This is a genomic window from Pannonibacter sp. CBAS1226, from assembly GCF_055685825.1.
The window spans coordinates 1-57,472 of the sequence record NZ_JBVOUO010000009.1 but is presented as its reverse complement, the minus strand read 5'-3'; the positions used below and the strand labels follow the sequence as shown (position 1 = coordinate 57,472).

At 64.1% G+C, this 57,472-nt stretch carries 45 protein-coding genes and 1 tRNA gene (1 of these 46 cut by a window edge); 20 read left to right on the top strand and 26 right to left on the bottom strand.

Annotation, left to right across the window (positions count from 1 at the left end):
• Window positions 1-357: the 3' portion of a CoA transferase subunit A gene (locus AC0CMF_RS20825; RefSeq protein WP_050472070.1), read on the top strand. 339 nt of this gene lie to the left of the window's left edge; the window shows 357 of its 696 coding nt (coding positions 340-696); its start codon lies off the left edge, out of view; it ends in the stop codon at window positions 355-357.
• Window positions 358-371: 14 nt separating this feature from the next.
• Complete coding sequence (locus AC0CMF_RS20820) at window positions 372-1,004, top strand: CoA transferase subunit B (protein WP_050472069.1); 633 nt, start codon at window positions 372-374, stop codon at window positions 1,002-1,004.
• 80 nt (window positions 1,005-1,084) lie between these two features.
• Here the strand turns inward: AC0CMF_RS20820 and ggt are convergent, their stop codons facing one another.
• A complete protein-coding gene (gene ggt / locus AC0CMF_RS20815) occupies window positions 1,085-2,842 on the bottom strand; it encodes a gamma-glutamyltransferase (protein WP_374629742.1) in 1,758 nt (585 codons plus the stop codon).
• A 361-nt stretch (window positions 2,843-3,203) separates the two neighbouring features.
• Here ggt and AC0CMF_RS20810 point away from each other — a divergent pair, with 361 nt between their 5' ends.
• On the top strand, window positions 3,204-5,399 hold the full coding sequence (locus AC0CMF_RS20810; RefSeq protein ID WP_374629743.1) for a putative bifunctional diguanylate cyclase/phosphodiesterase: 2,196 nt from the start codon (window positions 3,204-3,206) through the stop codon (window positions 5,397-5,399).
• A 29-nt stretch (window positions 5,400-5,428) separates the two neighbouring features.
• Here AC0CMF_RS20810 and AC0CMF_RS20805 read toward each other — a convergent pair whose 3' ends face one another.
• From AC0CMF_RS20805 to AC0CMF_RS20790, 4 genes are all read right to left on the bottom strand, one after another.
• On the bottom strand, window positions 5,429-7,105 hold the full coding sequence (locus AC0CMF_RS20805) for an ABC transporter permease (protein WP_374629744.1): 1,677 nt from the start codon (window positions 7,103-7,105) through the stop codon (window positions 5,429-5,431).
• Between the two features lie 136 nt (window positions 7,106-7,241).
• Window positions 7,242-8,294: a Fe(3+) ABC transporter substrate-binding protein gene (locus AC0CMF_RS20800; RefSeq protein ID WP_374629745.1), complete on the bottom strand. Its 1,053-nt coding sequence runs from the start codon at window positions 8,292-8,294 to the stop codon at window positions 7,242-7,244.
• Between the two features lie 469 nt (window positions 8,295-8,763).
• Entirely contained in the window at window positions 8,764-9,288 is a 525-nt protein-coding gene (locus AC0CMF_RS20795; protein WP_019963237.1) for a phasin, read from the bottom strand.
• 311 nt (window positions 9,289-9,599) lie between these two features.
• Window positions 9,600-9,983, bottom strand: coding sequence for a phasin (locus AC0CMF_RS20790; RefSeq protein ID WP_019963236.1), 384 nt, complete (start codon window positions 9,981-9,983; stop codon window positions 9,600-9,602).
• Between the two features lie 496 nt (window positions 9,984-10,479).
• On the opposite strand from AC0CMF_RS20790, the gene AC0CMF_RS20785 reads away from it, so the two are divergent.
• Both AC0CMF_RS20785 and AC0CMF_RS20780 read left to right on the top strand, forming a co-directional pair.
• Window positions 10,480-14,574, top strand: coding sequence for a histidine kinase dimerization/phospho-acceptor domain-containing protein (locus AC0CMF_RS20785; RefSeq protein ID WP_374629746.1), 4,095 nt, complete (start codon window positions 10,480-10,482; stop codon window positions 14,572-14,574).
• A 421-nt stretch (window positions 14,575-14,995) separates the two neighbouring features.
• Window positions 14,996-15,072: transfer RNA gene (locus tag AC0CMF_RS20780), tRNA-His, on the top strand.
• 354 nt (window positions 15,073-15,426) lie between these two features.
• Here AC0CMF_RS20780 and ribB read toward each other — a convergent pair.
• From ribB to AC0CMF_RS20765, 3 genes are all read right to left on the bottom strand, one after another.
• Complete coding sequence (gene ribB / locus AC0CMF_RS20775) at window positions 15,427-16,746, bottom strand: 3,4-dihydroxy-2-butanone-4-phosphate synthase (protein ID WP_094462376.1); 1,320 nt, start codon at window positions 16,744-16,746, stop codon at window positions 15,427-15,429.
• 71 nt (window positions 16,747-16,817) lie between these two features.
• On the bottom strand, window positions 16,818-17,900 hold the full coding sequence (gene aroC, locus AC0CMF_RS20770; RefSeq protein WP_050472063.1) for a chorismate synthase: 1,083 nt from the start codon (window positions 17,898-17,900) through the stop codon (window positions 16,818-16,820).
• 74 nt (window positions 17,901-17,974) lie between these two features.
• Window positions 17,975-19,186, bottom strand: a complete 1,212-nt coding sequence (locus AC0CMF_RS20765; protein ID WP_374629747.1) for a DUF3095 domain-containing protein — start codon at window positions 19,184-19,186, stop codon at window positions 17,975-17,977.
• Window positions 19,187-19,404: 218 nt separating this feature from the next.
• On the opposite strand from AC0CMF_RS20765, the gene AC0CMF_RS20760 reads away from it, so the two are divergent.
• The gene (locus tag AC0CMF_RS20760; RefSeq protein ID WP_055455035.1) at window positions 19,405-19,662 is read left to right on the top strand and encodes a DUF1344 domain-containing protein; all 258 of its coding nucleotides are present in this window, start codon (window positions 19,405-19,407) and stop codon (window positions 19,660-19,662) included.
• A 10-nt stretch (window positions 19,663-19,672) separates the two neighbouring features.
• Here AC0CMF_RS20760 and AC0CMF_RS20755 read toward each other — a convergent pair whose 3' ends face one another.
• Window positions 19,673-20,311, bottom strand: a complete 639-nt coding sequence (locus AC0CMF_RS20755) for a histidine phosphatase family protein (RefSeq protein WP_374629748.1) — start codon at window positions 20,309-20,311, stop codon at window positions 19,673-19,675.
• A 200-nt stretch (window positions 20,312-20,511) separates the two neighbouring features.
• A complete protein-coding gene (gene fabI, locus AC0CMF_RS20750) occupies window positions 20,512-21,330 on the bottom strand; it encodes an enoyl-ACP reductase FabI (protein ID WP_050472059.1) in 819 nt (272 codons plus the stop codon).
• Window positions 21,331-21,522: 192 nt separating this feature from the next.
• On the opposite strand from fabI, the gene AC0CMF_RS20745 reads away from it, so the two are divergent.
• Complete coding sequence (locus AC0CMF_RS20745) at window positions 21,523-22,935, top strand: FAD-binding oxidoreductase (RefSeq protein ID WP_374629749.1); 1,413 nt, start codon at window positions 21,523-21,525, stop codon at window positions 22,933-22,935.
• Window positions 22,936-23,446: 511 nt separating this feature from the next.
• Here the strand turns inward: AC0CMF_RS20745 and AC0CMF_RS20740 are convergent.
• The 3 genes from AC0CMF_RS20740 to AC0CMF_RS20730 all read right to left on the bottom strand — a co-directional run bounded on the left by AC0CMF_RS20740 (window position 23,447) and on the right by AC0CMF_RS20730 (window position 27,011).
• Window positions 23,447-24,601 carry an acyl-CoA dehydrogenase family protein gene (locus tag AC0CMF_RS20740; protein ID WP_374629750.1) on the bottom strand — a complete coding sequence of 385 codons (1,155 nt, stop codon included), beginning with the start codon at window positions 24,599-24,601 and terminating at the stop codon, window positions 23,447-23,449.
• A 128-nt stretch (window positions 24,602-24,729) separates the two neighbouring features.
• Window positions 24,730-26,340 carry an exodeoxyribonuclease VII large subunit gene (gene xseA, locus AC0CMF_RS20735; protein ID WP_374629751.1) on the bottom strand — a complete coding sequence of 537 codons (1,611 nt, stop codon included), beginning with the start codon at window positions 26,338-26,340 and terminating at the stop codon, window positions 24,730-24,732.
• Window positions 26,341-26,390: 50 nt separating this feature from the next.
• Entirely contained in the window at window positions 26,391-27,011 is a 621-nt protein-coding gene (locus AC0CMF_RS20730; RefSeq protein WP_374629752.1) for a TetR/AcrR family transcriptional regulator, read from the bottom strand.
• 222 nt (window positions 27,012-27,233) lie between these two features.
• Between AC0CMF_RS20730 and AC0CMF_RS20725 the strand changes: the two genes are divergently transcribed.
• From AC0CMF_RS20725 to AC0CMF_RS20705, 5 genes are all read left to right on the top strand, one after another.
• Window positions 27,234-28,370, top strand: coding sequence for an efflux RND transporter periplasmic adaptor subunit (locus AC0CMF_RS20725; protein ID WP_050472055.1), 1,137 nt, complete (start codon window positions 27,234-27,236; stop codon window positions 28,368-28,370).
• Window positions 28,371-28,372: 2 nt separating this feature from the next.
• On the top strand, window positions 28,373-31,495 hold the full coding sequence (locus AC0CMF_RS20720) for an efflux RND transporter permease subunit (protein ID WP_374629753.1): 3,123 nt from the start codon (window positions 28,373-28,375) through the stop codon (window positions 31,493-31,495).
• Between the two features lie 104 nt (window positions 31,496-31,599).
• Window positions 31,600-32,361: a 16S rRNA (uracil(1498)-N(3))-methyltransferase gene (locus AC0CMF_RS20715; RefSeq protein ID WP_374629754.1), complete on the top strand. Its 762-nt coding sequence runs from the start codon at window positions 31,600-31,602 to the stop codon at window positions 32,359-32,361.
• An 83-nt stretch (window positions 32,362-32,444) separates the two neighbouring features.
• The gene (locus AC0CMF_RS20710; RefSeq protein ID WP_374629755.1) at window positions 32,445-33,818 is read left to right on the top strand and encodes a glutamate--cysteine ligase; all 1,374 of its coding nucleotides are present in this window, start codon (window positions 32,445-32,447) and stop codon (window positions 33,816-33,818) included.
• A 147-nt stretch (window positions 33,819-33,965) separates the two neighbouring features.
• Entirely contained in the window at window positions 33,966-34,793 is an 828-nt protein-coding gene (locus tag AC0CMF_RS20705; protein WP_374629756.1) for a DUF937 domain-containing protein, read from the top strand.
• A 133-nt stretch (window positions 34,794-34,926) separates the two neighbouring features.
• Here AC0CMF_RS20705 and AC0CMF_RS20700 read toward each other — a convergent pair whose 3' ends face one another.
• Window positions 34,927-35,259: a DUF1127 domain-containing protein gene (locus AC0CMF_RS20700; RefSeq protein WP_094462366.1), complete on the bottom strand. Its 333-nt coding sequence runs from the start codon at window positions 35,257-35,259 to the stop codon at window positions 34,927-34,929.
• A gap of 233 nt (window positions 35,260-35,492) precedes the next feature.
• Here AC0CMF_RS20700 and AC0CMF_RS20695 point away from each other — a divergent pair, with 233 nt between their 5' ends.
• Entirely contained in the window at window positions 35,493-36,368 is an 876-nt protein-coding gene (locus AC0CMF_RS20695) for a LysR substrate-binding domain-containing protein (protein WP_050472049.1), read from the top strand.
• A gap of 9 nt (window positions 36,369-36,377) precedes the next feature.
• On the opposite strand, the gene AC0CMF_RS20690 is transcribed toward AC0CMF_RS20695, so the two are convergent.
• The gene (locus AC0CMF_RS20690; RefSeq protein WP_050472048.1) at window positions 36,378-37,295 is read right to left on the bottom strand and encodes a DMT family transporter; all 918 of its coding nucleotides are present in this window, start codon (window positions 37,293-37,295) and stop codon (window positions 36,378-36,380) included.
• Window positions 37,296-37,413: 118 nt separating this feature from the next.
• A complete protein-coding gene (locus tag AC0CMF_RS20685) occupies window positions 37,414-38,019 on the bottom strand; it encodes a hypothetical protein (protein ID WP_374629757.1) in 606 nt (201 codons plus the stop codon).
• Window positions 38,020-38,130: 111 nt separating this feature from the next.
• Here AC0CMF_RS20685 and AC0CMF_RS20680 point away from each other — a divergent pair, with 111 nt between their 5' ends.
• A complete protein-coding gene (locus AC0CMF_RS20680; RefSeq protein WP_374629758.1) occupies window positions 38,131-38,832 on the top strand; it encodes a type 1 glutamine amidotransferase in 702 nt (233 codons plus the stop codon).
• Window positions 38,833-38,851: 19 nt separating this feature from the next.
• Here the strand turns inward: AC0CMF_RS20680 and AC0CMF_RS20675 are convergent, their stop codons facing one another.
• Together AC0CMF_RS20675 and AC0CMF_RS20670 are read right to left on the bottom strand one after the other, a co-directional pair.
• A complete protein-coding gene (locus tag AC0CMF_RS20675; protein WP_374629759.1) occupies window positions 38,852-40,015 on the bottom strand; it encodes an alpha-hydroxy acid oxidase in 1,164 nt (387 codons plus the stop codon).
• Window positions 40,016-40,058: 43 nt separating this feature from the next.
• Entirely contained in the window at window positions 40,059-40,886 is an 828-nt protein-coding gene (locus AC0CMF_RS20670; RefSeq protein ID WP_374629760.1) for a FadR/GntR family transcriptional regulator, read from the bottom strand.
• 166 nt (window positions 40,887-41,052) lie between these two features.
• Here AC0CMF_RS20670 and AC0CMF_RS20665 point away from each other — a divergent pair, with 166 nt between their 5' ends.
• Complete coding sequence (locus tag AC0CMF_RS20665) at window positions 41,053-42,375, top strand: DUF3422 family protein (RefSeq protein WP_050472043.1); 1,323 nt, start codon at window positions 41,053-41,055, stop codon at window positions 42,373-42,375.
• Window positions 42,376-42,621: 246 nt separating this feature from the next.
• Here the strand turns inward: AC0CMF_RS20665 and AC0CMF_RS20660 are convergent, their stop codons facing one another.
• Window positions 42,622-43,017 carry a c-type cytochrome gene (locus AC0CMF_RS20660; protein ID WP_050472042.1) on the bottom strand — a complete coding sequence of 132 codons (396 nt, stop codon included), beginning with the start codon at window positions 43,015-43,017 and terminating at the stop codon, window positions 42,622-42,624.
• A gap of 109 nt (window positions 43,018-43,126) precedes the next feature.
• Window positions 43,127-44,068: a LysR family transcriptional regulator gene (locus tag AC0CMF_RS20655; RefSeq protein WP_119396599.1), complete on the bottom strand. Its 942-nt coding sequence runs from the start codon at window positions 44,066-44,068 to the stop codon at window positions 43,127-43,129.
• A gap of 182 nt (window positions 44,069-44,250) precedes the next feature.
• On the opposite strand from AC0CMF_RS20655, the gene AC0CMF_RS20650 reads away from it, so the two are divergent.
• The 3 genes from AC0CMF_RS20650 to glcF are packed head-to-tail and all read left to right on the top strand — an operon-like array spanning window position 44,251 to window position 48,382.
• Window positions 44,251-45,747, top strand: a complete 1,497-nt coding sequence (locus AC0CMF_RS20650; RefSeq protein WP_374629761.1) for an FAD-linked oxidase C-terminal domain-containing protein — start codon at window positions 44,251-44,253, stop codon at window positions 45,745-45,747.
• Window positions 45,748-45,760: 13 nt separating this feature from the next.
• A complete protein-coding gene (glcE, locus tag AC0CMF_RS20645; RefSeq protein ID WP_374629762.1) occupies window positions 45,761-47,029 on the top strand; it encodes a glycolate oxidase subunit GlcE in 1,269 nt (422 codons plus the stop codon).
• A gap of 21 nt (window positions 47,030-47,050) precedes the next feature.
• Window positions 47,051-48,382: a glycolate oxidase subunit GlcF gene (gene glcF, locus AC0CMF_RS20640; protein WP_374629763.1), complete on the top strand. Its 1,332-nt coding sequence runs from the start codon at window positions 47,051-47,053 to the stop codon at window positions 48,380-48,382.
• A gap of 109 nt (window positions 48,383-48,491) precedes the next feature.
• Here the strand turns inward: glcF and clcA are convergent, their stop codons facing one another.
• The 3 genes from clcA to AC0CMF_RS20625 form a co-directional block, all read right to left on the bottom strand.
• Window positions 48,492-49,880 (bottom strand): H(+)/Cl(-) exchange transporter ClcA, encoded by a 1,389-nt coding sequence (gene clcA / locus AC0CMF_RS20635; RefSeq protein ID WP_374629764.1) that lies wholly within the window; start codon window positions 49,878-49,880, stop codon window positions 48,492-48,494.
• 37 nt (window positions 49,881-49,917) lie between these two features.
• Entirely contained in the window at window positions 49,918-50,658 is a 741-nt protein-coding gene (locus AC0CMF_RS20630; RefSeq protein WP_374629765.1) for a L,D-transpeptidase, read from the bottom strand.
• Between the two features lie 188 nt (window positions 50,659-50,846).
• Complete coding sequence (locus tag AC0CMF_RS20625) at window positions 50,847-51,569, bottom strand: DUF2927 domain-containing protein (RefSeq protein ID WP_058900507.1); 723 nt, start codon at window positions 51,567-51,569, stop codon at window positions 50,847-50,849.
• A gap of 235 nt (window positions 51,570-51,804) precedes the next feature.
• Between AC0CMF_RS20625 and AC0CMF_RS20620 the strand changes: the two genes are divergently transcribed.
• Window positions 51,805-52,539, top strand: a complete 735-nt coding sequence (locus AC0CMF_RS20620) for a protein phosphatase CheZ (protein WP_374629766.1) — start codon at window positions 51,805-51,807, stop codon at window positions 52,537-52,539.
• 119 nt (window positions 52,540-52,658) lie between these two features.
• Window positions 52,659-53,297 (top strand): DNA-3-methyladenine glycosylase I, encoded by a 639-nt coding sequence (locus tag AC0CMF_RS20615; RefSeq protein ID WP_374629767.1) that lies wholly within the window; start codon window positions 52,659-52,661, stop codon window positions 53,295-53,297.
• Window positions 53,298-53,444: 147 nt separating this feature from the next.
• Here AC0CMF_RS20615 and hisG read toward each other — a convergent pair whose 3' ends face one another.
• From hisG to hisS, 3 genes are read right to left on the bottom strand one after another with little or no spacing between them, the layout of a single operon-like run.
• A complete protein-coding gene (gene hisG / locus AC0CMF_RS20610; RefSeq protein ID WP_374629768.1) occupies window positions 53,445-54,413 on the bottom strand; it encodes an ATP phosphoribosyltransferase in 969 nt (322 codons plus the stop codon).
• Window positions 54,410-55,579, bottom strand: a complete 1,170-nt coding sequence (locus AC0CMF_RS20605; RefSeq protein ID WP_197717576.1) for an ATP phosphoribosyltransferase regulatory subunit — start codon at window positions 55,577-55,579, stop codon at window positions 54,410-54,412. The genes hisG and AC0CMF_RS20605 overlap by 4 nt, the downstream gene beginning before the upstream one ends.
• Before the next feature lie 10 nt (window positions 55,580-55,589).
• Complete coding sequence (hisS, locus tag AC0CMF_RS20600; protein WP_374629770.1) at window positions 55,590-57,125, bottom strand: histidine--tRNA ligase; 1,536 nt, start codon at window positions 57,123-57,125, stop codon at window positions 55,590-55,592.
• Window positions 57,126-57,472 lie beyond the last annotated feature (347 nt).

Sequence of the window (57,472 nt, the reverse complement as noted above, 5' to 3'; positions counted from 1 at the left end):
GGCATCCCCGGCTTCTACACCAAGACCGGCGTCGGCACGCTGATTGCCGAGGGCAAGGAGCACAAGGACTTCAACGGCGAGACCTACATTCTGGAAACCGGCCTCATCGCCGATGTTTCCCTCGTCAAGGCCTGGAAGGCCGACAAGGAAGGCAACCTGATCTATCGCAAGACCGCGCGCAACTTCAATCCGATGATGGCGACAGCCGGCAGGAAGACGGTGGTGGAGGTCGAGGAGATCGTCGAGGTGGGCGAACTGGATCCGGACCAGATCCACACCCCCGGCATCTTCGTGGACCGCATCGTCGCCGGCACTTTTGAAAAGCGCATCGAAAAGCGCACCACGCGTGCAGCCTGAGGGGAGTTGGATACATGGCCTGGACTCGCGAAGAAATGGCCCAGAGGGCCGCGCAGGAACTGGAAGACGGCTTCTACGTCAACCTCGGCATCGGCATCCCGACACTGGTTTCGAACTACATTCCCGATGGTGTGCATGTGACCCTGCAGTCGGAAAACGGCATGCTCGGCATGGGGCCGTTCCCCACGGATGACGAGGTCGATGCCGACCTGATCAATGCCGGCAAGCAGACGATCACCGAGCTGCCGCACACGAGCTACTTCTCCTCCGCCGACAGCTTCGGCATGATCCGCGGCGGCCATATCGACCTGTCGATCCTCGGCGCCATGGAAGTGTCGGAGAAGGGGGATCTGGCCAACTGGATGATCCCCGGCAAGATGGTCAAGGGCATGGGCGGTGCCATGGATCTGGTGGCGGGCGTCAAGCGCGTCATCGTGCTGATGGACCACACCTCCAAGGCTGGCGAAAGCAAGCTGCTCAAGGCCTGCAGCCTGCCGCTGACCGGCGTTGCCTGCGTTGACCGCATCATCACCAACCTTGGCGTCTTTGACGTGAAGGAGGATGGCCTGCATCTGGTGGAGCTGGCCTCCGGCGTGACCCTTGATGAGGTCAAGGCTGCGACAGAAGCCAAGCTGATTGCGGCCTGAGCCGGACCGCAGCAGACCGGAAACAGATAAAGGGGGCAGCGGTGGCTGCCCCCTTCGTCTTTTCAGCTGACGTTCAGCGGTCACTCGCCCATGGCGGTGCCTTCGCGGCGGGGATCGGCACTGCCGGCCAGTCCATCGGGTGTGAACTCGATCACGTGCAGGCCCGAGTTCATTTCGCTGAGCTTCACCTCATACCCCATCGCTTTCAGCGGTTCGGCGAACTGTTCGGCTGCCGTGCCGGCTTCCAGGTCATAGGTGCCGAAGCGGTTGATGAGGTGGGGCTGGGCGACGATCTCTTCCACCGGCATCTGCCAATCGATATAGGCAATCAGCGCCTGTGCCACATAGCCGATGATCTGGCTGCCGCCGGGCGAACCGATGGCCAGCAGCGGCTTGCCGTCCTTCATCACGATGGTGGGCGACATGGAGGAGCGCGGCCGCTTGCCGGGCTCGACACGGTTGGCCACCGGCAGGCTGCCGTCATGGGTCTTGAAGGAGAAGTCGGTCAGCTCGTTGTTGAGCAGGAAGCCGCCTGTCATCAGCCGCGAACCGAAGCCGCTTTCAATGGTCGTCGTCATGGAGACGGTGTTGCCGTCCCTGTCGGTGATGACGAAATGGCTGGTCGCAGGCATGTCCAGAGCTTCGCCGGTACCATAGTTGAAGGCGTGGTCCCACTCCGGCTCACCCGGCTTCACGGCATCGGCCGGAAGCGCCTTGCCGTCATCCAGCAGCGCGGCGCGTTTGGCGAGATAATCCTTGGCGATCAGACCCTTGGTGGGAGCGGGCACGAAATCCGGATCGGCGAGATAGCGCTCGCGGTCGGCAAAGGCGAGACGCTGCGCATCACCGATGAGCCGCCAGCTCTCGGGATTCTGCGGTCCAAGGCCCCGGATATCGAAGTTTTCGATGGTGCCGAGGATCTGGCTGACGGCCACGGCCCCTGAAGAGGGAGGCCCCATGCCACAGACATCCAGCGCCCGGTAGCTGAAGCAGACCGGATCACGCTGCTTGATGCGGTAATTGGCCAGATCACTCAAAGACAGGACGCCGGGATTGCCTTGCGCCCCGCGCACGGTCTGCACGATCCCCTCGGCAATAGGGCCCTTGTAGAAGGCATCCGCTCCGCCGCTGGCAATGGCATCGAGGGTTTCGGCATAGGCCGGGTTCTTCAGGATGGTGCCAACCTGCAAAGGTGCGCCTGATGCGTCGAAGAAATAGTTGCGCGCCGCCTCATTGCTTTTCAGCCGGTCACCATCTGCTGCAATCAGCGCGGCAAGGCGCGGCGATACGGCAAAGCCTTCCGTTGCCAGCTTTGTGGCCGGCTGCAACAGGCTGGCCCACTCTGCACGCCCGTGCTGGCGGTGCACGTCTTCCAGCAGCCGCACGGTGCCCGGCGTGCCGACGGAGCGCCCTCCGATGACCGCTTCCATGAATTTCAGCGGCTGGCCCTCAGCGTCGAGAAAGAGCTTCGGTGTTGCCTCTGCCGGGGCTGTCTCGCGGCCGTCAAAAGTCGTGAGCTGGCCGGTTGCCGCATCGAAGTAGACGAGAAAGGCACCACCGCCGAGACCGGAGCTCTGCGGCTCCACCAGCCCCAGCACCGTCTGGACAGCCACCATGGCGTCGATGGCATTGCCGCCGGAGGCGAGCACGTCCCGGCCGGCCTGCACGGCCAGCGGATTGGCCGCTGCCACCATGAATTGCTTTGCCTCGATGCGCGCTGCCGCTGCCGTACCCGTCGCCCGTTCCGGCGCCACGGTATCGGAGGCCTGCTGTGCGGCGCCTGGACCTGTGCCAAGCAACAGCGCCAATGCCACACTTTTGAGGAGTCTTGTTCGCATGGGCCTGATCTTTCCATCCCGGGTGTGCCATCAGCCTAGAGGCCCGGGAAGATCGTTACAAGGGTGCGGTTGCCCGCTATCCGTGTATTTGCTGATCTGTATCATTTTGGGCCGGGAACCCGGTATTTCCGCCCGCCGCCGGGTAAGGCGTTAACGCGCTGCGGCAACGCCCGGGCGCAGTTTTGTCCTTGGAATGTCAGGCGGTCACTGGTTCCGGGGGGATTTACTTAGGTGAATAAGCACGTGTCATGGTTTCCTGCCGGTCCGCATTTTTCTCTAGGCCGTCAATCGCAATGATAACTTTTCGTGAGATCATGCGACTGGTGGGGATGGGTAATGCGACGGGATTGGCCGGGGAACGATGGCACTCGCACTGGGCATGGCGTGGAAGCGGCGAACGGGCCAGCGGTTTGGGCTGCGAATGCGGTTTACGCTGTTCGTGGTGCTGCTGTTTGCGTGCCTGACGGCCATTACATTGGTGACAGCCAGTGTTCTCGACTATCAGGATGAGCAGACGAAGTCCGTCGCTCATGTGCATTCTATCGGGGCCACCGTCAGCCGGCTTGCGGTGCCGCAACTGGCCAACCATCACTATCTGATCCTTTCCCAGGAACTTGAAAGCATCGCGGCCAGCGGTCTGGTGCAGCAGGCCTATGTCTGGGATCCGCGCCGGACGATCCTGGTCGATTCTGACCCGAAGACCGGGATTTTCGACCAGCAGGAGGTCAATCCGCTTCTGCTGGAGGCCTATTCCGCCAAGGAAGATCAGGTACTTGTCGAGACCGGGCGCATTTCGGTTGCCATGCCGGTCTGGTCCACCGATGGCGGTACAGTGGCTGGCGCCGTTCTGGTGTCGGTTGAGCGGACGGCCATCTCCAGCCAGTTGCATAGCATCTGGCTGCGCAATGCCATTGTGTCGGTCTGCCTGCTGGCCGTTGCCGTTCCCGTGCTGCTGCACTTCGGCAATGGTTTTCTGAAGCCGATCAAGCGCCTGACGTCCATCGCCCATCAGGTGAGTGCAGGCGAGTTCGATGTGAAATTCCCGGTCGAGCGCACCGACGAGATCGGCGTTCTGGCCCGCGCCTACCGGGACATGGTGAGTGAGATCAGCTCCAACATGGAGCAGATCAACAAGCTGGCCTTCACCGATTCCGTCACCGGCCTGCCCAACCGGGAGGCTTTCCGCCAGCATTTCGCCCGCTACATGCGCCAGGCCGATGGCAGTCCGCGGCCGCTGACGGTGATGTTCATCGACCTTGACCGGTTCAAGCGCATCAACGACAGCTATGGTCATGAATGCGGCGATATTCTCCTGCGCGAAGTGGCATCGCGCTTTGAAACGGTTCTGCAAACCTTCGGGCGCTCCGAGACCGGGTTCACGGCGGGTTACGGCATGCAGATCCGGTATCTGGCGCGGCTGGGCGGTGACGAGTTTGCGCTGATCTATCCTGCCGGAGAGGACAGGCGGGAGGAGATCCTGGCGCTGGCTGGCCAAATCCTGAAAGCCGTGGAAGAACCTTGCGATGTCAACGGCCTGCAACTGTCCATCGGCGCGAGCATCGGGATTGCAAACTTCCCCTCCAACGGGCGGGACTTCAGCGCCATTCTCAAGAATGCCGATATCGCGATGTATGCGGCGAAAAACTCCGGTGGCAGCAGCTGCTTCACCTTTGGCCAGATCGCGGCAGATGTGAAGGCACAGGAACGGCTCGCTCTGGAAGCCGAATTGCCGATGGCGCTTGCCGCCGGGCAGATTACCGTGTTCTTCCAGCCGAAAGTCTCTGCGGCGACCGGCGAGGTCACGGGAGCGGAAGCTCTTGCGCGCTGGAACCACCCGGAGCGCGGGCTGCTGACACCGGCAGCCTTCATCGCCATTGCCGAGGAAACCGGATTGATCCTGCGCCTCGGCGACAGGGTTCTGGAGCTGGCCTGCCGTCAGGGGCGCGAGTGGCTTGATCAGGGCAGGGGGCTGTCCCTGGCGGTCAATGTCTCGATGCGTCAGCTGGAATGGCCGGAGTTCCCCTCACGCGTGCTGGAGATTCTGGACCGGACGGGCTTCCCGCCTTCGCTTCTGGAGCTGGAAGTTACGGAGAGCGTTGCCATGGCCGATCCGGAGCGGGTGCGCAGCGCGACAGAGCGTCTGCGCATGGCCGGGATCCGCTTTGCCATTGATGACTTCGGCACCGGCTATTCCAGCCTTGCCCATCTTCAGCGGATGCACTTCGACACCTTCAAGATCGACCGCTCCTTCGTGGCCGGCCTTGGCGAGGACAAGAGCAATCGTGCCATCGTCCAGACCATTCTGGCCATGGCACAGAGCCTTGACTACGACGTGGTGGCAGAAGGGGTTGAGACCGAATTCCAGCTCGACTTCCTGCGCCTGTCCGGCTGCAAGACCGTGCAGGGCTATCTGCTTGGCAAGCCGATGGCGGCTGAGACCTTCATCAAGTGGCGGGCCGCGCATGAGGGGGAGGGGTGTGAAGATCTGCCCGCCCTGACGCCATCCACCAACTTGCCTATGGAAAACGCTGGCGGGGCGGCCATTCATGCGGCCTGACGGAGGCGGCTGCCCGTGGCGGCCTTTCCTCAGGACGTGGACGCCAGCCCCCGCTTGCTGATGCTCTGCCGGAAGCTGCGCGCGCTGGTGCTGGCCAGCAGGATCACCGGAACAAGCCCCGTCAAGACGATCGCCAAAGCCGGCAGGGCCGCCTCTTCAAATGCCTCGCGCGACGCCGCTTCGTAGACGCTCGTCGCCAGGGTGTTGAAGTTGAACGGCCGCAGCAGGATCGTTGCGGGCAATTCCTTCATGCAGTCAACAAAGGTGATGAGCAGCGCCGACAACAGCACCGGGCGCAGCAGCGGCATGTGCACTTCGCCCAGAATGCGCGTCGAACCGCGCCCCAGCGTGCGCGCTGCCATGTCGAGGTTGGGCGAAATCTTGCCGAAGCCGCCTTCCACCTGTCCATGCGCCACCGCAAGAAAACGGCAGAGATAGGCATAGACGAGCGCGGTTCCGGACCCGATCAGCAAAAGGCCGGTGCCAAAGCCGAACATCTGCTTCATCATCGCGTCAATGGTGTTGTCGAGGCTGGCGAGCGGAATGAGAATGCCGACGGCAAGCACGGTGCCCGGCACCGCATATCCGATCGAAGCGATGCGGCCGCTCATGTACAGCAGCTTCGACTTGTGCAGCCTTGCTGCATAGACAAGCGTGATGGCAAGGCCGGTGATGAGGCTGGAGGCGATGAGCGCCATCACCACGCTGTTGCGCACCGCCAGCAGGAATGCCGGATCCTGTGCCTGCTCGAGGCGGCGGAACGCCTGCCCGGCCAGCATGCTCGCCGGGACGATGAAGCCGAGCACCACGGGAAGGGCGCAGACACAGATGGCCAGCAGCGCCCGCAGGCCGGTGAGCTGGTACCGCGCCGGAGCATGGTGCTTGCCCCGGCTGCTGTCGAAGCGCAGGTGGCGCCGGGCGCGGCGCTCAAGCGCCAGCAGGATCACGACGATGATCAGCATAGCGCAGGCAAGCTGCGCGGCTCCGGCCAGGTTGGAGCGGTTCAGCCATGTGTCATAGATCGAGAAGGTCAGCGTCCGCACGCCGAAGAAGGTGACGGCGCCGATGTCGTTGAGGCATTCCATCAGGGCAAGGGCGATGCCGGCGGCAATGGCCGGACGCGACAGCGGCAGGGCAACACGCAGGAAAAGCCGCAGAGGCCCGGCTCCCAGCGTGCGTCCCACGTCCAGCGCGCTGGCGGATTGCAGCAGGAAGCTCGCCCGGGCCGAGAGATAGACATAGGGGTAGAGCACCGCGCTCATCACGAAGATGGCGCCGCCCAGCGAGCGGATCTCGGGGAACCAGTAGTCCCGCGCCGTGCGGAAGCCGAAGATGGCCCTGACAGTGCTCTGCACGGGGCCGGAATAGGCCATCACGTCCACATAGGCAAAGGCGATGATGTAGGTCGGCACGGCCAGCGGGATCAGCAGCGCCCAGTCAAACAGGCGCCGTCCGGGAAAGCGGCACATGGTGACAAGCCATGCGGTGATGACGCCCGTCACCCCGGTCAGGATGCCGACACCCAGCAGCAGCAGGGCGGTTGTCTGCAGGGCGCGCGGCAGGACAGTGGAGATCAGATGGCCCCAGTTGCCACCGGAAGACCCCAGCGCCATCAGGAACAGCGCCGCAACAGGCATGAGGATCAGGACAGCGGAAAGAATGGCTGAGATCAGCCAGATCCGGTCTTTTCTGGGGGCTGCGTTCATGCGCGCTCTTGTCGGGGCTCTTCTGGATGGACCGGCATCTTCACGCCGCGTCATAGCACATCACAGGACGGCAAATGCAAGCAGGGTGCCGGAAATAATCTTCCGGCACCCCTCTTGATCAGCCCAGGTCAGGCGGTCAGGACTTCGGGCCTTCGTCGAAGGCAACCTTGTCGACCAGCTCGCTGGCTTCCTTGCGGAACTTCGCCACTTCCGAGAGCGGCAGGCTGTCAGCCTTCAGTTCGCCCCAGGACTTGACCAGGTCGGACGGCTCCACGCCCGGGGTCACCGGGTATTCGAAGTTCGCTTCGGCGTAGATCTTCTGGGCCTGGCCGGTGGTCAGGAACTCGATCAGCTTGACCGCATTGTCCTTGTTCGGCGCATGCTTGGCCATCACGACGCCGGAGATGTTGACATGTGCGCCGCGGTCAGCTGCGTTCGGGAACAGGATCTTGGCGGATGCGGCCCATTCCTTCTGCTCCGGCTCCTTCTCGTTGTTCATCATGGCACCCATGTAATAGGTGTTGCCAAGTGCCAGATCGCACTCGCCATTCATGATGCTCTGAACCTGGGAGCGGTCGTTGCCGGCCGGCTTGCGGGCGAGATTGTCGCGCAGGCCAACCAGCCACTTTTCGGTCTCTTCAGCACCCTTGTTGGCGATCATCGAAGCGACGAGGCCAATGGTGTAGACGTGCTGGCCCGAACGGGTGCAGATCTTGCCCTTCCACTTCGGGTCGGCCAGTTCCTCATAGGTGATCGTGTCCTGGGCGACGCGGTCCTTCGAGGCATAGACGATACGGGCACGCGACGTCAGGCCGATCCAGTGGCCTTCCGGATCACGGAACGCAGCCGGGATGTCATTGGCAACCACTTCCGAAACAACCGGCTGGGTGATGCCAGCCTGCTTGGCGCCATCAAGACGGCCAATGTCCACGGTCAGCAGCACGTCGGCAGGGGAGTTTGCTCCCTCGGCCGCGATGCGCTCTTCCAGGCCTTCGCTGGCGAAGATGACGTTGGTCTTGATGCCGGTTTCTGCCGTAAAGGCATCGAGCAGCGGCTGAATAAGCGTGGGCTGGCGATAGGAATAGATGTTCACCTCGCCATCAGCGACAGCAGCCGTGGAAGCGGTTGCAGCAAGAAGTGCTGCCAGCAGGCTGGTGCGGGCAAGGGAATTCATCTTCGTCAGTCTCATTGTAATCCTCCGGTCTGCAGAAATGACATTCCGCATAACTTGTCTCAGGCGGCCACCTGAGGCGCGCGAAATATGAGTTTTAAATTCCGGTATGTCAACAAGTCTATTAAATCAACAGGTTAGAATGATTCTAAAAGTGGATGTTGCGGCTCTCCTTTTTCGAGCGGCAGACAGACAGTCCTGGCTGCACCCCCGTCCTGGGCTCGCCGGGTCACGTGCAGGCGGGGCGCTCCGGGAAGCCTTGTAACCTGCGGAAAATGCTGATGCCGTTGCGATATGCGCTGTCAGGGCCGGAGCAACGCAAATGAGCTCCTTATCCGGGCTTGTGCGCGGGCTGCCTGTCCCGTGAGGCCTGTGCCAAGCCGGATCACGAAGCCGTGATAAACGAAAAAGCCCCGGATGCGGTGCATCCGGGGCTCACGTCTGGCTTGGCCTGAAGACAAGCGTCAGGCGATCCTGCGAGGCTGCCTCAGGCGGCCTTCAGGTCCTTGAAGGACTTCTCGACAGCTTCCTTGACCGGCGCGGTAACGTCGGTGGTCAGCTTGGTCGCGAATTCCTGCATGTCCTTGGCCTGGGCGCTCAGCGTGTCGAACTGCTGGCGGGCGAAGGTGGACTGCAGCTCGATGGCTTCAGCAACGGTCTTCACCGACATCAGGTCCTTGATAAAGGAGAAGGTGGCGTCGGTGTTGGTCTTGGCAGCGTCGAGAGCCTTCATGTTGAACTCGACAACGCCCTGACGGGAGGTCTCGAAGGTGTCTTCGAGCAGGTCGGTCGCCTCTTCGGCGGCGGACTTCACCTTGGTGTAGGCGTCGCGGGCCTGTTCGATGCCTTTTTCGGTCATTTCACGGACCATGGCGGGAACTTCGATCTTGGGCATGGCAAAAGCCTCGAATTCAGCAAAGGGGGAAGCGGCAGTGGCCGGCTTGGTGGTCTTGGTGGCACGCGCCTTCGGCGCAGCCTTGGCCGGGGTCTCCGGCGTCAACATTTCGCTCATGTGTCATCTCCTGCTTGGGCCGGAGTCGATCACGTGACAATCGCACCCGGCATGAGGGCGGCAGGCCCGTATGGCCCCGCCCTCGTCATCCGCATGCTTAATATAGGTGAGGTTTTGCTGCGTTGCAATATTATTTTGCACTGCACAAAAATCCAGTAAGCCACAGCGTCTCCTGCATCGCTGCAAGAGCTGGTACGGGATCTTCTGTGCAAGGAACCCGGCAAGAGCCAAAGAGTTCCGCAGCGGGAGCGCCCGGGCCTTCAATCCGGAAACCGGCTGGTTCCGTGCTGAAAGGCGCGGGCGGTGTGTTGTTATTCCTTCACGGCCTTGGCGGCGTCCTGAGCGGCGCGGGTGGCTGTGTCGCTGAGGTCACGCGCCTGCTCGCCAAGCTGTTCCATCTGGCGGCGCAGATAGTCCTGCTGCAGCTTCATCATTTCTTCCACGTCCTTGGCCCGCACCATCTGCTGGGCGAAGCGGAAGGCCGCATCCACGTGCTCTTCGGCGTAGCTGAGGGTCTTGCGGTTGATGTCGGATGCGCCGGACTGCACCACGGTGGCGGAGCCCTCAACATTCGAAACCGTCTTGTGGGTCAGGGAGATGAAGTCGTCAAAGGCCTTGCGGGCCTGATCAACGCTCTTCTCGGCAAAGTCGCGCATCTGATCGGGAATCTCGAACGTGTTCTTGTCCGCAGCCATGTGGTATCACTCCCCTGTGTTTCATTCGGCGGGGCGCAAGTGCCTGATGCCGCAGTGCCGCACCTTCCGTAAGAGCCGCGGACTGATTTTCATCTGCACTGCACATTATCCCCGTGGAGGGATCAAAACACGCGGGGGCGGCGTTAGGCAAGTCTCGCGTCCCACGGGTTTGAAAAATACGGAATTTCCCGCATAACGTGTGGCGCCTGCTGTCTTGCGTGGCAAGACCGCCGGGCAGAGCGTTCAAATTGGAACACCGGTGTTATGGTCTTGTTTACCCTGAGATAACAAGGCCGTGGACGCAGCCGGATGACGCCTCCGGATTAACCACAAGGCAAGGCCGTTCCTGCGATGGGGGGCTCTGGCGTGGACGCTGGCTGGCTTTGACGGTATTTAACTAGATATTTACCGAAAGGCTCCGGTTGGCCGCGCACATTGTTGCTGGCCTGAGACCAACCGGTTCGCAGGTTCCTTTCCGGCGTAGTGGAGTTGACCCATGGACGAGCACCTGACGACCTTTCTGGAGCTCGGCAGCCTGGCGCCGGTGGCACGGCTGGCTGGCTCCGGCCGTCCGGCATGGATCTGGAACGCTGCGGCGGACAGCATTCTGTGGGCCAATGCCGCAGGCGCGGCCTTCTTTGATGCCTCTTCCGCCGAAGATTTGGGGCAGGTGCCGGGACTTGAGCGGTCCCAGGCGCGCCCGCATCTGGCGCGGATCGCGGCTGAAGGCCCGGTTGGCAAGCCGGTGCTGGAGCGGCTGCGCTTCTACAAGGGCCTGCGCGCCATTCTGCTCACCTGCCAGTGCCAGCGGCTGGAACTGCCGGATGGCAGCTACGGCGCCCTGATTGCTGCCGTCGATGGGGCAGAGGCGCCGGGCGATGCGCTGGCGGCCTATGCCAGCCTGTTGCAGGGGCCGGAGCACAGCGCCTTCATGCTGGACGCAAACGGCACTGTTCTGGCTGCTGCCGGGGTGCTTGGCGCGGGGCTGACGGCCGGAGAGGCGGCAGGGTTCGAGCCGGACACCGGCACCTTGAGGATTGCGGGCGCCTTTCACGATGCCCTGCGCCTGCCGCTTGCCGATGGCCGCAGCCTGATGCTGGTCGATGATCAGCCGCTTGAGCTTGATGCCCCGGATGAGGTTGAGACGGCAGCCGCCGCCGTTGCGGCCGCCGGGTCTGAGGCCGTTGATCTGACCGCAGAAGAGGATGACCGGAGCGGGGAAACCGCGCTGGAAGAGGCTGCAGAGGCCGCCGCTCCGCAGCCTGTTGACGAGCCGGTGTCTGTTTCCGGGGCGCCTGCCACGGAAGCAGCTGAAGCACCCGTCGAAGATGCCCCGGCATCTGAAGCGCCCGCGCGTTTCGAGCCCCGGGAGCGCTCCGTCCGTTTTGCCTGGAAAATGGATGTGGACCAGCGCTTCACCTTCGTTTCGCCGGAGTTCACCGATGCGCTGGGCCCGGATGCAGGTGCCATTACCGGCATGACCTGGAACGAGGTGGCCGAACGCTTTGGCCTTGATCCGCGCGGCAGCATTGCCCGTGCTCTGCTGCGCCGCGACACCTGGAGCGGCAAGACGCTGGACTGGCCTGTCGATGGCGGGCGCCTGCGGGTGCCGGTGGATATGGCGGCCCTACCTGCCTTTGACCGCCGCCGTGTGTTTGAAGGCTATCGCGGCTTCGGCGTGGTGCGCCTTGGCGACGCAGAGCCTCAGGCGGGAGCACCTGCGCAGGCCATGCCGCTGGCACCGGAAGCCGCTGAAAGCCCAGAGCCTGCCGCCGTAGAGCCTGCCGTTGAAACGGCTCCAGTTGCTGACCTGACGTCTGAGGTGGAAGCTGTCGAGGCTCTGCCGGAAGTCATTCTGGCGCCGGAGCCGGAACTGGCTGATGAGGTGGCCGGTGAGACGGCTCCCGATGACGTTGAGGCCGTGGCCGGAGACGAGGCGGAAGAGGCAGCTCCCGTTGCGGACGAGGCCATAGAGCCCGAGCCTGAAGCTGCGTCCGAACCTGAAGCCGTTTCCGCCGCTGAGGAGATGGCACTGGAGACTGATCAGCCCGAAGAGGATGAAGCGCCCGAAGAGAACGCGCGTCCGCTGGCCGTAGCGTCAGCATCTGCGGCACACAGCTGGATCGAGGATATCAAGGCAACGACCGCGGCTCGCAAGGCGGATGCGCCGCGTGACGCGGATCTTTTTGGCGATGCGCCGAAGGTCGGCATCACCGGTGATCAGCCGCTGAAGCCGAAGGAAATCGAGAAGGCGGTGCGTACGCTCGCCCGTGAGTTTGATGCCGCCGTCGAGCGCCGGGCTGCGGCCCGTGAAGCCGCCAATGCAGCGGCCAGTGCGGAGCCGCGTGCCTACCGCCAGAAGGTGGAAGACACTCTGCCGGAAGATGCGGCCGCCCAGGCCGCGCCGGAGCAGGAGGCCGTCCCGCAGCCGGAAGCAACGGTGCAGGACGCAGCTCCGGAGGCTTTGGCTCTGCCGGACACCGGTTTCGCAGCCGGAGAAGAGGCCGCTGACGCCGCTGAAGACGTGACCGTCGTTGAGGCGGAGGTTGACGCTGAAGCGGCTTCTGAAACCGGAGCTGCCGAAGCTCAGGACGAACCTGCCCTTGAAGAGGACGCTGACGCCCGGCAGGACGAAACTCCGGCGCTGCTGGCTGACGAGGCCGGTGACAGCGTTGCTGGCGAGGCTGCAGAGGCAGCCCCGGCGGCAGATGATTTTGCAGCGCTGGAACAGGCGATGCAGATTGCCACCGCAGAGCCGGAGGCACAGCCTGAACCGGACGCTGAGCCGGAAGGTGAAGCGGCTGCCGTTGCCGAACCTCAGCCCGAACCTGCTGCCCCGCCGCGTCCCGACAGCCGCGTCGTGCCTTTCACCGGCAAGCCCACCCGTGTGGTGCCGGTGGATGCCTCGCGCCTGACCAAGCCGGAGCGGGCCGCCTTCCGCAAGATCGCCGAAGCGCTGGGCGCAAGGCTTGAAGGCGACTTCGGCCTTGATGACGATACCGAAGAAGAGATTGCGGAGGCCGCTGCCCGGCTGCGCCCGGTCGCCCCGCCTGCCGCCCCCGTCGATCCGCGCCTTCTGGACCGGCTGCCCATCGGCATTGCCATCGTCCGCGACCGCGAGGTGCTCTACACCAACGAGACGCTTCTGGCGCTGCTCGGCTATCCCAATCTGGAAGCTCTGGACGAGGCCGGCGGCTTCGAGGCGCTGTTTGCCGGTCCCGATCATCTGCCGGGTGACCGGCTGGAAGGCACGCTGGATGAGACCATGAAGCTGCGGCTGGCCGATGGCCGCCTGAAGCCGGTCTTTGCCCGCATGCACACCGTGCCGTGGAATGGCGGGCGCGGTCTGATGGTGTCCATCATCGAATGCCGCCAGCCGCCGGCCGGCGAGGCGTCTCCGGCGCCTGCTGCTGCCGTGGCCGCCCAGCCCTCTGCCATTCCGGCGCATGTGGAGCGGGAGCTTGCCCGTGCCCGTGAGCAGATTGCCGAGATGGACACGATCCTCGAAACGGCGACGGACGGCGTCTTGCTGCTGGACCGGTTCGGCACCATCCTCAAGGCCAATGGCTCTGCCGAAGCGCTGTTCGGGGCCGCGCGCGTCGATATCACCGGTGCGCCGCTGACCGAATTTCTCGCCCCTGAAAGCCACCGCTCGGCGCTGGACTATCTCGATGGCCTGTCCCGCAACGGCGTTGCCAGCGTGCTGAACGACGGGCGCGAGGTGATTGGCCGGGTGTCCTCCGGCGGGCTCATTCCGCTGTTCATGACCATCGGCCGGCTGGGGCAAGGCAATGATACGCTGAAGTTCTGCGCGGTGCTGCGCGACATCACCCAATGGAAGGCGGCTGAGGAAGAACTGACCAAGGCCAAGCGCCAGGCGGAAACCGCCAGCTCGCAGAAATCGGATTTTCTTGCCAAGATCAGCCACGAGATCCGCACCCCGCTCAATGCCATCATCGGCTTCTCGGAAGTGATGATGGAAGAGCGTTTCGGCGCCATCGGCAACGAGCGCTACAAGGAATATCTGAAGGACATCCGCACCTCCGGCTCGCATATCATGAGCCTGATCAACGATCTTCTCGACCTGTCGAAGATCGAAGCGGGCAAGATGGACCTGACCTTCGCCGCCGTCTCCGTCAACGAGATCGTGCGCGAATGCGTGGCCCTGATGCAGCCGCAGGCGAACCGGGAGCGGGTGATCATCCGCGCCAGCCTGCCGGGCACGGTGCCCAATGTGGTGGCGGACCTGCGCTCCCTGCGCCAGATCGTGCTGAACCTTCTGTCCAACGCCATCAAGTTCAACCGCTCCGGCGGGCAGGTGATCGTGTCTTCGGCGCTGGAGCCCACGGGCGAGGTGGCGCTGCGGGTGCGCGATACGGGCACGGGCATGAATGCCAAGGATCTGGCCGCCGCGCTGGAGCCCTTCCGCCAGCTTCACACCGCCCGCCCCGGCAGCGGCACGGGCCTTGGCCTGCCGCTGACCAAGGCGCTGGTGGAGGCCAACCGCGCCGCCTTCCGCATCGACAGCGTGCCGGATCAGGGCACGCTGGTGGAAATCATCTTCCCGCCCCAGCGCGTGCTGGCGGAATGACCTGACCTTGCAACTGAGCGATGGTGTTGAATACCTCTCCTTCGTCTTCCCGGACGACAGCGAAGCGGAGATCCGGGGCCGGTGAGCCGGGGTATAAGTTGGTTGCCTTTAGAGCCATAGCCGAGGGGCCTTGGCTCACCGGTCCCGGCTCTCGCGCTGCTCGGCCGGGATGACGCAGGAGAGGTAGCGGTTGTGCAGGGAAATGGAGGTCCGCAGGTCTGCGGCTTCTCCGGCTTGCCCACAGGGCAGGCGCCTCCATGTTGATGACGCTGCTTTTTTGCTTGCCGCCGCAGGAAAGCTCGATTAGAAGACCGCTTGCAAAGACGGACCGCAGCGCTGACGGTCCGCGCCGTTGTTTTGCTGGCCAAGGGCCTCGAACTTTCGGAAGCGCTGATGCGGGAGGCTTGCCCTCTCAGCCCGTGCAGACGTAGCTCAGTTGGTTAGAGCGTCGGATTGTGGCTCCGAAGGTCGGTGGTTCGAATCCACCCGTCTGTACCACTTGTTTTCCATTGATCATGTGTATGAAGCGCCCTTGCGGCGGCGTTCCGCATTTTCAGGGCGCTGCCTCCCACTCCTGCGTCGCCCCGGACAAGCGCAGCGCGATCCGGGGTCTACTCATTTCCAGAGAATTGCCGTGTTTCCCGTCCGGGAAACACGGCATTGCTGCTTCTGCTCCGCCGAGCGCCTTTGCGCTTCGCAACAACCTGACCGCTCTGCGAGCGAGTGGTTCCCGGATCTCCGCTTCGCTGCGTCCGGGACGACAGCGTGAGCGTGTTGAGAGGCAGGGCATGTCGCACAACAAAAAACGCCGCAGGGTGAGCTGCGGCGTTCTGATGTGTCTTCCGTAAAGCCTCAGGCTTCGAGGATTTCCGTGGCTTCGATCTTGATGTCGAAGCCTTCGAGGCCGACGTAGTGGCGTTCGCGGGAGGAGAGGAGGCGGATGGAGGTGACGCCGAGATCCTTGAGGATCTGCGCGCCGATGCCAACCTCACGCCACTGTTCCTGGCGGGCCTGAGCCGAACCGTGCTCTTCCGTCTCCGCAGCTTCCAGATCCGTGCGCTGGCGGCGGGACTGGCGGGCAACGCCCACGGACCCCTCGCGCAGGAACACGATGACGCCGCGGCCACGGTCCGCAAAGCTCTTCATCACCGCGTCGAGCGGCTGGGCGGCGCCGAACACATCGTCCAGAACCGATTCCAGTTGCAGGCGCACAGGCACGCTGCGCCCGTCGAGGATGTCGCCATAGACGATGGCGACATGGTGCATCGGGTCATAGGGCGTGGAATAGGTGACCGCATAGGCGGGGCCTGCCACGGTCTGGATCGGCTGCTCGTTGACGCGCTCGATCAGCTTTTCCGTGCGCTGGCGCCAGGCGATGAGATCCGACACGGACACCATCTTGAGGTCGTGCTCGGCGGCAAATTCGGCCACCTGCGTGCCGCGCTTGACGGTGCCGTCATCATTCACCAGTTCCGAAATGACGCCCACCTGCTCGAGCCCGGCCAGGCGGCACAGGTCCACGGCGGCTTCCGTATGGCCGGAGCGGATCAGCACGCCGCCTTCCTTGGCAATCAGCGGGAAGATGTGGCCGGGGCGGACGAAATCGGACGGTCCGGCATTCGGGTTCGCCAGGCCGCGCACCGTGGCGCAGCGCTCGTCCGCCGAAATGCCGGTGGTCAGGCCGTGGCGGTAGTCGACGGAAATGGTGAAGGCGGTCGACAGCGGCGCGTCATTGTTCGAGACCATCGGGTCAAGGCGCAGGCGCTTGGCGGCGGCCAGCGTCATCGGCGCGCAGACGATGCCGGAGGTGTGGCGCACGATGAAGGCCATCTGCTCCGGCGTCACCTTGGTGGCGGCAACGATCAGATCGCCTTCGTTCTCGCGGTCGTCATCATCGGTGACGACAACCATTTCGCCGCGCTCAAAGGCACGGATCGCTTCGGCTACACGGGCCTGGGACACGGGATGCTCCTTGGTGATGGAAAGGCCGAGAAAGTCATTGGGCGTGACGCCGCCGCCGGTTGCCTCGGCAATCTTGCGTGCCATGTCACGCGATACCCAGGCGCCGGGATCGTTGCACAGAGCCGTCACCGAAGCCGGTGACAGGCCAGCCCGCCGCGCAAATGCGCTGCGGCTTTCTCCGTTTGCTGCAAGCCAATGATCTAGTCTCATGCGCTGACGCTAGCGCATCGCGCTTTCAGCCGCAAGGAAAAGAACACTCTGTTTTCAGTGTCGCTGAAAGATTATCCAACCTGTCCGCGATGGCGCAGGAAATGGTCCGCCAGCACGCAGGCCATCATCGCCTCGCCCACGGGCACGGCGCGGATGCCGACGCAGGGGTCGTGGCGGCCCTTTGTCATCACATCCACTTCGTCCCCCTGCCGGGTCACCGACTGGCGCGTGGTGAGGATGGAGGAGGTGGGCTTCACCGCAAAGCGCGCCACGATCGGCTCGCCCGAGGAAATGCCGCCCAGAATGCCGCCGGCGTGATTGGAGAGGAACAGCGGGCGGGCATTGCCGGCGCGCATTTCGTCGGCGTTTTCTTCGCCTGTCAGGCTGGCCGCATCAAAGCCGTTGCCGATCTCCACGGCCTTGACCGCGTTGATGGACATGAGCGCGCTGGCGATGTCCTGATCCAGCTTGCCGTAGAGCGGCGCGCCAAGGCCCGCGGGCACGCCTTCAGCCACCACCTCTATCACCGCGCCAACGGAAGAGCCGGCCTTGCGGATGCCGTCGAGATAATCCGCGTAAAACGCTGCCATCTTCGCGTCGGGGCAGAAGAAGGGGTTGTTGTCCACTTCCGCCCAGTCCCAGCTGTTGCGGTCGATCTTGTGCGGGCCCATCTGCACCAGCGCGGCGCGGATGGTGACATTCGGGATGATCTTGCGGGCAACGGCGCCGGCGGCAACGCGCATGGCGGTTTCGCGGGCCGAAGAGCGGCCGCCGCCACGGTAGTCACGGATGCCGTATTTGGCATCATAGGTGTAATCGGCGTGGCCGGGACGGTAGCGGTCCTTGATCTCGGAATAGTCCTTGGAGCGCTGGTCCGTGTTTTCCACATAGAGGGAAATCGGCGTGCCGGTGGTCTTCTGCACGCCGTCCTCATCCACCATCACGCCGGAGAGGATCTTCACCTCGTCCGGCTCGCGGCGCTGGGTGGTGAAGCGGTTCTGGCCGGGCTTGCGCTTGTCCATGAAGCCCTGAATGTCGGCTTCCGTCAGCGGGATCAGCGGCGGGCAGCCATCCACGACGCAGCCGATCGCCGGCCCATGGCTTTCGCCCCAGGTGGTGAAACGGAAGAGGTGGCCGAAGGAATTGTGTGACATGGAAAGCCCGTGGCTGATCGTGACGGATCGTGATGGTTCTGGGGCCAGTGTCTTAGGTGGGAAATGCCCCGCGGTCAAATGGCCTGCGCGTCCTGAAGCTGCTGCTGCCGCTCCTTGAAGGCCCTTGCGGCAACGGAGAGCCCGCCATCGGCGCCATCCACGAAATGCACGTGCTGGCGCCCGGCCATGTCGGAGACAAGGCAGGTCATCAGCGCGGTGTCTGACTGATGCAGGCCATAGATGATGCGCCCGGCGGCGAACTCCGCCTGCAGAAACGCCTTGAGGCCGCTGATCTGCTGCTCGTTCAGGTCCAGCACCAGCCGCAGCGTGTCATCGAACTTGCGGTAGTCGGTGTTGGTCAGCATGTCCTGCATGTATTCCGAGGGTTTCAGCGGCCCGATGGCCCAGCCGGTCCAGCGGGAAAAGCGCACGGCGGCCACGCCGAGAATGATCTTCAGCACCTCTTTCAGGCGGAGCTTGCCGCCGCCGAGCAGCCGGGCCTCCCGGGTCAGGGTGTCCGGGGCCGCGCGCAGGGACAGGGCTTGCGGCGTGACCGGGGCCTCCGGCATCTGCGCTGCCTGCGGATCGCTGCCCGTTGCCTGGCGCAGGCCGCTCATCAGGGTCTTGAGCGCTGCCGGATCGCTCGTCGTGGCTGGCCGCACCATCAGGCTGACCATCTGCCCATGGCGGGAGGGCAGGGGCTCCCAGCGGCAGGAAAAGCCGGTGAGATCAGGATCGGCAGGAGCTTCGACACCGGAGAGGAAGGGGCGCACCGCGTCCGGATCCTTCAGGATGGTTTCCGCAAGCTGCAGCCCGTCGCCGGAGAACATGGCCAGATAATTACCGGGACTCAGCTCGAACTTGCGCACCAGCACATCCGTGCCACGGGCGCGCAACACGCTGACGGGGATGAGTGCCGTGCGCAGATCCAGCGCAAAGACCTCTCCGGCGAGCCGCGCCACACCGGCCAGCGCCTCGGCCGCAACGCTCCGCGCTTCCGGCGGCACCAGCACGGTGGCACCATCGCCGCCGAAGACGAAGGGCACCTGATCGACGCCGAGCTTGTTGGTGAGGGCGGAAATCACCGCCACGCCCACCATGTTCACATCCTTGTAGCGCCCGGCGGCAATGGCTGCGGTGGACTGCAGGATGTCGGCGATGCAGACGATCCAGTCATCGGGAACCGGAGCATAGCCGCCTGCATCGGCGACACCGGCAAACTCCGTGAAGGCCGGGAGGAGGGCATAAAAACTCGCGGGGCTGCCGGTCTCTGCGCCGATTTTCATGATGGTGCCATGCCTTCCTCCGGTGATATCCCGATCCTGCCAAGAAAACGCCTTCAGTTTCCCTTACAGGTTTGCTTAAAGTCGTGCCGGTGCTTCGCATGCTGACATAGGCAGGTCATGGAGTGCGGGCAAGGACTGGACGGCCAAACCTTCGGATGCCCTACCCATGGCGGACCTGCCATGAGCGGCCGGCACCCGCCGAGAGACCGGAGAAGAGAATGAAGCATGTGCGTGCAGGTTTGATCGCCCTTGGCCTGTTTGGGCTGGTAAGTTCGGCAGCTCTCGCTGACGAAGCGACCGGGGAGATCGCCCAGATCAACGTGGACACCGCCACCATCACCATGACCGACGGGACGACCTACACCTTCCCGGTGGATTTCTTCGTCGATGACATCAAGCCGGGCCAGAAGGTGCGCGTCTTCTATGACGTCGAGGGCGGCCAGCGGAAGCTCTACGATCTGCAGATCGAAAGCTGAGGGCAGCTTCTCAGATCAGGCTGAGCTTTCCATCTTTCCACAGATAGACAACATCCTGAGGCACATCGAGCCTCGGGATCTCTGCAGGGGCAATGTCCTCTAGCAGGCCGCGCAGCACCCGGATCACGCCGCCATGAATGACGGAGACTGAGGGTTCCGTCTGCTCGGCAAGCCAGCCGCTGATTCGCTGCGACAGCATGGCGTAGCTTTCGCCCTGCGGCGGCACGAAGCCCCACTTGTCGGACCGGCGCTGCGCAACAAGCTCGGGATCGCTCGCCGCCAGTTCCTCAAGGGTGCGCCCTTCCCAATCTCCGAAGGTGATTTCCTTGACGCGGGGCTCCAGCTCATAGCCCCCGGCGGGCAGGCCCATGGCCTCGCGCATCAGATCCATGGTCTCGCGGGTGCGGCCGAGGGGTGAGGCGATGAAGCGCAGTCCCGCCGGATCAATGCCCTCATGCGCCAGGAACGAGGCCAATGCCTGGCCGTTGCGGCGAGCCTGACCACGGCCTGTATCATTGAGCGGAATGTCCTTCTGGCCCTGCATCCGGCCTTCCGCGTTCCAGTCGGTCTGGCCGTGACGGATGAAGATGAGCAGTTTGGAAACTTGCAGCTTCATGCGGAGCGTTCCGGTCTCGGTGAGGTCGGCCATGAGGTCTCTTTCGGGAAGATACGCAGCGGGCGGGGCACTGGATGCTGCTGTGCGAGAATGCCATGGCTTTGTAAACAAGCGATGTGGCCACAGGAAGCAGGCCCGGTAAATTTTGCGATACTGTACCTTCCGCGCACCAAAGAAAAAGGGCACCCGGTGGGGTGCCCTTTCAATCCTGCTTCAGGTGCCGGACCTGAAGATCACTCCTTGACCACCGAAATATCCGGTGCGTCCACGGCCTTCATGCCGACGACATGGTAGCCGCAGTCCACATGCTGCACTTCGCCGGTGATGCCACGGCCAAGGTCGGACAGGAGGAACATGGCTGCATCGCCCACTTCCTCGATGGTGACCGTGCGGCGCAGCGGGGCGTTGTACTCGTTCCACTTCAGAATGTAGCGGAAGTCGCCGATGCCGGAGGCGGCGAGCGTCTTGATCGGACCGGCGGAGATCGCGTTGACGCGGATGTTCTGCGGGCCGAGGTCAGCCGCCAGGTACTTGACGCTGGCTTCGAGGGCGGCCTTGGCAACGCCCATGACGTTGTAATGCGGCATCACCTTTTCAGCGCCGTAATAGGTCAGCGTCAGCACGGAGCCGCCATCGGTCATCAGCTTTTCGGCACGCTGGGTGACAGCGGTGAGCGAATAGACCGAAATGTCCATGGTGCGGGCGAAGTTGCCCGGCGTGGTGTCCACATAGCGGCCGGTCAGCTCTTCCTTGTCGGAGAAGGCGATGGCGTGGACGAGGAAGTCGAGCTTGCCCCAGGTCTTTTCCAGATGGGCGAACACGTCGTCAATGCTGGCGGCGTCGGTGACGTCGCAATGGCCGGCGACGATGGCGCCCAGCTGTTCGGCCAGCGGCTCGACGCGCTTCTTGAGAGCCTCGCCCTGATAGGTGAGGGCAATTTCAGCGCCTGCATCCGAGAGGGCCTTGGCGATACCCCAGGCAATCGACCGGTTGTTGGCAACGCCCATCACGAGGCCGCGTTTGCCTTTCATCAGTCCGTGCGTTTCCGCCATGTTTTTCTCCAGATGACTTCCTTAACCGTCTGCCCGGCGGGCTGGCTTCCTATGGCACACGCGGTTCCCCGCTTCAAGTCTGCTGCCGCGCCTGTGGCAAAGCTCCGGCTGGACCGGCGGCCTGCGATATGATAGCGGCGCGCTGTCGTCAGTTTTGCCCCCTGCCGGGGCCGGACCTTCAGGGAGCCCGTCATGGCCGATACTGCCCACGCCGCCCGCTTTGCCGAAATCATCGGCGCTGCCAATGTTCTGACTGCTGCCTCAGACAAGGCGCCCTACCTCGTGGAGTGGCGCGATCTTTATCAGGGCGTGACGCCCATGGTGCTGCGTCCCGGTTCGACGGCAGAGGTCAGCGCGGTGCTGCGCTATGCCGATGAGCAGGGGCTCAAGATCGTGCCGCAGGGCGGCAACACCGGCCTCGTCGGTGGCCAGATCCCGCAGGAATCCGGGGATGAGATCGTCCTCTCGCTCGGCCGCCTCAACAAGGTGCGCAACGTCGATCCGGACGGTTTCACCATCACGGTGGAGTCCGGCGTGGTGCTGGAAGCGCTGCAGCGCGAGGCGGAAAAGGTCGACCGGCTGTTCCCGCTTTCGCTCGGCGCACAGGGCTCCTGCCAGGTCGGCGGCAACCTTTCCACCAACGCTGGAGGCACCGCAGTTCTGGCCTATGGCAACAGCCGCGATCTGGTTCTCGGCCTCGAAGTGGTGATGGCAAACGGGGACATCTGGAACGGCCTGCGCGCCCTGCGCAAGGACAACACCGGTTATGATCTGAAACAATTATTTATCGGCGCAGAGGGCACTCTGGGGGTCATCACGGCTGCGACGCTGAAGCTTTTCCCCAAGCCGAAGAAGCTGGAAGCCGCCTTCGTTGGTCTGGCGAGCCCGGAACACGCGCTGCAGCTGTTCTCGCTGGCGAAAGGGCAGGCCGGACCGATTCTCACCGGCTTTGAAATCATGCCGCGCGTCGGCCTGGAGTTCTGCCTGCGCCATCTCAATGGCGCCCGCGATCCGCTGTCCGGCAGCCATCCCTGGTATGTGCTGATGGAGCTTTCCTCCGGCACCGAAGCCTTCCCGGTGCGCGATCTGCTGGAGTCCATTCTGGGCGAAGCCTTCGAGAAGGGCGTCGTCGAGGATGCGGCCTTCGCAGAAAGCCTGCAGCAGGTGAACGACTTCTGGCACATCCGCCACGGCATGTCGGAAGTGCAGCGCGCCGAGGGCGGCTCGATCAAGCATGACGTGTCCGTGCCGGTGGCCTCGATCCCGGCCTTCCTCAACAAGGCGATTGCTGCCGTTGAAGCCATGGTGCCCGGCTGCCGCCCGGTGCCCTTCGGCCATCTGGGCGATGGCAACATCCACTTCAACGTCAGCCAGCCCATCGGCGCGGACAAGGAAGCCTATATCGCGCGCTGGGACGAGATGAACGAACTGGTCCACGGCATCGTGCACGAGTTCAACGGGTCGATCTCCGCTGAACACGGCATCGGCCGCCTGAAGCGCGATCTGATGAAGCAGGTGAAGAGCGAGCTGGAACTCGACCTGATGCAGCGCATCAAGACTGCCTTCGACCCGAAGAACACCCTGAATCCGGGGCGTGTGCTGTAAAGCGAATGAGTGGGGCTGGCCTGTGTTTCGGGACACCGGCCGGCTACTTTCGGGGCGGTGTTTATAACGGACAGTCCGTCAGGCACGAACTCCTCTCCCCCTTGAGGGGGAGATGCCCCCAAAGGGGGCAGAGGGGGGTAACGGACTGTCCAATCATAGGAGAGGCAATGCCGTCTTGAGGCGCTGCCACCCCCCTCTGTCTGCTGACGCAGACATCTCCCCCTCAAGGGGGGAGAGGGGCGCTGCGGCAAAACGAGGGCCCAATCCTGCTCCGTGTGTCCAATGAAACATTGCCCTCTTTCGGGCTGCCAGCCTCCCCCTTTCGTCCTGCCATGGCTTGACCATGGCATCCACCCCGTTCCTCATCAGCCTGCAAGGCCTGTGACGGGATGAATGCCCGTCACCGCCGGAACAAGTGAGACGCAAGGGCATGGATGCCATGGTCAAGCCATGGCAAGACGGTGGAAAGTTGGAGGGGAGTGCCCGTCCTCCAGATCTCTCCCCGTCCCCCTCAAATCCCCCTCAACACCTCACGGGCGATGATGAGGCGCTGGATTTCGCTGGTGCCTTCGTAGATCGTGGTGATTCGGGCATCGCGGGCGTAGCGCTCCAGCGGGTAGTCCTTGATGTAACCGGCGCCGCCGTGGAGCTGCAGGGCGGTGTAGGTGGCCTTCTGTGCGGCTTCCGAGGCAAAGAGCTTGGCCATGGAGGCTTCGCGGGCGAAGGGGCGGCCCTGATCCTTCAGCCATGCGGCCTGCAGGATGAGCAGGCGTGCGGCCTCCAGCTCGGTTTCCCGGTCGGCGATCATCCACTGGATGCCCTGCATGTCCGACAGCGGTGCGCCGAACTGCTGGCGCTCCTTCACATAGGCCTTGGCCGCGCTCATTGCGGCACGCGCAATGCCCAGCGACAGGGCGGCAATGCCGATGCGCCCGCCCGCCAGTTCTCCCACAGCAACGCGGAAACCCTGATTTTCCTGCCCCATCAGGGCAGATGCGGGCACGCGGCAGTCCTGAAACAATACCTCGTTGGTGGCAGAGCCCGTCTGGCCCATCTTCTTTTCCGCCTTGCCGATGATGAGTCCCGGCGTCCCGGCCTCGACGAGGAAGCAGGAAATGCCCTTGCCTTTCGGCGCGGTGGGATCGGTGACGGCCCAGACGACGAAGACGCCCGCATATTCGGCGGAGGTGATGTAGAGCTTGGCGCCATTGAGGATGTAGCTGTCCCCGTCCTTCACGGCGCGGGTCTTCATGCCGGCCGGGTCCGAGCCAGCGCCTGCTTCCGTCAGGCAGAAGCCGCCGGCCGGATAGGTGCCATCGGTCAGCTTGGGCAGATAGGCGGCACGCTGGGCCTCGTTGCCGACAGCCTGGATGACTTCGCCCACCATGTTGGTCACCGACACGGTGACGCCAGTGGAAGCGCAGGCCTGTCCCAGAGCCTCGACGGAGAGTGCAAAGGCCAGTGTGCCAGCTTCCGTGCCGCCGTAGTCTGCCCGCACATTCAGACCCATGAAGCCGTTTTCGGCCAGAACCTTCAGGTTCTCCAGAAACGCCTCGCGTCCGCCGCCGTGGTCCAGCGTTTCGGCCAGCGGCGCCAGCCGGTCTGCCGCCAGCTTGCAGGCGGTTTCGGCGATGAGGCTCTGTTCCTCGGTCAGGTCGAAATGCATGGCTTTTCTGCTCCCGCAATGAGGCCGGATCCTGCGCGAAAGCTAGCGAAGGGGGCAGGGCCTGTCCATTGGCCGGGAGCCCTCCAAATGGCGGACAAGCCTGCGAAATTCACCCGGGATCTTTGCCCTCAGAACAGGCTGCCCTGACTGGAAGCCGGTGCATCCGTCTTTGCTGCGGCGGTCTTTGCAGGGCGGTGCTTCTTTGCAGGCGGCACGGTGCCGCTGCTGGCCGAAGAAGATGCGGGGCCGTCACCCTCCACCACTTCGGCGGAGATCTGACCGCCTGCCAGTTCGATGGACAGCAAGGTGCCTGCCGGGGCATCGGCGGGATCGCGCAGCGGCTGGCCATCGGCGGCGCGCACCAGCGCATAGCCGCGTGACAGCACATCCTTGTAGGACAGGGACTTCAGCAGCTTGGACAGACTGTCGAGCCGTGCGCGGCGTTCCTGCGTCAGCTGCTGGCCGGTGCGGCCCAGCCGGGTGGAGAGCGTGCCGAGCCGCTCCTGCCCCAGCCGGATCTGGCGGATCAGCGGAGCGGGCGTCAGGCGGCCGGAAACGGCGTTGAGCCGCTGCGACTGGCTGGCAATGGCAACGGTGAGGGCACGGGCCAGCCGCTCTTCCAGACCGGTCAGCCGGTCGCGGGCCTGCGTTGTGCGGCGGGCCAGCGTCAGCGGCGTGAGCAGAGCCTCGGCGCGCATCAGCCGGGTGCGGTGGGCGCGGGTGTTGACGGACAGCCCGCGCTCCAGATTGCCTGCAGCAAAGTCAAAGCGCTGGCGCGGCAGGGCCAGAAGGTCACGCGGGGCGGGCAGGGCGGCGGCGGCGGCACGCAGCTCCGTCCGGCGGCTGGCCACCAGCCGCAAGAGCCCGGCGGAGAGACGGCGGTTCAGATCGTTGAGCGAGGCCATCAGCTCCGCCTTCACCGGCACCGCGATTTCGGCCGCGCCCGTGGGCGTCGGGGCGCGCAGGTCTGCGGCCAGATCGATCAGCGTCCAGTCGGTCTCGTGGCCGACAGCGGAGATCAGCGGGATGGCGCTTTCAGCTGCAGCGCGCACCACGGCCTCGTCGTTGAAGCCCCACAGATCCTCAAGGCTGCCGCCGCCACGGGCAACGATGATGAGATCCGGCCGGGGAATGGCCCCGCCCTCGGGCAGGGCGTTGAAGCCACGGATGCCGTTGGCGACTTCCGCCCCGCAGGTTTCGCCCTGCACGCGCACGGGCCAGACCAGCACATGCAGCGGGAAGCGGTCGGAGATGCGGTGCAGGATGTCGCGGATCACCGCGCCGGTGGGTGAGGTGACGACGCCGATGACACGCGGCAGGGTGGGCAGCGGCCTTTTGCGCTCGGGCGCGAACAGGCCCTCGGCGGCAAGCTTGCGCTTGCGTTCTTCCAGCAGTGCCATCAGCGCCCCGGCACCGGCCGGTTCCAGCGCATCGATCACCATCTGATACTTGGACTGGCCGGGGAAGGTGGTGACCTTGCCGGTGGCGATCACCTCCAGCCCCTGTTCCGGCTGGATCTTCAGCTTGGAGACGGCGCCTTTCCAGATGACGGCGGAGAGCACCGACCGGTCATCCTTGAGGTCGAGATAGATGTGGCCGGAGCCGGGCCGCGAGATGCGCCCCAATTCACCGCGCACCCGAACATAGCCGAAAGCATCCTCAAGCGTGCGCTTGATGGAAAAGGAGATGTCGGAAACCGTGAATTCGGCGATGTTGGAATTCGGGGATGCTTCGGTCACGCCACTCGTCCTGCCTGTTGGCGCCAAGGTGGACGGACGGGCAGCCGGGGTCAAGAGCGCGGGGCGTCCTGCTCCCGATTGCCTGTGAATGCGGCCGGAGGATTGGCCAGAAGCTCGGAAAGGCGGTCGAGCCGCTGAAGTATCTCTTCCTCCGAGAAGGGGCAGACGGAAAACATCATCAGCTGCCAGACACCCTCGATCGCCAGGAAGGCAATCTCCGCAAGCTCGGGCGTTTCGCAGGTCGCGCGGATTTCGCGGACAAGGCTGACGTGATGCGCCTTGACCGGGGCCAGCAGCTCGGGCTCCTCGGCAATGGCAGCGAGCATTCCGGCAGGCGGTTCGCTCAAGGGGCAGACGTCCCGCGCCACGGCAATCAGATAGGCCCGCATCAGGGCATTGGGCTTGTTGTCGCGCAAGGTTTCCTCAAAAGCCTCGCTGACCGACTTGCTGACCATCGCCATATGCCGCTCGACCATGGCGCGCAGAAGCTCGGATTTGGACTTGAAGTGATAGAGCAGCCCGCCCTTCGAGACGCCGGCCCTTTCGGCAACAGCTTCAAGCGACAGCTTGCGGGCGCTTTCCGCGTAGACGAGTTCCACGGCCGCATCGATCAGCCGCTCCCGTGTTGCTTCCCGCTTTGTCTGTCTTGAGCCCTGTTGCACTTCAGTCACATTCACCGCCGATGTTTGACATTTTCCGCACTGCGTCATCTTGACTTTACCGTCCGGACGGTAAAGTTTGCAAGCCAATGAGCGCAGATTGGTGATTACCCCTATAAAGAGTGATCGAATATCCGCCGCTCCAGCGATACTATCCGCGGCAAAGCCCGGCAGGAAACTGTGGGGGGCAGTCGCATTAGAAAGCGGCCGGTTCGCCGCATGACCGGGAAACAGATGAAACGTTTCATTATCGGGCTTATTGCCATTGCGATCGTAGGTGCCCTGGGATACGGCGCCTGGTGGTTCGACAACTTCCGCGCGGGGATGATCCAGGCGTTCTTCGCGCAGCCGCGCCCGCCGATCACCATCTCGGCGCTGACCGTGGAGCCGGAGCGGGTCGAGCCCGTGATCCAGTCCATCGGCACCATCCGCGCGCGTCAGGGCGTGGATGTCCCGGCCAGAACCTCCGGTATCATCAAGGAAATCCTGTTCGTGTCCAACCAGGACGTGGAAAAGGGCGAGCTGCTGGTGCAGCTTGATGACGAAACCGAACAGGCCGACATGATCGCCGCCAAGGCGAACGAGGCCCGTGACGCACAGGCGCTGAGCCGTGCCTCAGCGCTGAACACCCGCGGCTTCAGCTCGACCTCGGATCTCGACAATGCGACGGCGGCGCTGGATGCCTCCCGCTCGCAACTGGAGCGCGTTCAGGCCGCGATCAACCTCAAGAAGATTGTCGCGCCCTTCTCCGGCACGATCGGTATCGCCCGGGTGGACGAAGGCCAGTATCTGCAACCCGGCACGGTCATCGCCACCCTGCAGGACCTCAAGGTCATGAAGGTCGATTTCACCATCCCCGAGCAGCAGCTGCCGCTCGTCAGCATTGGCCAGGAAATCAAGGCAGGTCTGACGGAAGGCGAGTTCAGCCATCGCGGCAAGATCACCGGCATCGACCCCAAGGTCGATCCGCAGTCGCGCCTCGTCTCGCTGCAGGCGGAAGTGGACAACTCGGAAGGCCTGCTGCGCCCCGGCCAGTTCGCCTTTGTCGACGTCGTGCTGCCGGCCGAGGAGAACGTCATCGCCCTGCCGCAGACGGCGGTGGTGCAGAGCCTCTATGGCACCTACGTCTTCCGCGTCGTCGATGCCAAGCCCGAGGAAGGCGCCGCCGCTGATGCGCCGAAGAAGCAGATCGTCGAGCAGGTGTTCGTCACCGCAGGCCGCCGCTTCGGCACCCAGATCGAGGTCAGCAAGGGCGTTTCCGCCGGCGATGTGATCGTCAATGCCGGGCAGAACAAGCTTGCCGCCGGCAACAGCGTGACCATCGACAATACGATCATGCCCAATGCCACGGGCATGACGACCGGAGAGTAAGAATGAATTTCTCCGAAATTTTCATCAGGCGGCCAGTGCTGGCGGTAGTGGTCAACGTGTTGATCCTGCTGATGGGCGCGCAGGGCATCCTGAACATGTCCATCCGCCAGTACCCGAAGATCGACGAAACGGTGATCACCGTGACGACGGCCTTCGTCGGTGCCAGCGCGGATCTCATCCAGGGCTTCATCACCACGCCCATCGCCAAGGCAGTCGCCTCGGCAGAGAACGTGGACTACGTGTCGTCCAAGAGCACGCTCGGCGTGTCGACCGTCACGGTCAACATGAAGCTGAATTCTGACCCGGACAAGGCGCTGACGGAGGTCATCTCCAAGGTGCAGCAGGTTCGTGGCCAGCTTCCCAGCGAAGCGGAAGATCCGGTGATCCAGAAGGGCACCGGCCAGTCCTTCGCCATCATGTATCTGACGGTGCTGTCGGACGTGATGTCGCCGCAGGAAATCACCGAGTTCACCTCCCGCGTGATCCAGCCGCAGCTTTCGATCGTCGAGGGCGTGGCGGATGCGCAGATCCTGGGTGAGCAGACCTTCTCGATGCGTATCTGGATCGATCCCATCAAGCTCGCCGCCCGCAATGTGACGGCAGCGGAGGTGCTTTCGGCCATCCAGAGCGCAAACTTCCTGTCGGCTCCCGGCAAGACGGAAAACGAGTACGTCGCCTATCAGATCGAGACCCGGACCACGCTGCAGACGCCGGAAGCCTTCGGTGCCCTGCCGATCCGCTCCGATGGCATCGATGTGGTGCGCCTGCGTGACGTGGCCCGCACGGAACTCGGCTCGAAGAGCACGGATGTGCGCGTGTCCTTCAACGGTCAGGGCGGCATCTTCCTCGGTATCATGCCGACACCTTCCGCCAACCCGCTGGATACGGCACAGGGCATCCGCGATGCACTGCCGAAGCTGCAGGAAAACCTGCCTGAGGGCATGTCGGTCGTCGTTACCTATGACTCGACCCAGTTCATCAGCGCCTCGATCACCGAAGTGTTCAAGACCATCGGCGAAGCCGTGGTCATCGTGATTCTGGTGATCCTGCTGTTCCTCGGGTCCTTCCGCTCGGTGATCATTCCGATTGTGACCATCCCCCTGTCGCTCATCGGTGTGTGTTTCTTCCTCTGGGCGCTGGGTTATTCGCTCAACACCCTGACGCTGCTGGCCATGGTGCTCGCCATCGGCCTCGTGGTGGATGACGCCATCGTGGTGGTGGAGAACATCCACCGGCATCTGGAGGAGGGCCTCAAGCCCATTCCGGCGGCAATCATCGGCATGAAGGAAATCTTCGGACCGGTGGTGGCCATGACGATCACGCTGGGCGCCGTGTATGCTCCCATCGGCTTTGCTCAGGGGCTGACCGGGGCGCTGTTCCGCGAATTTGCCTTCACGCTGGCCGGCGCCGTGTTCATCTCAGGCTTCGTCGCGGTGACGCTGTCGCCGATGATGTCCTCGCGCCTGCTGACGGCGGACCAGAGCCGCTTCCAGAAGTTCGTGGACCGGATCTTCTCGCGGCTCACCGTCTGGTATGGACGCCGCCTCAAGGCGACGTTCAACTACAAGCCGGTGACGCTGCTCGTTGTCATCGGTCTGATGGGCCTGACGGGCTTCATGTTCGTCAAGATCTCCTCCGAGCTTGCTCCGGAAGAAGATCAGGGTGCGCTGTTCTCGCTTGTGACGGCTCCGCAATACGCAACCTCCGACTACACCGAGCTCTACACGAACCAGTTCTATGAACTGACCGATGATGCGCCGGGTGTGGACACGCGGTTCCAGATCGTCGGTTTCGGCGGCACCAACAGCGCGTTCGCGATCTGGGTGCTGAAGCCCTGGGGTGAGCGGGAACAGTCGCAGAAGGAGATCCAGCAGATCGTCCAGGCGGGCCTGCAGAAGTCTGCGGGTGTGGAAGCCTTCGTCTTCGCGCCGGAATCCCTTCCGGGCGGCGGCGGTGGCCTGCCGATCCAGTACGTCCTTCAGACCACCGGCACCGCCGAACAGGTCTATGAAGTGGCGGAACAGGTGAAGCAGCGTGCCATCGCCTCGGGCCAGTTCATCGTGGTGCAGAACTCGATGTCCTTCGAAAAGCCCCGGACCACGGTCACCATCGACCGCGACCGTGCAGCTGCTCTGGGTGTGCCGGTTTCGACCATCGGTCAGACCCTCAACATCCTTGTGGGTGATGCCCAGGTTGCCAAGTTCGACCGTGATGGCCGCGCTTACGAAATCATCCCGCAGGTGGAAAAGCAGTTCCGCATGAACCCGGAACGGCTGGGCGAACTCTATGTCCGCTCGGCGAGCGGGGCGATGGTGCCGCTGTCCTCCGTGGTGAAGATCGAGACCAATGCAACGGCCGTGGCCGAAGAGCAGTTCAACCAGCTCTATTCGGCAACGCTCTCTGCCCTGCCGATGCCGGGCGTGACCACGGGTGACGGTCTTGCGACCCTGCAGCAGATCGCCCGCGAGGAAATGCCGGAAGGCTTCTTCGAGGACTATGCCGGCCAGTCGCGCCTTGAGGTGAACGAAGGCAACACCATCATCATGGCCTTTGGCCTCGCCATCATCGTGATCTATCTCGTGCTGGCGGCCCAGTTCGAAAGCTTCCGCGATCCCTTCATCATCATGATGTCGGTGCCGCTGTCGATTTTCGGTGCCGTGGTGCCGCTGTTCATGGGGGCGGGAACGCTCAACATCTACACGCAGGTGGGCATGATCACCCTTGTGGGCCTGATCACCAAGCACGGCATTCTCATGGTCGAGTTTGCCAATGCCCAGCGTGAACAGCACGGCCTGAGCAAGCAGGAGGCGATGATCGAAGCTGCGCGTGAGCGTCTGCGCCCGATCCTCATGACCACCGGCGCCATGGTGCTGGGCGTCCTTCCGCTCGTCATGTCGGAAGGTGCCGGCGCTGCGGCCCGCTACTCGATCGGTCTGGTGATCAGCACGGGCCTTGCGGTCGGCACGCTCTTCACCCTGTTCGTCGTGCCGATGTTCTACATGTACATCGGCCACGGCGACCACAAGAAGACGGACGAGGACGATAAGGTGCCGGCAGCCGGTCACCACAAGCCGGCAGGCCATGGCAATGCCCATGGCGCAGGCGAAGACCCGGCAACGGCCTGATATGAGCCTCAAGGCTTGAATGATGGAACGCCGCCCCCCACAAAGGGGCGGCGTTCCCGCTTGTTCTGCAAGCCGCCAGACCCCTGCCCAATCAGGATGACGCCATGGCCAAATACGAATTCCGCATGCAGCGCCTGTTTGTGGAGGCTGCGCTTGCCCCGGATGCAGAAATTGCCGCTGACAAGACGCAGGCCAATTACCTTCTCAACGTACTGCGGCTCGCAGAGGGCGATGAGGTTTTGCTGTTCAACGGCCGGGACGGCGAATGGCGCGCGCGCCTGAAGCTGCCCAGCCGCAAGAGCGTCCTGCTTTGCCCGCATGAGCAGACGCGGCCGCAGCCGTCCTCTGACGGCCTCGTTTATCTCTTCGCGCCGTTGAAGCACGCCCGCCTCGACTACATGGTGCAGAAGGCGGTGGAGATGGGAGCGGCGCGGCTGGTGCCGGTCATCACCGCGCACACCCAGGCTGCCCGCGTCAACACAGAACGCATGACTGCCAATGTGATCGAGGCAGCCGAGCAATGCGGCATCCTCGGCCTTGCCGCAGTCGAGGAGCCCCGGGCTCTGGCTGCCGTGCTGGCGGACTGGACAGCGCGGGAAGGGGAGCGGCGCATCATCTTCTGCGACGAAAGCGATGATGGCGCCAACCCGCTGCAATTGCTCGCCGTCCTCAAGAACGAAGGGGGTGCCGCTGTGCCGCCAGCTGTCCTGATCGGCCCGGAAGGCGGCTTTTCGGCAGCCGAACGCGCGCAGCTGAAGAGCCTTCCCTTCGTCACCGCCATTCCGCTCGGCCCCCGGATCCTGCGCGCCGACACGGCCGCTGTGGCCGCGCTGGCGATTGTTCAATCGGTAATTGGCGATTGGTAACCCCATTCATCAAACAAGTTTGATTGTGTGGCGCGCAGGCCCCCGGTAATGTGCGCGCCGATCTCAAGTTTGAAAGACGACGCATGGCCCGCGATACCGTTGATTCCACCCCGATTTCGGGCGCCCGTGAACTCGCTGAACATCTGGAGTCGGGCTGCAAGCCGGAGGACGGCTTCCGCCTTGGCACCGAGCACGAGAAGTTTCCCTTCTACAAGGCGGATTTCTCTCCGGTTCCCTATGAGGGGCCGCGCGGCATCGAGGCCCTGCTGACGGGCATGGAGACCATGCTGGGCTGGGAGCGCATCTCGGACCGCGACAAGATCATCGGCCTTGCCGATCCGGTTGCCGGCGGCGCCATATCCATCGAGCCGGGCGGACAGTTCGAGCTGTCGGGTGCGCCGCTCGACAGCCTGCACCAGACCTGCCGCGAAACCCATGCGCATCTGGCGCAGCTGCGCGAGATTGCCGAACCGCTCGGCATCGGCTTTCTGGGCCTCGGCTTCACGCCGGACTGGCGGCGGGACCAGATCCCGGTCATGCCCAAGTCGCGCTATGCGATCATGACCAACTACATGCCGAAGGTCGGCTCGCTCGGCCTCGACATGATGTATCGCACCTGCACCATTCAGGTGAATCTCGACTTCTCCAGCGAAGCCGACATGGTGAAGAAGCTGCGCGTCAGCCTGGCGCTGCAGCCGGTGGCCACCGCGATCTTCGGCAATTCGCCCTTCACGGAAGGCAAGGTGAATGGCTTCCAGTCGTTCCGCGCCGAAATCTGGAAGGACACGGACGCCGACCGCACCGGGCCGATGCCTTTTGCCTTCGAGGACGGCTTCGGCTTTGAAGCCTACGTGAACTGGGCCATCGATGTGCCGATGTATTTCGTCAAGCGCGGCGATACCTATCACGATGCGACGGACACCACCTTCCGCCAGTTCATGAACGGGGCGCTGAAGGACCGGCTGCCGGATGGGCTGCCGACCATCGGCGACTGGAACAACCACCTGTCCACCCTGTTCCCGGACGTGCGCCTGAAGAAATATCTGGAGATGCGCGGCGCCGATGGCGGCCCCTGGCGCAAGATCTGCGCGCTGCCCGCGCTCTGGGTGGGCCTGCTCTATGACAAGGGCATCCTTGAGGACGCCTGGCAGATGGTGAAAGACTGGACGGCGGAAGAGCGCCTTGCCTTGCGCAACGGTGTGCCCATCCATGGTCTTCAGACGCCGTTCCGAAAGGGCAAGGTGCTGGATCTCGCCCGCCAGATGACGGCCCTGTCGCTGGAAGGCCTGAAGCGCCGCGCCCGCCTCAATGACGGCGGCCAGGACGAGCGGGTGCATCTGGCAACCGTGGAAGAGACGCTTGCCCTCGGCATTTCCCCGGCAGACCAGATGCTGGCGAAGTTCCACGGCGAATGGCAGGGCGATGTGACCCGCGCCTACGCGGATTACGCCTACTGACAAGGCCCGTTTGACCGGCCCGGACTTCAACTCCCTGTTGATGGACGGGCCGGGCGGGGCTCAGGCGCAACGCGCCATTTGACGTCTGCCGCCGTTGCGCGGATCATGGGGAAGGCTCACGATCCGGTGCGAGGCATTATGAACGGCATGGCAGGACATCCCTTCTCCTTCGATCCCGCACAGGTTGTCGATGCTGTGCGCCAGCAGTTCGGCCTCAACGAGGCGGATGTGGCCCGGGCCATGGGGGCGCTGATCCCCACCGCCTTCACCGGCCTCAAGCACACGACGGCCGCGCCCAACGCGTTCCAGTCCTTCATGAGCTTCCTGCAGGGACAAGCGCCGTCCGTGATGGCCGAGCCCTTCTCGGCGGCGCCCGTGCCGTGGTTCTATGGCTCCGATCCGCTGCAGAAGGCGGTGGCATCGCAGATCTCGGCTTTCACGGGCGTGCAGCAGGAGGCCGTGGCCGCGCTCATGCCCGTTGCCGCAACGCTGGCGCTTGGGAATGTGGCCCGGCCTTTCCTGCAAGGGCAGGCGCGAGATTTGCTGGATGCCTTCATGGCCGGTTATGCCCGCGGCCGCCCGAAGCCCATGCCGGGCGTGGCGATGATGGCGGGCTATGGCGAAGCGGTGCAGTCGTTCTGGTCGGGCTTCTTCGGTTCTGCCGCCGATGCGGCCGGCAAGGCGGCCAGCTTCTGGGGAATGCCAACGGCAGGGCAGGGCGGCAGCGCGCAGCCTGCGCCGGCTCCAGCCGCGCCCGAGGCTCCAGCCCGCCCGGCGGCGGCACGAAAGCCTGAAGCGGCTCCTGCCCCCGAAAGCGTACCCGAGCCGGAGGTGGCCGCACAGGCTCCGGTGCCGGGTGCATCCATTGTTGAAGACTGGCTGTCCGCCGGGCGCGCCTTTCAGGAAAACCACATGAAGGCGATCGAAGGCCTGTTCGAGCGTTTCGGCCCCTCTGCCTTGCCGGGCCGGGCGTGAGATAAAAAAAGGCCCGCCGGGGGAGGCGGGCCAGGTATTGTCGGCAAGGCAATCGCCGACGGGGTAGGGCGATGGACCGGACCTCAAAGCCTGCGCGGGGGGACGGCGGCAGGCGAGATCCCGTCCATCAGTCTCAGGCAGCCATTTGCGGGCCTGCGTTGGATGCTGCAAAGACCGGTGCGGCCTTCTGAGGCTGCGGGATCAGCACGATGCTGGCCGGAACCTGTGCCTGCGGTGCATGTGCATTGCTCCGGGAGGCCTTGGTCAGGGCAAACGACGGATCACGGAAGAAGGGCGCCGCAAGTGCTTCGCGAACATCCCCCCTTGTCAGCCCGATATCCGCGAGCTGAGCATCTGTGAGGTCATTGAGTTTGCCCGCCTGATGGCGGTTACGCAGCACGCGCCATGCTCGCGCTGCGATACCGGCGATGCGGTGGATCAGCTGCGTCTTGAGCGGGGCGTACATGGCGTCAAACTCCTTTGTCTCCGGGAGGCTTCGCTCCCGTCATGGTCTGTCATATTCTTCCGGTCGAGCTCAGTAGTTTTACGCTCTTCCGATAAAGGGACCATGTCAGAGCCGCTTGAATTTATCTAACGAATGTTTTTAATGGATTTGATCAATGTTGGTGATGGAAAGGCCGCGGATGCAGGAAAAGTCCTGTATTTCTGCGTCTTCGGCGGCTGTATGGCGAGGGTTTGATGCTCGATCTCGATCAATTGCGCACATTTGTGGCCATCGCCGAATATGGCAGCTTCACCCGCGCGGCGGAGATGGTGCACAAGACCCAGTCCGCCGTGTCCATGCAGATGCGGCGGCTGGAGGAGCGAATCGGCCGCCCCATCTTCATGCGCGAGGGGCGCCTGTCGCGTCTCACCGAAGAGGGGGAGAAGCTGCTGCACTATGCCCGCCGTCTGGTGCAGCTGAATGACGAGACGCTGGCCGCCTTCGACGAAACCGAAGTGCAGGGCATGGTGCGGCTGGGCACGCCGGATGATTATGCCGACCGTTTCCTGCCGGAAATTCTGGCGCGGTTCTCCCGCTCCAATCCCAAGGCGGAGGTCAGCGTGGTCTGTGCCCCGACTGCCAACCTCATCGATCTCGTCGTCGCCAATGAGCTGGATGTGGCGATCATCACCCACGTTGAAAAGCCCGGCGGCCAGCGCGACGAGGTGATCCGGCGCGAGCCGCTGCTCTGGGTCACGTCAGCCCGCCATGCGGTGGAGAATGAGGACGTGCTGCCGCTGGCGCTTGGCCGTGCCACCTGCGGCTGGCGGCGTGCGGCGCTTCTGGCGCTGCGCTCGGTCGGGCGGGAGCACCGGCTGCTTTATTCCAGCTGGAACTCCACCGCCGTCGGTGCTGCCGTTCTGGCGGGTCTGGCAGTCTCGGTGCTGCCCGAATCGGCTCTGCGTCCCGGCATGAGGGTGTTGGCGGAAGCTGATGGCTTTCCCAAGCTGCCGGAGTGCGAAATTGCCGTCATGCGCTCCTGGCACCAGCATTCCCGTGTGACGGAAGCGCTGGTGGAACACATCATCTCGTCTCTCGACAACCTGTCGGTGCCGCAGGCGGCGGAATAGGCCTGCCGATTACCGGCTGCGCAGCATGATTACATTGCCGGCGATGACGAGGACAAGGCCGAGCAGGGCAGCGAAGGTCCAGACATAGCCTTCAAAGATGGTGGAAACCGTCAGCGCCACCACGGGGAAGATGACCGTGGAATAGCCCGCCCGCGCCGGACCGATACGGCCGAGCAGCGTCAGGTAGGAGGCAAAGGCCAGCACGGAAGCGATGATCGACAGATAGGCGAGGCTGCCGAGATAGGTGAGTGTCGGCTCCACCGCGAAACTGTCGCCGCGCAGCAGGCTGAAGGTGCCGAGCAGCGCCGCGCCATAGATCATGCCCCAGGTGGTGGCCGACGTGATGCTGATGCCCGCCGTCTGGTTGGACGAGGACACCATGTTGCCGAGGCAGAAGGACAGGGTGCCAGCCGTGCACAGGGCAAGGCCCTTCAGCGCATCAAGGTTCAGTTCAGCCCCTGCAATCTGCGGCCAGAACATCAGGGCAATACCGGAAAAGCCGATGAGCCCGGCGCCCAGAATGATCAGCTTCGGCCTCTGCCGGAACAGCACCACGCCGAGAATCAGATTGAAGACGGAAGCCAGCGAGAACACCACTGCCAGCAGGCCGGAGGGCAGATATTTGGCGCCGTAATAGAACAGGGTGAAGTTGGTGGAGAAGATGAAGAGCCCGAGCGCGGCAAAGCGCAGATGGGTGCGGAGCGGAAAGGCGAGCCTTTGCCTGCGGATCAGGCTCCAGCCCAGCATCACCGATGCGGCGAGCACGAAGCGCCAGAAGACGGAAACTTCGGGGGCCACATTCGCCACCTGCCCCTTCATGGCGATCCAGCTGAAGCCCCAGGAAAAGACGGTGAGGCCATAAAGGCCAAGGTCCTTCGAGGTCAGCGGGGAGGCGGGGGCGGCAATCCGGCTTTCAGCCATCGTCATCTCATGTCTCTCTTCTGCCGGGTGTCCGGGCCGGGAGAATGCGCCGTAGACGCGGGAATTTCAAATGATAGTCGTTGAAGCAACCGATCTGGTTTGTGAATGGAACCTGAGGGAAGCTTCAGGTCCTGTGATGCCAAATTGGCTGATATCCGCCAGAAAGGGCCGCTAGAGACAGCGCCGGGGTGATGACACGAAGGCAAGAGAGGGGGCTCGTGGCCGTATATCCGTCCGGGCTCCAGCGCAGCAGGCGGCCTGACTTGAGGGCGAGAAATCCGGCTCCGTCCGTCAGCATGGTACCATCCGGCAGGGACGTGAGAGCCGCGCCATCAGCAGGCTTGCCCTGCCAGCGCGGGCCGCGCTCGGGTGCCAGCTGCCGGTCCATCCAGTCCGCGCCGGGCACGGCCTCAAGGCCAAGATGCCGGGCCGCCGCCGTGGCATAGGCTTGCGCCTCTACCCGTCTGCATTCAAAGCAGGGCCGGTGCCCGGCGGCAAGAGCCGTCACCTCATCCAGGAAGAACAATTCCGTATAGCCTTTGCCCATCACCTCACGGCGGCGGTTCTTGAAGGAGAGGACGCAGCAGATCCAGCGCCGGGAGGCTTGTTGCCGCCGGATCGTCCGGGTTTGCGGATCATGGATCTGGCCACCCCGGTTGCCCATCAGCAGGCCCCGGCAAGGGTGAGAGACGAGCTCTCCATCGGGCCAGACCCGGTTCTGCAACGGCATTGTCGTGTTCTCCATTCAAAGGGAGGGCTGCGGACAGTGCGCCGTCTTCCCTTGACTAAGACAGCGATACTGCCACATTCGCCAGCGCTGCCGATATCTGCCGGAGACCCCATGCACGTTCTTGTCATCGAAAACTATCCGCTCACGCATCACGGCCAGGTTGGCCGCGCCCTTCAGGATGCGGGGGCCGAAGTGACCGTGGTGAAGGCCTTCGAGGGGGAACCGGTGCCGCAGCGCGCTGAGCGTTTCTCCGGCCTTGCCGTCTTTGGCGGCGGGCAGAACGCGCTGGATGACGAGGGCTCGCCCTTTTTACCGCAGATCTGTGATCTGATCCGCGACTTTCACGAGGAGCAGAGGCCGGTGCTGGGCATCTGCCTTGGCTCGCAGCTCGTTGCCCGGGCCTTCGGCGGGCGCAACATCATCGGCAGGCCCATCGAGTTCGGCTGGCATGACGTGACGCCAACCGATGCGGGCAAGGCGGATCCGGTGCTGTCGGCGCTGGGGGAGGGTGCGCCGCTGTTCCACTGGCACAATGACACGTTTGATCTGCCCGAAGGCGCGGTGCATCTGGCCACAAGCGCCCAGACACGTCATCAGGCCTTCCGCATGGGCGCGGCGACCTATGGCATCCAGTTCCATTTCGAGGCGGCCGAGCCCGAAGTGCGCGGCTGGTCGCGGGATTTCGCCGGCATGATAGCTGAGAACACTCCGGATTGGGCGCAGCGGCTGGAAGCCGAGATTGCCCGGCACGCGCCCCGTGCCGATGCCACCGGCGCCCGCCTTGCCGCCAACTGGGTCCGCCTGCTCAGGTGAGGCGGACCCGGCCGGGCTGTCAGCGCCAGCGGTCGGCGAAGTCTGCGGGCAGCAGCAGGTTGTGGCGGCCCAGATCCTTGACGTTGCGCTCGCCGCAAAGCGCCATGGTGATGTCCAGCTCCTTGTGGATCACCTCAAGGGCCCGCGTCACCCCGGCCTCGCCCATGGCGCCCAGACCGTAGACAAAGGCGCGGCCGATCATGGTGCCCTTGGCGCCGAGGGCCAGCGCCTTCAGCACGTCCTGACCGGAGCGGATGCCGCTGTCGAGATGGACCTCGATCTTGTTCCCCACCGCATCCATGATCTTCGGCAGGGTCCGGATGGAGCTGAGGGCGCCGTCGAGCTGGCGGCCGCCGTGGTTGGACACGACGATGGCATCGGCCCCCACGTCCAGTGCCTTCTTCGCGTCTTCCGCATCCAGAATGCCCTTGAGGATCACCGGGCCGTCCCACCACTTGCGGAACTCGCGAATGCGGTCCCAGTCCAGCGACGGGTCGAAGGATTCCGCCGTCCAGGTGCTGAGTGAGGAGGGATTGGTCACGCCCTTGGCATGGCCGACGATGTTGCCGAAGAAGCGCCGTTTGGTCTGCAGCATTTCCAGGCCCCAGGGCACCTTGGTGGCCAGGTTCAGGATCGAGGAGGGCGTCAGCTTCGGGGGGGCGCTGAGCCCGTTCTTCAGATCCTTGTGGCGCTGGCCCAGCACCTGCAGATCGACAGTGATCACCAGCGCCGAGCATTTGGCCGCCTTGGCGCGGTCAAACAGGCGGCGCATGAAATCGTCGTCCTTCAGGGTATAGACCTGAAACCAGAACGGCTTGCTGGTGTGCTCTGCCACGTCCTCGATGGAACAGATCGACATGGTGGACAGGGTGAAGGGCACACCGAATTTTTCGGCCGCGCGCGCGGCCTTGATCTCGCCGTCGGCAGACTGCATGCCGCAGAGCCCGACCGGGGCCAGCGCCACGGGCATGGTGCAGTCCTGCCCAGCCATCTGCGATGCGGTGCTGCGGCCTGCCATGTCGACAGCCACACGCTGGCGCAGGCGGATCTCGTCAAAGTCCGAGGAGTTCTCGCGGAATGTCTGTCCGGTCCAGCTGCCGGTCTCCGCATAGTCGTAGAACATCCTTGGCACACGGCGCTTGTACAGCCGCTTGAGGTCTTCGATCTCGGTAATGATGGGCATGCTTTCAGATCCTTCCCAAGGTGGCGGGACTGCGGTCCGGGTTTCACGTCTGGCGGGCGGCCGCCGGTTTGGCTGATGATTTGGCCTTGGCGCGCCGGGGTTTCGGCAGGCTGGCAATGCGCTGATCAAGCCTGAGGTTCGACAGGGCGCTGCGGGCGCCTTCCTGCCCGGCCTCCGTCAGCGCGCGGCGCACAAAGGCAATGTGTGCTTCTGCGGCCTGCCGCGCGCCTTCGCTGTCGCCGGCGGTCACTTTGGCGAGGATGGTCCGGTGCTGGTCCAGCAGCGCCTCGCGGGCGCCGGGATGGCGGAAGAGCTTTTGCTGGCTGAAGTAGACGCCGGTTTCCAGCAGGCGGTAGCAGGCCCTGAGCGTGTGCAGCAGGATCATGTTATGGGCAGCTTCACCGATCGCCTGATGAAACTCCACGTCAAGCCGCGCCTCGGCCTCATGGTCTTCCGCCTCGAAGGCAGCGGCCATGGCTTCGACAATGCGCGTCAGCAGGGCGTGATCGGCAGCGGTAGACCTTGCCGCTGCCTTGGCTGCTGCAAGGCCTTCAATGTCGCTGCGGAAGTCGAGATAGTCCTCAATGGCGGCAGGATGGCGGGCGATGAGATCCACCAGCGCTTCAGAAAACACCGAACCGGTCAGGTCGGCCACATAGGTGCCGCCGCCCTGGCGGCTCACCACAAGCCCGCGCTCTTCCAGCGTCTTCAGGGCCTCACGCAGGATCGGCCGCGACACATCCACCAGATCCACCAGCTCCCGCTCGGGCGGCAGCCGGTCGGCCGGGCGCAGCACGCCATTGAGGATCAGAAGCTCGATCTGATCCACCACGGCATCGGCGGTACGGGCATGATTGACCTTGGCGAACATGCGGCACCCCTTTCTCTTGCGATAATTGGTCAAATTTTTTGTCCAATTGCAAGTTCTACCTTTGCATGAGCCCTTACATTGTGTCGCAGCTTGCCTCCGTCGCAATTTTGCGCATGACAGATGCGAGGATCCTGCGCCACTTTGAGGCAGGAAGACGGGGGCAAGAATGAACGCGGACGCAAACACGCAGCAGACCGGTGGCTTGCTGCCATTCGGCAAGCATCACCTGAGGGCGGCCGTGCTGGGCGAGCTTCATGCCCGCCCGTTCCGCGCGCTGGAAAGCCCGCGCATCCTGCTGCATTACGCCTTCACCTGTGATTCTCAGGCCATCCGGGATGACCGGATCTGGTTTGCCGATCTCTGCCGCAGCCAGGGCGTCAAGGGGCCGGGGGAGAGCGACCGCTCGCATGTTCTGCCGATGGCGGGTGGCTCCCTGCGCTGGGAGCAGCATTCGGAATTCATCACCTACACCTTTGACGTGGCACCGGATGGCGGGCATCCCTTCGGGCGGATTCCCGCCGGTCATCCCTTCGGATCGGGCTTCCGGGCTCCGGGGCCGATGCTGGTGGCGGCAAGGCTGGATGTCGTGCCGGAAAATGGTCACGACGAGGCTGCGCTGGCCCGGTGGTTCGACCGGGCAAGCCTGGCCGCTCTCCAATCCGAGGAGGGGCGGGCCGTCGCCATGACGGATTTCCGGCAGGACGGCGAGGGGCTAACGCGTATTCTGCTCATCGACAGGGGCATGGCGCCCAGCCAGACCGGCGCGCTGGCGCAGCGTCTCATCGAGGTGGAAACCTACCGCACGCTCGCACTGCTTGGCCTGCCCATGGCCACGGAGCTCTCGCCGGATGTCCGGCGGATCGAGGAGGAGCTTGTGCAGCTGACCGGGGAGATGCGCGGGGCGTCGGACATGGACAGCAACCGCCACCTGCTGGAGCGTCTCTCCGATCTGGCGGCGGATCTGGAGGCGGGCGCGGCCGCCAGCGCCTACCGCTTCGGGGCGAGCCGTGCCTATCACAGCATTCTCAAGGCACGGCTGGAGACCATCGAGGAAGCCCCGGTTCCTGGCTATCTCGGGCTGGCTTCCTTTCTCGCACGCCGGATTGCCCCGGCCATGCGCACCATCGAGTCGGTGGAGAACCGGCAGATCAACCTGTCACGCAAACTTGCCCGCGCCACGACGCTGCTGCGCACGCGGGTGGATGTGGACATGGAACGCCAGAACCGGGATCTGCTCGATTCCATGAACCGCCGCGCCCGGCTGCAACTGCGCCTGCAACAGACGGTGGAGGGGCTCTCGGTGGCCGCCGTCAGCTATTATGTGGTGGGGCTTGTGGGCTATCTCGCCAAGGGTCTGAAGGAAGCGGGTGTGCCCATGCCCGACCCGGGACTGGTCTCGGGGATGTCGGTGCCGCTGGTGCTGCTCGCTGTCTGGTGGACCGTCCGCCGCATCCGGGCGCATCACACGGATACAGGGGAGCCGCATTGAGGGGGTGGGTGAAGCAGTGCGCTCAAAACAACAATACCGTCATGCCATGACTTGATCATGGCATCCATCCCGTTGCTTACAAGTAAAGATGTTATATCATGTGCCGAGTTAGTTGTTGTGTATCGGCATGGATGCCATGGTCGAGCCATGGCATGACGAAAGTATCGGATTTTTACTGAAAAATATCTTCATGAAAACGCAAAAGGCCGGGCGCTGGGCCCGGCCTTTCAAGTCCGCAGATACGGATCACTTGGTTGAACCGTCCTCGTTGAACTGGTTCATGTAGGCGATCACGTCGAGGACTTCCTGATCCTTCTTGAGACCGGCAAAAGCCATCTTCGTCTTTGGGATCAAACCTTTCGGGTTGGCCAGATAGGTGTGCAGGGTCTCTGCGTCCCACACCTTGCCACCGGCACCGAACTCGGTCATGGCCGGAGAGTATTTGAACTCGGCAATCGCGGCGACCGGGCGCCCGACGATGCCGTTCAGTTCCGGCCCGACCTTGTTCTTGGCACTCGCGCCAACTTCATGGCAGGCCATGCACTTCTTGAAGACCTTTTCGCCCGCAGCGGCATCGCCGTCTGCACGTGCCCCAGTCGCCGCAGCAGCCAGCATGGCTGCAGCAAGCACTACATATTTCATCGCGTTTCTCCCTCAGTCACGGCCGCCAAGCCGGTCACAGAGAAGATATTCTACTCTTTTCAAGCTGCAAGCGGGTGCGTCACTGTGGCTCATACGCAGAGCTACGCCGTCAGCCCGCCGCGCGTTCCATGCTGCCGAGCCAGCCGGACAGGCCCTCGTCCCAATAGGGCTGCGGGCCGTAGAGCTGGGCCAGAAAGTCGATGAAAACCCGCACCTTGGCCGGCAGGAAGCGCCGGGTGGGATAGACCGCATGCAGGCCCACGTCCTTGGAGGCGCGGTATTGGGGCAGGACGATCTGCAGCTTGCCCTCGCGCAGTTCCGGCCCCACGTCCCAGGTGGAGCGCAGCGCAATGCCGACGCCGGCCAGCACCGCTTCGCGCACCACCTCGCTGGAATTGGTGCGCAAGGGAGCGTCCGTCTTGACGATTTCCAGGCCACGCGGCCCCATCAGCCGCCAGGGATCCTGCGCGGCAGCAGCAACCCGGACGTGGTTCTCGACGAGATCATCGATGCTCTTCGGCTCGCCATGCCGCTCGATATAGGAGGGAGAGGCACAGAGCACCCGGTGCACGGGCGCAAGGCGCCGGGCAACAAGGCTGGAATCGGACAGTTCGGCAATGCGGATGGCGAGATCATAGCCGTCACCGACGATGTCGACGAACTCGTCCGACAGGTCGAGGCTGACATAAAGGTCCGGATTGGCTTCGAGAAAACGGGCGAGATAAGGCGCCACGTGCATGCGGCCGAAGGATGTGGGCGCACTGACCTTCAGCGTGCCGCGCGCCTGCGCCGATCCCCGTGTCACAAAGGTTTCGGCTTCCTCGACCGAGGCAAGAATGGCGAGAACCCGGTCATAGAAGCCATGGCCGGCCTCTGTGAGGGCAATCTGCCGGGTGGTGCGTTGCAGAAGGCGGGTGCCGAGCTTGTCTTCCAGCCGGCGGATGCGTTTCGACACGACGGCAGGGGAAAGCCCCATCTCCCGTCCTGCGGCCGACATGCTGCCGGCTGTGACGACCCGGGCGAAGATTTCCATATCGGTCAGATTGCTCATTTTATTCCCGCCGGAAAGAGAGCTAGTAAGGGACCGGATATTCCGCTTGCGCCGGTTTTTTGCCAGACTGCCTTTCCGTAAGGCTGACAGAAGGCATTTCCGGGGCGGTGGAGCCGGTCCGTTTGCTGTCTTACGGGCAGGAGGGCAAGAATGGATCACATTTTTGCCGGAGAGGAGAGAAAATGGCCGGACTTGCCATGCCGCAGCCGGATGGCGCCGTTCTGGCGCGCCGGGCGGAGATCGTTTCCGCGCTTCAGGCCATCGTGCCGGGAGAGGGTGTGATTGCCGATGACACCGGCATGCGCCCCTATGAGACCGATGCGCTGACCGCCTACCGCCAGATGCCGCTGATCGTCGTGCTGCCGGAAACGGTGGAGCAGGTCGCGGCCGTCCTGCGCTACTGCTATGACAACGGCGTCAAGGTGGTGCCGCGCGGCGCCGGCACCTCGCTCTCCGGCGGTGCGCTGCCGGTGGCCGATGGCGTGCTGATGTCGATGATGAAGTTCAACCGCATCCTCGATATCGACTTTCCCAACCGTGCCGTCACTGTCCAGCCCGGCGTGACCAACCTTGGCATCACCCGCGCCGTGGAGCACGAGGGCTTCTATTACGCGCCGGACCCGTCCTCGCAGATCGCCTGTTCCATCGGCGGCAACATCGCGGAGAATTCCGGCGGCGTGCACAGCCTGAAATATGGCCTCACCACCAACAACGTGCTTGGTCTCGAAATGGTGCTGGTGACGGGTGAGGTCATCCGGCTTGGCGGCAAGCATCTGGATGCGGAAGGCTATGATTTTCTGGCCATGATGACAGGCTCCGAAGGGCTGCTGGGCGTGGTGACCGAAGTGACCGTTCGCATCCTGCAGAAGCCGGAAACGGCCCGTGCCGCGCTGGTCGGCTTCTCTGCTACCGAAGATGCCGGGCGCTGCGTGGCCGATATCATCGCCGCCGGCATTATCCCCGGCGGGCTGGAGATGATGGACAAGCTGGCGCTGGAAGCGGCGGAGGATTTCGTCCATGCCGGCTATCCGCGCGAGGCCGAGGCGCTGCTGATCGTGGAACTGGACGGCCCCGAGGCGGAGGTGGACTATCTGCTGGCCCGCGTGGAGGAAATCGCCCGCGCCAACAACTCCGGCTATCTGCGCGTTTCGACGAGCGAAGAGGAGCGGATGGTGTTCTGGGCCGGGCGCAAGGCGGCTTTCCCGGCGGTGGGGCGCATTTCGCCGGACTATCTGTGCATGGACGGCACCATTCCCCGGCGCGAGCTGCCGCGTGTGCTGGCCGGCATGCGGGCGCTGTCGGAGAAGCATGGGCTCAGGGTCGCCAACGTGTTCCACGCCGGAGACGGCAACCTGCATCCGCTGATCCTTTATGATGCCAATCTGCCGGGCGAACTGGAGGCTGCCGAGGCCTTCGGCGCCGACATCCTGCGGCTTTGCGTCGAGGTGGGGGGCGTGCTGACCGGCGAGCATGGCGTCGGCATCGAAAAACGCGACCTGATGCCGGAGATGTTCTCCGAGGATGACCTGCGCCAGCAGCAGAGGGTCAAATGCGCCTTTGACGAGCGCCAGCTTCTCAATCCCGGCAAGGTCTTCCCCGTGTTGCACCGTTGCGCCGAGCTTGGCCGCATGCATGTGCACAAGGGGCAGATGCCCTTCCCGGACATTCCGCGTTTCTGAGCAGGTGGAACAGATGACCCCAGACCAGACCACCTTGGCTCCCGGTGCCGCAGCGCTGAAGGCCGTGCGGCCGCGCAATGCGGGAGAATTACGCGATCTTGTGGCCCACGCGGCTGCGGAGGATCTGCCGCTTGAAATCATCGGGCAGGGCTCCAAGCGCGCGCTGGGCCGCCCGGTGCAGGCTGGACTTGTGGCCGACCTGTCAGCCCTGTCCGGCGTCCTCGTCTATGAGCCCGCCGAACTGGTGCTGACAGCGCTGGCGGGCACGCCGCTGGCGGAGATCGAGGCGGCGGTGGCCGCCGCCGGGCAGGAGCTCTCTTTCGAGCCCATGGATTATGGCCCGCTGCTGGGCGGCGTTTCCGCGCAAGGGACCCTGGGCGGAGCACTGGCTGCCAATCTCTCCGGCCCCCGCCGCATCAAGGCGGGCGCTGCCCGTGATCACGTGCTGGGGCTGGAGGCTGTCTCCGGGCGCGGCGAGATCTTCCGGGCCGGCGGCAAGGTGGTGAAGAACGTCACGGGTTACGATCTGCCGCGTGCGCTCTGCGGCTCCTGGGGCACGCTGGCGCTGTCCACCGAACTGACGCTCAAGGTCAATCCACGGGCGGAAATCAGCGTGAGCCTGCTGATCGAGGGACTGGACGATGCCACGGCAGTTGCCGCCCTCTGCCGGGCGATGGGAACGCCTGCCGAAGTGTCGGCGGCGGCGCATCTGCCCGAGGGGCTGTTTGCAAGGCTTGGCCTTGCCGGACAGGACCGGGGCCGGGCGGTGACGCTGATCCGGCTGGAGGGCTTCGGCCCCTCTGTCGATTACCGTTTTGCCGCGCTGTCCCGCCTGCTGGCTGAGGTCCTGCCGGGCGGGGCTGCCGTGGAGCGGCTGGAGGATTCAGCCTCCCGTGCCGCCTGGGCCGCGATCCGCGATTGCCAGCCTTTTGCGGGCGGCAGCCTGCCGGTCTGGCGCGTGTCGCTGCCGCCAGCTTCGGGGTCAAGATATCTCGCCAGCCTGAAGCAGAGCATTCCGGTGGAAGCCTTCTATGACTGGAGCGGCGGGCTGGTCTGGCTGCAGTGCCTGGATGGCAATCTGCATGACGTGCCCATCCGTGACGCTCTGGCGGACCACGGCGGCGGCCATGCCATGCTGGTGCGGGCGGATGCGGGCGCGCGCTCCAGCGTGCCTGTGTTCGAGCCGCAGGAGCCTGCGCTTGCGGCGCTGTCGCGCCGGCTCAAGGCCCAGTTCGACCCCAAAGGCATTCTCAATCCCGGCCGTATCGCGCCGGATCTGTGACCCTTGACCCTCAGGTGACGCATGCAGACGAATTTCACCGCCGAACAGCTCGCAGATCCGCATGTGGCCGAATCGGAGAAGATTCTGCGCAAATGCGTGCATTGCGGCTTCTGCACGGCCACTTGCCCCACCTTCACCCTGCTGGGGGATGAGCTGGATAGTCCGCGCGGGCGCATCTACATGATCAAGGACATGCTGGAAAACGGCCGTCCGGCGGATGAGCAGATCGTGCGCCACGTGGACCGCTGCCTGTCGTGCCTCTCCTGCATGACCACCTGTCCGTCTGGCGTGAATTACATGCATCTGGTGGACCATGCCCGTGCCCATATCGAGCAGACCTGGCGGCGCCCGCTGGCTGACCGGCTGATCCGCTCGCTGCTGGCCGCTGTCCTGCCCTATCCTGGCCGCTTCCGGCTGGCGCTGGTGGGGGCCTATATGGGCCGCCCGCTGGCAGGCGCCTTCAAGGCGCTGGGCGGACCCTTTGCCAAGCTGGGCGCGATGCTGTCGCTCGCTCCGGCCAAGGCGCCGGGGCGTGGTCTTTATGAGGCGCCGGGCAACTTCCTGCCGCAGGCGGCGGCGAAGAAGGGCCGGGTTGCCCTGTTGAACGGCTGCGCCCAGCCGGTGCTGGCCCCGTCCATCAACGATGCCACCATCCGCCTGCTGACGCGGGCCGGATATGAGGTGGTGCTGCCCAAGGGCGAAGGCTGCTGCGGCGCGCTGGTGCACCACATGGGCCGGGAGGAGGATGCGATCGCCAACGCCCGGCGCAATGTGGATGTGTGGATGCGCGAGGCAGACGGCGAGGGGCTCGACGCCATCCTCATCACCGCTTCCGGCTGCGGCACGACGATCAAGGACTATGGCTTCATGCTGCGCAATGATCCGGCCTATGCGGAGCGGGCGGCGCAGGTGTCCGGCCTCGCCAAGGACATTACCGAGTTCCTGACCGGCCTCGATCTTGGCGCGCCGGTGCGGCCCGGCGGGCTGACCATCGCCTATCACTCCGCCTGTTCCATGCAGCACGGGCAGAAGATCACCCGCCAGCCGAAGGATCTGCTGAAGGCTGCAGGCTTCACCGTGAAGGATGTGCCGGAGGGGCATCTGTGCTGCGGTTCGGCCGGCACCTACAACATTCTCCAGCCCGAAATCGCCACGCGCCTCAGGGACCGCAAGGTCGCCAACATCCGCAAGACGGTGCCGGATCTGGTGGCTACCGGCAATATCGGCTGCATGACGCAGATCGGAACCGGGATCGATATCCCTGTGGTGCATACGGCGGAATTGCTGGACTGGGCCTATGGCGGGCCCTGTCCGGAAGTGCTGCAGGAAAAGGCGGCAGCAGCCACGCACTGATACCAACTCTCGATGAGCTTGACTCATCGAGAGTTGGTCAAGCCCGTGCGGCGCCTGAGCAATTTCAAGGCATGATGCGTCAGCATCGAAAGCCTTGGTATGAGTCGGCTCAGCTTCCCGGAAGGCCGAGCTGGATGGGCGTGCGGTCCTTCTCCGCTGGCGGCGGCGTCTCGCCTGCAAGGCGGAGCGTGCGTTCCAGCAGCATTTCATAGATCGGCCGCCCGTTCAGTGCATGGGCGGCGAGCGTTGCGGCAGCGCAGGTGACGAGCACCGGCAGCAGCAGCGGATAGGCGCCCGTCAGCTCCAGAACAAGGACGACAGCCACCAGCGGCGCCCGCACAGATGCGGCAAAGAAACCGCCCATCGCGGCAATGGCAAAGGCCTGCACCGGAAGGTCCGCGCCGGGAAGCAGCAGGCTTGCCACAACGCCGAAGGCAAGGCCCGCACAGGTGGCGATGGAGAGCATCGGCGCGAAGATGCCCCCCGGCACACCGATGCTGTAGGACACCAGCGCCCCGGCAAAACGCAGCGCTGTCAGCAGCAGAAGCAGGCCAAGGCCCAGATGATCGGCCGTGACGAAGCTGACCAGCTGGTCACCGCCTCCCGTTGCAAGCGGAAAGGCAATCAGCAGGGCGCCGGTCAGGCCGCCCGCAGCAACAGGCGGCAGCCACCAGAGCCGTTTCGGCAGTTTCTGGATGGCATCGAGACTGGCGAGGACGGCGCTGTTGAAGCCGGTGCCAAGCGCACCCAGCAGCGCGCCGAGCAGGATGAACAGGGGAAAGCTCAGGACGGGGAGAGCGCCGGTTTCGATCTCCAGCGCCGGGCGGGTGCCCAGAAGGCCTTCCACCGTGAGGCCGCTGGCGATGCTGGCGAGGATCACCCCCATATAGGTGCGGTAGCCATAGGGGAACTGGCGGCGGGTTTCTTCCACAATGAAGAGGATGGCTGCGAGTGGGGCCGAGAAGGCCGCAGCAAGACCGGCCGCCGCACCTGCTGCGAGCAATCCGCGCCGGTCATCTGCGGTAAAGCCGAGGCCTTGCGAAATGCCGGCAGCGGCGGCGGCCGACATGTGGATCGTCGGGCCTTCCCGCCCGAGAACGAGCCCGGAGGACAGCGCCAGCAGCCCGCCGGTAAACTTCGCCACGAGAACCCGGAGCCAGCGCATGGGCCGCAAGCCCTCCATGGCCCCTTCCACTTCCTGAATGCCGCTGCCCGCAGCTTCCGGCGCGATGCGGCGCACGATCAGGGCGGCAAGGAGTGCGGCAAGGGCGGAGATGGCGGCCGTCATGAGGCCCGAGAGCAGCGGGGCCGTCACCGCCAGGCGCAGATCGCGGTACAGGCTGGAGAGGGCATCCACGCCGAGATGAAAGGCCGTGCCAGCCAGCCCGCCGGAGATGCCCGCAGCAACGGCTGCCAGCAGATAGACCGCGCCCGCATGGGGAGCGGCAGAGCGCCGGGATCTGGAGAAGGGGAACATGGCCGGGATCTTTCGCGTCAAACGGCAGCAGCCCCGTTCCCGGGGCCGCGCCGCCAGATCAGATGACGATCACCGTCGCACCGACGCCGACGCGCTCGTAAAGGTCGGTCACGTCCTCGTTGCGCATGCGGATACAGCCGGAGGACACCGCATGGCCGATGCTCCAGGGCTCGTTCGAGCCGTGAATGCGGTAGAGCGAAGAGCCCAGATAGAGCGCCCGGGCGCCCAGCGGGTTGTTTGGCCCGCCCGCCATGAAGGTGGGCAGTTCCGGGCGGCGCTTGCGCATGGAAGCTGGCGGGCGCCAGTCCGGCCATTCCGCCTTGCGGGTGACCTTGTGGGTGCCGGCCCACTCAAAGCCCGGCTTGCCGACGCCGATGCCATAGCGGCGTGCTGTCCCGCCCGCCTGCACCAGATAGAGATAGCGGGTGTTGGTATCCACCACGATCGTGCCCGGCTTGTGGGGGCCGGTGTAGTCCACCACGGCAGGCAGGAATTTCGGGTCGATCTGGCGGGTGGCCTGCGGTGCCTTGCGGGCAGGCTCGGTATGGGCCAGCTGCACGGGGGCAGGCTGCCTGCTGCTGAAGGAGAACCAGCTCTGCTGCGGCGGCTGCGGCCTTGGCGGCTGAATGCCGTGGGGGCGCAGCTGCAGCAGCCAGGGTTCTGCCAGATCCGGGCTCAGGATCACCGGCGGCGGGGTGGCACGGCCGGCACTCTGGGCCATGGCGCTTGGTGTGGCCGCGGGCACCAGTGCAAGGGCACTGAGAAGCCCGGCGGCAGTCAGGGTCCGTATCCGCTTCATTGGCGTTACTCGCAAACAGATAGCCTTCAAGCCGGAGACCGGCATTCGTTCAAATTTTAGGTATCTGACCGCGTGGAAAGGGTGAACGGCGCGCCAACCAGTCCGGCAATCTGGAATCAAGGTAAAGGAACGGTTTGCGGATATGGTGAACGGCTGGTTACCCGGCCGGATGCGAGGGGCCTGATGGCTCAGGGCTGGATCCGCCGCCGGGCGTCCCGCACGACCACCGGCAGCACCTTCTCTGCCTCGGAAGGGGACATGCCGGGCTTGATGCGCGGGTCATAGAGCATGTTCAGGATAAGCTGGTCGAAAACGGTGAAGCGGTTGTGGCGTGAGCTGTCGTTGAAGACCGAATGCACAAGCCGGTCATCATCATTCATGGGGCCGAGCCCCTGCAGCAGCTCTTCCACCAGACAGCGGCGGAACAGGAAGTCGCCCTCATCGGAAACAATGACGGCGCGGGAGTTCTTGATGCCCCGGCGCCCGGACTCCACCCGCACAAGGCAGCGGCCCGGCGCATCGGCAGTCATGTCCTTGTAGACCGACTGGCGCACCACGTCCTCATACTGGTGCCGGTCAACGATGTAGACGTCAAAGTTCGGCTCTTCGGTGGCGCTGGCCACCTGGATCGAAATGCCTGCGATCTTGCGGTCCATTTCGGCAATGAAGGCCTCGACTTCGGCCCGGCGGTCCTTGTGCGACAGGCTGAAGATGCGGAAACGGACGGGTTTGGCGAATTTCTTCACCAGGTAGGGCTGCCAGCTCCAGGTGCGGTATTCGAGGCCGAAGACGGTCGCGTTGAAGCCGGTCACAAGTTCCTCTGTGGTGAAGGTATCCGGCTGCGCCACTGCCTTGCCGGCGAGGCTGCCGGCAAGCAGAAGGGCAAGACATGTGATGGAAATGCGCGGCATCTGAAACTGCTTCACCGGGCTGCGGGACCTTCCTGACGCGGCGTTAACCATCCACGCCGGCGGACTTTAATCGTTTGCGCCACAGCTTGAAAACCAAAATCGCATCAATGGCCTGAATCCGTATCATCTGCGCGTTTCAACGGAACCCGGGAACATTTCCTTAAACATCGGCGGATATAAATCAGCCCCAGGATGGGCAATCTCCTACAGTATTTGCGTGATGGCAGGAGCAGTTATGGCGGCGGCAAAACGTGCATTCCGGGTTGAAAGTCTTTTCCGTGATGCGACGGCTGCAGCGCAGCCAGAAAGACTGGAGGAATACCGCCATCAGGAACTGATGGCGGAGATTCGGGCGCTCAAGTCGCTCGTGCAGGGCAACGAGCCTGCAGACAGCAAAACCATCAGCGATCAGGTGCTGAAGGAGTTCCGCAAGGAACTCAATGAAGCTGCCAAGCTGAAGGCTGAACTTGACGCGATCTATGAGGCGATCAACGCCACGAAGAAGGAAATCGCAGCCCTGCACCACACCACCGGGTCGGAAGGTGAGGAGATGGCGCGCGTTTCCAACGAGCTGGATGCCGTTGTCGAGGGCACCGAGGGTGCCACGGAAAGCATTCTGTCCGCTGCCGAGTTCATCGACGAGACCGCCAACACCCTGTCGGCCCGCGTGAGCGGCCATGACCGTGAAATGGCGCAGGATATCCAGGAAAAGGTCATCCTGATTTTTGAAGCCTGTAACTTCCAGGATCTGACCGGCCAGCGCATCACCAAGGTCATCAATACCCTGCGCTTCATTGAAGAGCGCATCATCGACATGATGAACATCTGGGGCGGTATCGAGAGCTTCAACGATCTTGAGGTCAAGATGCGGGCGCAGGCCGAGGGCGACGCCGCTCTACTCAACGGCCCCTCGCTCAAGTCCGACATGGATGTGGCCACCCAGGACGACATCGACGCCCTGTTCGCCTGATCCTTCCGGGCTTCACAAGATCACAAAGCCGGCCTTCGCGCCGGCTTTTCTGTTTGCGGCGCGGATGAAAAGCATATAGAACAAAAAAAGAACAAAAATCCCAGATGCGGGAGGCAGGAATGGATGGTCTGATCGAGGGGCCGGATGGCCAGCACCGCTGCAAGTGGTATGGCGGGCTGGAGGATTACCGCATCTATCACGATGAGGAATGGGGCTGGCCCGTCACGGATGATCACCGCCTGTTCGAGAAGATCTGCCTCGAAGGCTTCCAGTCCGGCCTGTCCTGGCTGACGATCCTGCGCAAGCGTGAAGGCTTCCGCGCGGCTTTTGCCGGGTTTGATTTCAACAAGGTGGCGGAGTTCGGCGATGAGGACATTGCCCGCTGCCTTGCCGACACCGGGATCGTGCGCCACCGTGGCAAGATCGTCTCCACGATCAACAACGCCCGGCGCGCCATCGAGCTGAAGTCCGAATTCGGTTCCCTTGCCGCCTATTTCTGGCGTTTCGAGCCGAAGCCGGAGGCGCGTCCCTTGCGCTGTGACCGGGCGACGCTGTCGCAGATCACCCAGTCAGCGGAAAGTGTGGCCCTGTCCAAGGATCTCAAGAAGCGCGGCTGGAGTTTTGTCGGGCCAACCACCGTCTATGCCTTCATGCAGGCGATGGGCCTTGTGAACGATCACCTCGAAGGCTGCTGCCGCCGTGCGCCGCTGGAAGCACACCGTGCCACATTCGCGCGGCCGGTTGCCATGCCAGCCTGATCCGCCGGGCAGCTTTCAGCGTACATCTCATACTGTGAAGCTGTTGCAGAAGCGGTTGCCGGTGCCGCAACCCCCCGCGCGGCGCACCGGTCTTCCCCCGATGAGACTGGCCGCCTTGCGCTCTCTAGCCCGCAAGGCGGCCATTTTTCAGGGTCTCACCTTTTCCGCCAGCGGATCGAACAGGCGGTTGGTGCTGCGGAAGATGTAGTCCGGCGTCTCGACGCTGACCGTCTGGGCGCCATGCTCGATCAGCTTCTGCGCACAGTCGGCCACCTGATCCTTGGGGCAGAGCAGGGCGAGAACCGTTTCGTCGGTCGGATGGCCGAAGGCCAGTTCAGCCCCCAGCGGCAGCACGGCCTTCACCGCGCCGCGCGGATCGGTGACGAGCGCCCGGACGATGCGCAGGCCCCTTGCGGTTTCTTCAGCCGCCACCCGGTCCAGAATGGTGCGGGCTGCTCCCAGTGCCGTGCCGCTCCAGTCCGCCTTCAGCGAAGCGACCAGATGGGCCTGGCTCTTCAGGATGACGCCGTCTTTCAGGATCTTCAGCGCGTTGGCTTCCAGCGTCGAGCCGGTGGTGGTGATATCGACGATGAGTTCCGCAGAGCCGGCCGCTGGCGCGCCTTCCGTGGCGCCGGCGCTTTCAACGATGCGGTAATCGGCGATGCCCTGACGGGCGAAGAAGGCGCGGGTCAGGTTCACATATTTGGTCGCCACCCGCAGGCTGCGGCCATGGCGGGCGCGGAAGTCGGAGGCCACATCGCCAAGGTCGGCCATGGTCTCCACGTCGATCCAGGCCTTGGGCACGGCGACGACAACATCCGCCGGGCCGAAGCCGAGCGGGGTGACGACATGCACGAGGCGCTCCGGCGCGGCGATGCTTTCATGCACCAGATCCAGCCCGGTGATGCCGAAGTGGATGGTGCCTTCCGCCAGTTCGCGGGCGATTTCGGAAGCGGAGAGGAAGGCGATTTCCGCATCCTCCAGCCCCTTGATGGCGCCGCGGTAATTGCGGTCGCCGCCCGGCTGGACGATGCGCAAGCCGCTGGCGGCGAAGAACTCGGAGGTCTTTTCCTGCAGGCGGCCCTTGGAGGGAATGCCGATGATCAGACGGGTCATGCGCGAGCCTCCACAACGGTCTGCAGCCGGTCCAGCCACAGCGAGAAGCCGACGGCGGGCACCTCGTGCGGGGCGCCCAGCAGGCGCAGCAGCTTGTCATAGCGCCCGCCGCCGACGATCTGCCCCGGCAGGTCATGGCCTGCAGCGGTCATCTCGAAGACGAAGCCGGTATAATAGTCGAGGCGGCGGCCGAAATCAGCGGCAAACTGCATGCGCGAGGCGGCAAGGCCGTGGGCGTTGATGGCCGCAAGCCGGGCCTCGAAGGCCGCCAGCGGGCCGGAAAGGTCCAGGCCATGACGGCTGGCGAAGGCCTTCAGCTCGCCAAGCGCCACATCCGGCTGGCCCTTGATGGCAAGATAGTCGCGCAAGGTGGCCGCCGCACCGGCATTGGCGCCCGAGCCGTTGGCAAGGGCGGCCTGCTCCAGAAAGCGCTCGGCAATCTCGCTGGCGCTGCGCCCGGCCACGGCGGTGATGCCGGCGATGGACAGAAGATCGGTGACCACCTGCTGCGCGGCTTCATGATTGGCGCCGTCGAGTGCGGCGAGGAAGCCGAGGCGGGTGGCGCTGTCATCCTGCACGCCTTCGCCGCCCATGCGGGCGATGGCCGCGTCCAGCCGGGCCGTCTCACCAAACAGGCCGCGCAGGCGGCGTTGCCACACCACGGGCAGGTTCAGCCCGGCAAGAACGGCGGTGAAGAGCGTTTCGTCGCCGATGCGGATCACCGGATCGCTGATGCCAAGGTCGGCCAGCACGCCGGTCGCCAGCGCCAGCATGGCGGCATCCGCCTGTTCCCGGTCGGAGCGGCCAAGGCTTTCGGCACCCACTTGCGGGATTTCGCCAATGCCGCCGGGGCGCTGGCGGAACACGGGGCCCGCGTAGCAATAGTCATCGCGCCGGTTGGCCGGTTCGCTTTCGAGGTGCTGGCGGCAAACGGGAATGGTGAAATCCGGGCGCAGGCACAGCTCCGGCCCATCGGCACCGTTTGTCAGGAACAGGCGGCGGCGGATGTCCTCGCCCACCAGATCCAGAAACGTGTCCGCAGGCTGCAGGATCGGCGGGTCGATGCGCGTATGCCCGGCGGCCTGCAGCCGCGCCAGTGCGGTTGCGGCCAGCCGTGCGGTGCCGGCATCAGCCCCTGATCCGTTTGCTGCGGTGCTTCCCGTCATCGTCCTGTCCTCAGCTTGCCGCGCGGGCGCGGTCTTCGGCCTGCCCGGCCAGCATGCGCTTCACGGTTTCCACCAGCTCGCCTGCTGCCACCGTCACCTGGGCCGGGCGGCTTTCGCGCCATGTTACATTGTCGGTTATTTCACCTGAAAGACGCTTGCCCTCGATCAGGTCCTTGATCTGGATTTCGCCATTGGCGCGCTCATCGGAACCTTGAATGATGGCCAGCGGACAGCCGCGCTTGTCGGCATATTTCAGCTGGTTGCCGAACTTCTTCCAGTTGCCCTGATACATCTCGGCGCGGATGCCTGCCTGCCGCAGCTGCTGGGTCATGGCCTGATAGCTGGCCATGGCGTCTGCATCGCCGTCCATGACGGTGACGAGAACCGGCGGCAGTGTCTCGCTGCCTTCCAGTTTGCCGAGGTTCTTCAGCGCGCTCATCAGGCGCGACACGCCGATGGAAAAGCCCGTGGCCGGAACATCGCGGCCGGTGAAGCGCTTCACCAGACCATCATAACGCCCGCCGCCGCCAACGGAGCCGAACTGCACCACCTCACCCTTTTCATTGGTGACGGGGAACAGCAGTTCCGCCTCATAGACGGGGCCGGTGTAATATTCGAGGCCGCGCACGACGGAGGTGTCGATCTTGATGCGCTCGGCACCATAGCCCGCAGCGCGGACGAGGCCGGAGATGGCGCGCAGCTCCGAGAAGCCATCGTGCAGCGCGGCATTGAAGGGCAGGGCCGCCAGAGCCGGGGTCTTGAAGGCGAGGTCCTCGCCATCAGCGAGCAGGGCTTCCAGCGAACCGCCTTCCAGAATTTCGAGGATGGCGGCGATGGCAGCATCCGCAAGCCCGGCGCCCTTGGTGAAGTCGCCGCTCTCGTCCTTGCGCCCGGCGCCCAGCAGCAGGCGCACGCCTTCGCTGCCGAACTTGTCGAACTTGTCCATGGCGCGCAGCACGGTCAGGCGCTGTTCGCCATCCGTCTCGCCGCCAAGGCCGATGGCTTCGAGCACACCGTCCAGAACCTTGCGGTTGTTGACGCGCACCACATACTGGCCCTTCAGCCCAAGGGCCTCCAGCGTGTCGGCGAACATCATGCACATTTCCGCGTCCGCCCCGACGCCCGGTGCGCCAACGCTGTCGGCGTCGAACTGCATGAATTGGCGGAAGCGGCCGGGGCCGGGCTTTTCGTTGCGGAACACCCAGCCCGCCCGGTAGCTGCGGAACGGCAGCTGGATCTCGTTGATGTGCTCGGCGACATGGCGCGCGAGCGGGGCCGTCAGGTCATAGCGCAGGCTCAGCCACTGCTCGTCGTCATCCTGCACGGAGAAGACGCCCGCATTCGGCCGGTCCGTATCGGGCAGGAACTTGCCGAGGCAGTCGGTGTATTCGAACATCGGCGTCTCGACCGGATCAAACCCGTAAAGCTCGTAGACCGCCTTGATCTTCGCGACCATTTCTTCCGTGGCGCGGATATCCGCTGCCGAACGGTCAACAAAGCCGCGCGGCAGCCGCGCCTTCAGTTTCTGGGTCTTCGGATTTGACATGGAACAGGCTGCTTTCCGGGATGCTGTGCAACAGGCTTGCGGTCATGTCCAGCGGCTTTCATGCCCCTGAAACGGCTGGCTGTTTCCTAGACGAAACCAGCCCGCCGGGCAAGGCATTGGGCGGGGAGGCGGGCGGTGCCTGTTTTCAGGCTGCACGCCCTATTCCTGTGGTGGGCGGCGTTTGAAATGGATGGCAGGGGAAAAAGGCTGTTTGCCCTGCACAGCACGGCGGTTCAGTTCCCCTCCCCCTTGAGGCTACCGGATTCACATATCAGGTTCGGACATCGTCCGCAGTGATGCATCTGCTCTGTGACAGGGTCTCCCCTTACCCCTCCCCCTCGTGGGGA

Bases quoted from the DNA above. Each gene is read 5' to 3' on its own strand.
- AC0CMF_RS20765 (WP_374629747.1), bottom strand. From the start codon at position 19,186: ATGAAAATCGGCGCAGAGACCGGCAGCCCCGCGAGTTTTTATGCCCTC.
- AC0CMF_RS20685 (WP_374629757.1), bottom strand. From the start codon at position 38,019: ATGCCGTTGCAGAACCGGGTCTGGCCCGATGGAGAGCTCGTCTCTCAC.
- AC0CMF_RS20665 (WP_050472043.1), top strand. From the start codon at position 41,053: ATGAACGCGGACGCAAACACGCAGCAGACCGGTGGCTTGCTGCCATTC.
- AC0CMF_RS20800 (WP_374629745.1), bottom strand. From the start codon at position 8,294: ATGAGACTGACGAAGATGAATTCCCTTGCCCGCACCAGCCTGCTGGCA.
- AC0CMF_RS20680 (WP_374629758.1), top strand. From the start codon at position 38,131: ATGCACGTTCTTGTCATCGAAAACTATCCGCTCACGCATCACGGCCAG.
- AC0CMF_RS20725 (WP_050472055.1), top strand. From the start codon at position 27,234: ATGAAACGTTTCATTATCGGGCTTATTGCCATTGCGATCGTAGGTGCC.
- AC0CMF_RS20740 (WP_374629750.1), bottom strand. From the start codon at position 24,601: ATGCATTTCGACCTGACCGAGGAACAGAGCCTCATCGCCGAAACCGCC.
- AC0CMF_RS20745 (WP_374629749.1), top strand. From the start codon at position 21,523: ATGGCCGATACTGCCCACGCCGCCCGCTTTGCCGAAATCATCGGCGCT.
- AC0CMF_RS20805 (WP_374629744.1), bottom strand. From the start codon at position 7,105: ATGAACGCAGCCCCCAGAAAAGACCGGATCTGGCTGATCTCAGCCATT.
- aroC (WP_050472063.1), bottom strand. From the start codon at position 17,900: ATGTCACACAATTCCTTCGGCCACCTCTTCCGTTTCACCACCTGGGGC.
- fabI (WP_050472059.1), bottom strand. From the start codon at position 21,330: ATGGCGGAAACGCACGGACTGATGAAAGGCAAACGCGGCCTCGTGATG.
- AC0CMF_RS20820 (WP_050472069.1), top strand. From the start codon at position 372: ATGGCCTGGACTCGCGAAGAAATGGCCCAGAGGGCCGCGCAGGAACTG.
- AC0CMF_RS20810 (WP_374629743.1), top strand. From the start codon at position 3,204: ATGGCACTCGCACTGGGCATGGCGTGGAAGCGGCGAACGGGCCAGCGG.
- ribB (WP_094462376.1), bottom strand. From the start codon at position 16,746: ATGAGACTAGATCATTGGCTTGCAGCAAACGGAGAAAGCCGCAGCGCA.
- AC0CMF_RS20790 (WP_019963236.1), bottom strand. From the start codon at position 9,983: ATGGCTGCGGACAAGAACACGTTCGAGATTCCCGATCAGATGCGCGAC.
- AC0CMF_RS20605 (WP_197717576.1), bottom strand. From the start codon at position 55,579: ATGACGGGAAGCACCGCAGCAAACGGATCAGGGGCTGATGCCGGCACC.
- AC0CMF_RS20675 (WP_374629759.1), bottom strand. From the start codon at position 40,015: ATGCCCATCATTACCGAGATCGAAGACCTCAAGCGGCTGTACAAGCGC.
- AC0CMF_RS20660 (WP_050472042.1), bottom strand. From the start codon at position 43,017: ATGAAATATGTAGTGCTTGCTGCAGCCATGCTGGCTGCTGCGGCGACT.
- AC0CMF_RS20620 (WP_374629766.1), top strand. From the start codon at position 51,805: ATGGCGGCGGCAAAACGTGCATTCCGGGTTGAAAGTCTTTTCCGTGAT.
- AC0CMF_RS20760 (WP_055455035.1), top strand. From the start codon at position 19,405: ATGAAGCATGTGCGTGCAGGTTTGATCGCCCTTGGCCTGTTTGGGCTG.
- glcF (WP_374629763.1), top strand. From the start codon at position 47,051: ATGCAGACGAATTTCACCGCCGAACAGCTCGCAGATCCGCATGTGGCC.
- AC0CMF_RS20655 (WP_119396599.1), bottom strand. From the start codon at position 44,068: ATGAGCAATCTGACCGATATGGAAATCTTCGCCCGGGTCGTCACAGCC.
- AC0CMF_RS20785 (WP_374629746.1), top strand. From the start codon at position 10,480: ATGGACGAGCACCTGACGACCTTTCTGGAGCTCGGCAGCCTGGCGCCG.
- ggt (WP_374629742.1), bottom strand. From the start codon at position 2,842: ATGCGAACAAGACTCCTCAAAAGTGTGGCATTGGCGCTGTTGCTTGGC.
- AC0CMF_RS20630 (WP_374629765.1), bottom strand. From the start codon at position 50,658: ATGAAGCGGATACGGACCCTGACTGCCGCCGGGCTTCTCAGTGCCCTT.
- hisS (WP_374629770.1), bottom strand. From the start codon at position 57,125: ATGTCAAATCCGAAGACCCAGAAACTGAAGGCGCGGCTGCCGCGCGGC.
- AC0CMF_RS20615 (WP_374629767.1), top strand. From the start codon at position 52,659: ATGGATGGTCTGATCGAGGGGCCGGATGGCCAGCACCGCTGCAAGTGG.
- AC0CMF_RS20705 (WP_374629756.1), top strand. From the start codon at position 33,966: ATGGCAGGACATCCCTTCTCCTTCGATCCCGCACAGGTTGTCGATGCT.
- AC0CMF_RS20700 (WP_094462366.1), bottom strand. From the start codon at position 35,259: ATGTACGCCCCGCTCAAGACGCAGCTGATCCACCGCATCGCCGGTATC.
- AC0CMF_RS20710 (WP_374629755.1), top strand. From the start codon at position 32,445: ATGGCCCGCGATACCGTTGATTCCACCCCGATTTCGGGCGCCCGTGAA.
- AC0CMF_RS20625 (WP_058900507.1), bottom strand. From the start codon at position 51,569: ATGCCGCGCATTTCCATCACATGTCTTGCCCTTCTGCTTGCCGGCAGC.
- glcE (WP_374629762.1), top strand. From the start codon at position 45,761: ATGACCCCAGACCAGACCACCTTGGCTCCCGGTGCCGCAGCGCTGAAG.
- AC0CMF_RS20670 (WP_374629760.1), bottom strand. From the start codon at position 40,886: ATGTTCGCCAAGGTCAATCATGCCCGTACCGCCGATGCCGTGGTGGAT.
- AC0CMF_RS20715 (WP_374629754.1), top strand. From the start codon at position 31,600: ATGGCCAAATACGAATTCCGCATGCAGCGCCTGTTTGTGGAGGCTGCG.
- AC0CMF_RS20720 (WP_374629753.1), top strand. From the start codon at position 28,373: ATGAATTTCTCCGAAATTTTCATCAGGCGGCCAGTGCTGGCGGTAGTG.
- AC0CMF_RS20755 (WP_374629748.1), bottom strand. From the start codon at position 20,311: ATGGCCGACCTCACCGAGACCGGAACGCTCCGCATGAAGCTGCAAGTT.
- AC0CMF_RS20650 (WP_374629761.1), top strand. From the start codon at position 44,251: ATGGCCGGACTTGCCATGCCGCAGCCGGATGGCGCCGTTCTGGCGCGC.
- AC0CMF_RS20690 (WP_050472048.1), bottom strand. From the start codon at position 37,295: ATGACGATGGCTGAAAGCCGGATTGCCGCCCCCGCCTCCCCGCTGACC.
- AC0CMF_RS20795 (WP_019963237.1), bottom strand. From the start codon at position 9,288: ATGAGCGAAATGTTGACGCCGGAGACCCCGGCCAAGGCTGCGCCGAAG.
- AC0CMF_RS20695 (WP_050472049.1), top strand. From the start codon at position 35,493: ATGCTCGATCTCGATCAATTGCGCACATTTGTGGCCATCGCCGAATAT.
- hisG (WP_374629768.1), bottom strand. From the start codon at position 54,413: ATGACCCGTCTGATCATCGGCATTCCCTCCAAGGGCCGCCTGCAGGAA.